We start from the raw sequence: 57671 nt of genomic DNA, 5'->3' as shown, positions 1-57671 counted from the left end.
TCACTGCCGGCGGCGACATATTCAGTGCTCTCGCTGCTGCCGCGAAACCGCGCTGCTCAGCGACGGCAACGAACACGGAGAGACTTTCAAAGCGGTCCATTATTCCTCAAAGTGAAATAGTGAACGTCACTCATCGACGATTATCGCAGCAAGGGCAAAGAGCTATATATCTTCCATGGCTCAGACCTTTCTCCATACCCTCTTCGGTCCCGGCGCCCGCGCCATGCAGGCAGCGGCTGGATCGCGGGCGTCCTATGCCCGCATGGAAGCGGGCGCGGGGCCGGTCGACCTGCTGACGACGCGCGAACTGGATTTCATCGCCGGGCGCGACAGTTTCTACATGGCCAGCATTTCAGAGGATGGCTGGCCCTATGTCCAGCATCGTGGTGGACCGACAGGATTCCTCCGCCATATCGAGGGAAATCGAATAGGATTCGCCGATTATCGTGGCAACCGGCAATATCTCTCCGCTGCGCATCTTGCTGCCGACAATCGTGTCGCGCTGTTCTTGATGGACTATCCGAATCGCCGCCGCCTCAAGATCATCGGCCATGCTCATTCCAGCGAGGATCCAGAGGACATCGCTGCACTTATGCCGCCCAGCTATGCTGCTGAGCCTGAGCGTGGGTTCCTGATCGACGTCATCGGGTTCGACTGGAACTGCCCTCAACATATCACGCCGCGCTTCACCGAGACGGAGGTGCGAAACGCTTCCCAACCCCTCGTTGACGAGATCGCAGCGCTTCGTGCCCGCATTGCTCAACTTGAAGGAACAGCATCATGACCCGCAAACTCACTCAAGGCGTCCATCATGTCGGCCTTACCGTACCCGACCTCGATCAGGCGCGCGCCTTCTTCTGTGGCACACTGGGTTTCGACGAGGTGGGTGGCGTTCCCGACTATCCCTCCATTTTCGTGTCTGACGGAGCGATCTTGCTGACATTGTGGCGCGCAGCAGACCCGCTTACTGCTCGGGCCTTCGATCGACGCGCCAACATCGGCCTCCATCACCTCTCGCTGTCGGTCATCGATGATGCCGCGCTGGAGGCGGCTTGGGAGGCGGTCACGGCGCATCCCGAGGTGGTGGTCGATGCAGCGCCCGGTCTCATCGGCCCAAGCTCATCGACCCGGCACTTCCTCATCTTCATTCCCGGCGGCATTCGTCTTGAGTTTGCCACACCCTTTGTCTGAAAGGATTTTTCACGATGTCGCGACCGCCCTTCCCACCTTTCACCTATGAGACCGCATTGCAAAAGGTTCGCGCTGCCGAGGATGGCTGGAACAGCCGCGATCCCGCACGGGTGGCGCTTGCTTACACCCAGGACAGCCGGTGGCGGAACCGGTCCGACTTCCTTCAGGGGCGGGATGCTATCGTCACGTTCCTGACCGCGAAATGGAACCGCGAGTTGGACTATCGGCTGATCAAGGGTCTTTGGGCCCATGACGGTAACAGGATCGCAGTGCGTTTTGCTTATGAGTGGCATGATGGTGCAGGTGCTTGGTATCGCTCTTATGGCAATGAGAACTGGGAGTTTGCGACCGATGGCCTGATGGCGCGGCGGATCGCGAGCATAAACGACCTACCGATTTCCGAGGCAGAGCGCCTCTTCCGCTGGCCGCTCGGACGACGCCCGGACGATCACCCCGGATTGGAAGAGCTGGGACTTTAGCGTCCAGAACCGCATACACGGGCCAACGCCGTCGATGAGTTCGTCCCCCCATGCGCAGTGCAGGTCGAAAGCTATTGGTTCATGCTGGGCATTCAGCTGGCTATTATCGATGCCCAAAAGCAGCAGTCCCTGTTGATTAATATACGAAGCCGACTCAAACAGCCTGCATTGCCTCAGCGCCAAGAAAAGCTATAATCAACCCATGCAAGATCGACAGGACCACTTCGCTTACTGCGTTCAGCTGTTTGGCGGAACTACCGCATTCGCTCGACGCTTACGAATAGATGAGCGATCTATCCGGCGATTCATCAATGGCGAGCGCCCAGTCAGCGATAGCCTATTGCAAGACACTGCTAAGGCATTGCGCGATCTCGCCTCGGAAGCCAGCGCGGCAGCAAATACAATTCGTGATATTTGATCGCCAAATGTCGCAATCTAGAGTTTTGCGCCTCGGACTGTAACAGTTGAGGGCTTTATCAGCTGCGGTTGTTCGGCAAAATTCGGGTTCGAAATCTGGTGCTGACCATGGGCATCCTTGGTTAGGTGAACTTGTTCTTCCAAGCACATCACGGTGTGCCGCGGGTTGCGGAAGAGCTGGTTGAACTCGTGGCAGGCCGGGATCGGTAGGCCACACAGAAGGCGTAGCGCCGCCGAAGGATTCAGGGCCATCGATGGCAAAGCCCTAGAGCGCGCCGGCGTGCCGGGTGCGTTGCCCGAAACGCCGCTTGGTGCGAGGATAAGGACGAATAATAGGTTTGCAGGACGGCATCACAATGACGAATACGCAGCCCGAAGCGCAAGCCGGAATGGTTTGGATCCCTGGCGGCACGTTCGCCATGGGTTCGGACACCTTCTATCCCGAGGAAGCGCCCGTGCGGCGCGTGTCGGTCGACGGGTTCTGGATCGATGCCACACCGGTCACCAATCGCCAATACGCGCAGTTCATTGCGGCGACCGGCTATCGCACCATTGCCGAAATCGCACCGGATCCCGCGCAGTATCCGGGCATGGCTCCCGAGATGGCGCAGCCCGGCTCGCTGGTATTTCATAAAACCACCGCGCCGGTGGACACTGGCAATCCAGCCAACTGGTGGCGCTTCGAGTTCGGCGCCGACTGGCGTCATCCACTGGGACCAGACCGGAACGTGGACGCTCTCAACCTCGTGGACCATCCGGTCGTCCAGATCGCCTATGCCGATGCGCAGGCCTATGCGGACTGGGCAGACAGGGATTTGCCGACTGAAGCCGAATTTGAATTCGCCGCGCGCGGCGGGCTCGACGGCGCGGACTATGCCTGGGGCGATGAACTGGCTCCCGGCGGGGCGATGCTCGCAAACTATTGGCAGGGCCTGTTTCCCTTTGCCAATCAGAAGCTGGACGGCTGGGAGCGTACCTCGCCTGTGAAGACCTACCCCGCTAATGGCTACGGGGTTTTCGACATGATCGGCAATACTTGGGAATGGACCAAGGACTGGTGGAGCGACAAGCCTGATGCGCGCATTCAGAAGAAAGCGGGTCAATCGTGCTGTACCGTCAGCAATCCGAGGGGAGGCAAACTAAAAGAAAGCTTCGATCCTTCACAACCGAACGTGCGGATCGGACGCAAAGTTCTGAAAGGCGGATCACATTTGTGCGCTGCGAACTATTGCCAGCGTTATCGTCCCGCCGCACGTCATCCCGAGATGATCGATACAGCCACATCGCACATCGGCTTTCGCTGCGTTCGACGTTGAGTAGCCGCTGTCACGCGAGCCCTTTAACTGAGTAGCTTGAATCTCCAAGTTAGGAGGAAAAGTGACGCGCATCAATCTTGCAATAGGCGCGGGCGATTACATCACTCTCCCTCCCATTAACGTGAGCTATTCCACAGCCGTGATCATCGCGACATTGCACAACGACGGCAATATCAAGATAGCCGAGACAGACTGAGCGGCCGCGTTACATGTTTGCCAACAAGACGTTCAGAAGATCTTCTTTGTAGAGTTCGTAGCTTGGTGGAGCGTGTATTCTACCGGCGTACCGTAGCTGATCGGAACGACGAAGTCGGCGCCTGAGTAGAGGCGGGTTGCCGGAAGCGAGGCACAATTATTGCCACCAGCATCGCACTGCCGCCCGTCGGCCAGTTCGACGCTTGCATTCGAGCCATTGTGGAAGGTGATCTTGCCCGGCGATCGGCTGGCCGTGATCTCTCCGGCAATCGCTGCGGGGCGGGCGATGACCAGCACATCGTAGCCGACGAAGACCTTGAGCGAGGTTTGCTCGGCCTCGATGGTGCCAGCCACGGGTTTGATGGTCACGCGGAAGATGCGCTCCTGGTGGTCGCGGGGCGTGACGAGCGCTACGCGCACGAGCTTGCTCTCACGTGGTTCGAGAACCAGTTTTTGCGGGCTCACCAGCAGCCCGGTGACCGTGGGGTCCGACGATTCAAGTCGTTTTTCTTGCGTGGTTCCAGGTGCCTGGATGACGGCTGGCTCGGCAACGATGTACTGCCGTTCGTCGCCGGTGTTGGTGATCTCGATGTCTTCGCGCGGCGGCGCAGTGGGCGCAAGATCGACGATCACCTTGCTGAGCGCGACCGCGGCTTGCGCTGGGGACGTCGCGAGAGCGCCCCCCAATACCGCCAAGCCGGCGACCATCGCGATGCCGCGCACTGGGAGCAGAGAGAATGCAGGGGTCATATGCGGTCCTTCAACTGACGGGTTGTGCAAGAGGTTTCGAAGCTAAGGGGGAAGGGGCTGCCGCACGGCAGACCTGGTCGCCGATGGTCGTATAGCCGTCCACCGGCGCGATCGATTGAAGCGCGACGTGGCAAATCAAGCCACCACGGGTACGTACGGTCAACGTTGCGCCATTGCCGGTCTGGATCAGGAAGTGGCCCTGCTCATCGCTCTGAGCAAGATCGCTGCCGGCCGTGATTTCGGCGTTAACGATGGGCGTGCCGTCGACCTTCACCAGCCGGCCGAACACCGATACGACAGGACGAGCGCTCCAGTTCAGTCGGACAACATTGCCGGGGTAGAGACTTACCTGCCGGGCATTGGCATCGTACGCGCTCAGCACACCACCCTTGGCGCGGACGCGTACCGCGTACGTGCGATAGGAAGGTAGGGCGAGCGTCACCTTCGTGCCGCTCTTCGCGAGTGCCGCGACGCGATTGTCGACCAGAACCTCGAAGGTGGTGTCACGCTGCTCGGCATCCACGCCGACGACGACCATCGCATCGCCATTGGCGCCATCGCCAAGCCTTGCTCCGCTCTGACCCACGACGAGCGCGGTGTGGAAGGAGGCGCTGTATTGCACCGCTCTGCCATCCAAAGGCTGGACCAGATCGAGACTGGCATCGCCCACTCTCCCCCGAGCCTGGACCCGCGCATCGGCGTAGCTGGTGCCGTTCGCATGCTGCACGCCGCCATCGATCTGAACTTGCGCGTCGAGCACGTCGTCGAAGCGACGCGAGACGTTGACACCCCCATACAATCCATCCTTCAGCGCTCTTCCGCCCGGACCGGATTGCACACCGCCCACGGTGGAGTAGGTCGTGCGCGGACGAGTTACAGAAAGAGTCAGCCCCGCGTAGGCTTGCCGCCCCAATCGCGTGAAGGCGTAGGTGGCGTTGGCATCCAGTGTGAGCGGACCGCGGCGCAGGACCGGCATGTAGACCGCTGGTCCAAAAGAGTAGTCGCGGCGGGTGCCGGCCTGGCTTCGATAATTTCCCGCCAGTGTCAGTCGCCCCTGGCCGAGGCGATAGCCGATGACCCCACTCAGCTGGGTATAGGCGCCCTGATCGCGGGTGTATTCCAGCCCTCCGGGCACCGGCAAAACAAATGTGGTTGCTGCCAGCAGGGGCCCGCCACCGGGATTCGAAACGTGTCGGGCATCAAGGTCGATCGACAGCGGGCCTGCGTCGGTTCGGGAGAGGTGGCCGAACAGGCCGAGGCCACGACTGCTGGAGACGTGAACTCCGGCGTCGAGCTGCCAGCTGGCGCTCAACACCGTGGCGCCCGCTGAAATCCACTGGCGCCGGTCGGTGCCGATCAGGCCGAGGTTTATGCTGAGAGCAGGTCGTATGCGGCGCGCCCAGCTCGCCTGGAACAGCGGTGTGCGGCTCACGTCTCCGACCAGCCCGTCGCTGTTGCGCACGAATGCACCAGCATAGATGAAGAAGGCGTCGTGCCCCGTCATCGGCAGGCTGGCGCTGCGCGAGAAGAAACGCCGCTCCTCTCGCGTTCCGCCGCTCGCTGATGTGATGCGCAAGATGACCGTGTAGGACCCATCGGGCAGACCCGAGGTATCGAGCGACTGGTTCCCGGCCTCGTAGGTCTGCGACGACATGACGTGGCCGTTAACCAGGATATCGACACGCGCCCGCTGATCCAGAAACAGGATCAGCGGACTGCCAGAGAGCTGGTCGCGATCGAGCCAGGTGTCGAACTGTGTCGAAATGCCGGCGCCCATTATCTTGATACGGTCGATCAGCGTGTTGCCGGGAAGCCAAAAGGCTCCAGCGCGGTAGCGCAGGCCTGGCTGGTCGATCTCTGCCACCAGCGTATCGGTCTGAAAGCCGGAGTAGCTGGCCTGCTGGATGTTCGCTCGAATTCGGCCGGTACCGATGCCGAGCACGGCGTTGTCCTGCAGGAAATACTGTGCCGGCACGCCTCCTCCGCCCGCGACGGTGGCGGTTATGAAGTTCACCAGACCCGGAGTGGACGAAGGCTGCGGCAGATGCTTCATCCGCACAGCGGCGCGCACGGTCAGGTAACGTGGGTTGATCACGATATCGACGCGATAGCGCGCGGCGTCATAGACGATCGCCGCCACGTCGGGGGTCGGCCATGGGCAGGCCGTCGCGGCTCCCGGCGGGCAGACGGCTTCGTCATGCGGATCGAGCGCTGCGTCCGAAAGGGACGCGGCCACCGGAAGGCGGTCGCTGATTTCGGGCAAGCTGTCGACGAGCGTGAGGGGATCGACGAAACGGAACGTTCCACCGTTAACGATGGCCAACGCTTCGCCGACAAGATTGCCGTTCATGTAAACGTCGACGGAGACCTGTTGCGGTCCCGTTAGGTTTTCGAAACCACTGGGAGCAGTGACGCGCATCGCGATACGAGGTCGCGTGGGATTGCCGGCGTCAGCCTTGGCGACAGTCGCGCCGAGTGTCGCTACGGCCGTGAATGCGGCGACCAGACCCGCTCGCCGGGCAGTACTGCGAAGGTATGTCTGCGTCATGCCCGCCGTCAGTTCGGCGAAACCAGCAGCGTCAGCGTTCCAGAATAGCTGCCGGCCTGCGCGGCGCTCAGGCTGGCGGCAGGCAAAGTGACGAGGAGGGTGGCGCCGCCCGCCAGCAGGCTGCCCAGCGAGCACAGAATGTTCAATGCGCCAGGCGTAAAGCGGGTGGCCTGCCCGGCGGTCAGTTGCGTGCCCGTGGTTTGCGAAGCCACTGCTGCCCACTGGACGGTATATGGCATCTGTGCTGAGCCGTTGAGGAGCGCGAAGCTTTCGTTCGTGCCCGAACCGGTGGCGCGGACGGAGTAGCTGCCCGTACTGGTGAAAACGCACAGGTTTTCAGAAACGGTCGTACTGGACGTAACCGAGGCGATGGCGCCGAACGATAGATCGGAGAGTGCGCCGATCTGCACGTTCTGCAAGCCCTGCGCCGACGCAGGCGCTACCGTACAAAACATACCGGCGATGGCGCACGCGCAGCCGATCGCCCCGCGCATCGACGGTGCCATGATCATGCTCCTTCTGGCGGACCTGCGCCCGACGTCGATTTCGGCTCGGGCGGACGTGGTCGCAGGAGATCTCCGATGCGCTTACTGGGGCGTGACGACCAAGGTCAGCACGCCGGTGTAAGCCGCGTTTGCCACCATCGCCGCCTGATCTGCCGCGCCGATCGAAACGAACAACGTCGATGTCGGACTGGCCCCGAGATTGCACAGCGGAAGTGTCGCGGCACTGGTGAAGGCCGTGGAGGCAACATTCGTGGTCAGCGACGTGCCCGAGGTCGCGCCTGCGGTGTTCGCCCAGGCTACCGAATAGGGGATCGCCGCATTGGTGCCGCTTGCCAAGGTGAAGGCATTGGTCGTGCCGTTGCCAGTGGCCCTTATCGTGTAGCTCTTGCTCGCAGTGTTACTCCAGACGCAGACATTGTCGGTCTGCTGGGCCGTTGCACTTCCCGTCAGTCCGGAGAAGGTAATGTCATTCAAGTCGGAGATCTGGACCAGCGCATTGATGGTGGCGTTGATGGTCACAGTACCGGTCGAAGTTGCCCCAATGCTTCCTTGAGTAGCCGCTTGTGCAGTAGTCGCCATGATACCACAGCCGATCAACGCAGATGTGATCAAGGTTACGACAGAACGCTTCTTTGCGGAACGGAGCATTATAGGTGATCCTGCCTATGAACACGTCACGAGATATGACTTTATGTGTTGTTTAGTGACAGATATTTCTATGTTTTTGCCGTTAACAACACCTTACTAAATGACTGCGCAACGGTCATATTTTAGATTGGGATCGGTTGTAATTAAACAACTACATCGGTTATAATGCGGGTCCGTCTAGCGCTGGGGCATGTTGGACCGGTAACAGGCGCTCAGGGTCGTAGCCCACCCATTTTGACGTGGGGTGAGCCATGGGTGCGTAGGCGCAACCCGGCAGGGCTAAAGTTTTCCGGCGGCATTGGTCTGTCGAACGTAACTCATCGAGACAGGAAAGTGTGTTACTGGCGTGATCCTCAGGAAACGGCATGTATGCCGCTGCCAGTCACATGCTATGGCACCACCTCCTCCAAACAGCGAAGTCACGAATGAGGTCTTGGGCGCCGCGCATTTAAGAACCGCTGGTTGATTTTCGACATATTCCGCGCCGTCGCTGGTGAAATTTGATCCTCTTAACTCGCTGTAGCCTGCCGCAGTCACGCATTCGTGTGGTTGGCACGGCTCTTGATAGGTGCGGCGCAATTGCGCGACGACGCGCCCAGTCAGGGGATTTCGATGCCAGTAGAATTCGTCGGAGCGCTTGCCGCACGCAATCAGTTCATCGGCCCGCCCAGCGGCGGTCAGAACATCGATCTCGAATTCCTGCGCGATCTTGCGCGCGCGCATGAAAATGCGGGATTCGACCGCGTTCTCATGTTGGCAGGAGGCGAATCCATCGTCGCCACCGGCTTTGCCGCTTCGCACACGGAACGGCTCGGCTTCATGATCCCGTTCCGCCCCGGCCCACTATCGCCGCTGCAGGGAGCCAAGACCCTGGCGGCGCTGGATCACGTGACGAACGGCCGCATTCGTGTGCATGCGATCACCGGCATTACCGCCGAGCCTGGCCTTGGCGATTTCCTGACCGACAAGGACGAACGCTACGCCCGCACCAGCGAGTACCTGGACGTATTGCGGCGCGCCTGGACAGAAGATGCGCCGTTCGATCATGATGGCAAATACTACCAGCTCAAGAATGTCTTCACGCCGATCAAACCGCTTCAGCAACCGCACCCCCCGGTGTCGTTCGGCGGATCTTCGGACGCGGCGTACCATGTTGCTGCGCGTCATTGTGATCTCTATGCCTTGTGGGCGGAACCGCTTTCGGACGTCAAAGAGCAAATCGCCAAGCTGCGCTCTGCCGCTGCTGCGATCGGCAAGCCGGCGCCGCGTGTCAGCCTTTCGGTACGCCTGATCATCGGGAATACCGAAGCGCAGGCCTGGGAAAAGGCACATGACATTGCGGACCGGCTGGCAAGCCATCGCCGCAACGCCGCCCCCAATCCGCTTTTCCATGGCGTGCAGGGAACCGGTACCAAACGTCTGCTGGCCGCTGCGGAGCGTGGCGATCGCCATGACAAATGCCTGTGGTTCGGCACCGCCACGGCCGTGGGCGCGACCCATGACTCCACCGCTCTCGTCGGCACCCCCGATCAGATTGTCGAGGCCCTGCTGGATTACTACGACATCGGCATCACGACGTTCCTAAATCGGGGCTATGAGCCGCTTTACGACGCCGTCGATTACGGGCGCTGGATTATTCCCGCCGTGCGGGAAGAAGTGCGCCGACGCGAGGAAGCGGCGGCCAGTGCGCCGCTTCTCCAGACCGCCTGATGGGAGCACATGAAATGATCGGTCACAGCCCCCCGCGCCTTTCCAGCGAAGCGGAAGCGATTGCCGCCGCTCACGAAGCGGCGCGACAGATTGCCGAACTGGCCCGCGATGCCTCTCGTAACGACAGCGTGCCGCATGAAGCGGCGGCCATCCTGTCCGCATCCGGCGTTACGAGCATCTACGTGCCCCGCGAATTCGGCGGACTGGGCGCATCGATAGAAACGGTCGTCGATACCGTGCGTATCATTTCCACAGCGGATGGGGGCGTTGGGCAGCTGCTGCAAATCCACAACGTCATGATTCGTGGCGTGTTCGGTCGCCCGGACGACGCGTTTCGTGCCCGCCTGATCGCCGACATCTTTGCCGGCAAGCGTTTCGGCAACGCTTTGGCCGAAGGCAAGGGCAAGGGTAAAGGTGGCGGAACGCGGCTGTCGCTGGACAACGCAGGCATCTGGCGTCTCAACGGCCGCAAGACGTTCGCGACCGGCTGCTATCTGGCGGAATGGATTTCGATTTCGGCCACCAGCGATGATGGTCCCGTCGGCGTGCTGCTCCACCGCGATACCCCGGGCCTGTCACTCGAAGATGATTGGGACGCCTTTGGGCAACAACATTCGGTCAGCGGCAGCATCAGTTTCAACAACGTAGCCGTGGATCCGCGCTTCGCGCCAAAGGCAAACGGCGAAGGAGCCGCCACCGATTTCATGCCGCGTACCGGCCTGACGTGGCCTCAGATCCTTCACGCCGCGATCGACACCGGCATTGCTCGTGGAGCGCTGGAGGCAGCCAGCATCTATATCCGCGACAACATGCGCGCCTGGCCGGAAGCCGGCGTGGATCGGGCAGCCGATGAACATTACACGATAAAGCGCATCGGCGAGTATGCCGTCGCCGTCCGCGCGGCGGAATCGGCACTGCGCCATGCGGCCCGCACGTTCGACCGTTTCAAGGCCGATCCCGGCAACCGCTCGCTGGAGGACGAACTGATCCTTGCAACCGCCACCGCCCGCGCGCAGTCCGACGACGCATCGATTTTCATCGGCAGCGACCTGTTCTCGCTCACCGGTGCGAATTCCACGCTCGATCGGTGGAATCTGAGCCGGTATTGGGCGGATGCGCGGGTCCATACCACCCACGATCCGATCCGCTGGCGCATCTACCACATCGGCAACTTCTACCTGAATGGCGTCCCGCCGGATGAATACGGCCGGGCCGCGCGGCTTCGGCAGCAGGAGATCGCCATCGCCACCAACTCCTCCCCCATAACGGAGAACGCGTCCTCATGAGCGCCCAGATCGCCACCGATCTTCTTGATCGAGACCGTCCGGCACCGTCGCGTTTCGCTGACGAAGCAGAGGCCATCGCTGCCGCGCACGAAGCCGCGGCCCTGATCTCGGCAATCTCGGCCGACTCGTCCGAACGCCAGCGTATCCCGCATGAGCAGGCAGCGATTCTTGAGCGGTCGGGCATCACCGCCATTGCCCTACCGATCGAAAGCGGAGGGATCGCGGCCTCCGTCGCTACGGTTGTCGAGATCACGCGGATCATCTCGGCGGCGGACGGCGGAGTGGGTCAGCTGGTGCAGATCCACCATATGATGTTGCGTGGCTTGCTACGCCGTCCCCCCGGCGCGTTGCGCGACAGGATCATTGCTGATGTCGCCGCCGGAAAGCGCCTTGGCCACGCTGCGGCGGAAACAGGCGGCAAGCATAAATTCGATATCCGTACCCAAGCCGCGCGTAATGCCGATGGCCGATTGGTCGTCAACGGGGCAAAGTTCTACGCTACCGGCAGTTATCTGGCCGAGTGGATTTTCTCCGGTGCAAAGTCTGACGCGGGCCAGATCGGCTTCGTCGTTAACCGCGACACACCAGGGCTGTTTCTGGACGACGACTGGCACTCCTTCGGCCAGCGCCACTCGGTAAGCGGCGGAGTGCGTTTCGTCGATCTGGTGCTGGATGACGAACAAGTTACCCTTCCCGCGTCCGGCGCTCCCGCAAAACCGGAACGCACCGGCCTAACGTGGGCGCAGATCAACCACGCCGCGATCGACTGCGGCATCGCGCGCGGCGCGTTCGACGCAGCGATCCACTATCTCAATAATCACTCCAATGTATGGATCGATGCCGAAGTCGATCGCGCGGTTCAGGAACCGCTGATCATCAAGCGGATCGGCGATTACGCCGTGGCGCTACGCGTGGCGGAATCACTACTGCGTGACGCGGCCGAACTCTACGATAAATACAATGCAAAAGGTCGGCCGGAAGAACTGGACGACGAACTCATCTTGTCCGTAGCCGCCGCTCGCGTAAAGACCGACGAGGCTGCGCTTCTCATATCCAGCGATATGTTCTCGCTTTTGGGGGCCAGTTCATCGTATCGCAAGTTCAACCTGGATCGTTTCTGGTCGGACGTGCGCGTTCACACTACCCATGACCCTATCCGCTGGCGCCTGCATCATGTTGGCGATTATTATCTGAATGGTACCCCGCCGCACGAATATTCGGCCGCTGCGGTTCGGCGGCCGGTAACTTCGCCCCGGAATTGAGTGATGAGCGACGCCCAAGCTGCCACCGCTCATGCGGAGCCATGCGGCTTACCTGGTAAGCGGTCACGTCTCGCCGATCATCCGCTGCTGCGGAGCTTGGCTCTATACCGAACAATCCCGGTATTGTTCGGCGTCACCTTCGCCTTGTTCACCGTCGTTCACCTGAGCCTTGCGCTGCAACAGTGGCTGATCGGGCGGGGGCTTGATGCGGCGAATTCGGGGAAGGCAGCTACCCGGCTTCCGGACGGGAGCATCGACCTTACCGTCGCCTCGCACTGGGCGCTGCTGCTGGTCGGCCTGGCCGCAACCCGCGGCGTGCTGCAGTACATATCCGGCATCTGCAGCATCCGGGCCAGTCAGGCCCTGCTGTCGACGTTGCGCGAACGCATTCTGGTGAAAGTGCAGACCCTTCAGCTCGGCTATCACTGGGAACATGGCATGGGCGAGATGATCACTCGCACCACGCGCGATGCGGACAAGCTGCGTGATGCCCTCGTCGCGTTCTGGCGGCAGACGGTGGAAACTGCGCTCGTCGTCACTGCGGCAATGGGCCTTCTGTTCTGGTACAACTGGGCGCTGGGGCTGGTGCCTTTTCTGTTGACGCTGCTGGGGTTCTGGATCTTCGTTCGGCAGACCGACACGCTGGTTATCCTCGATCGCAATGTCAGCGATGCCTACGATCAGGTGAACCAGGATCTGTCAGAGGGCATCAGCGGCGTTCGGGTCATCAAATCCTTCCGTCTTGAACAGGGCCGGGTCAACAAGTTCAGGGGGCATGTTGGCTTCTTCCTCGACCAGTCCCGTCATGCCCTGGCTTGGTCCAGCTCACGCATCCCTATTCCGCAGGCCGTGGTGGCGCTGGGGCATGTCTGGATCCTGTCCTATGGCGCCCACCTCGTGGCGGCAGGCGCGATCGGCGTGGGAGAGCTGGTGTCGGCTCTGCTGATCGCCACCACACTGGTGTTCCGCGTCGAAACGATCGGGCGGGTCATGCGCATTTTCGCCGATGCCCGCGCCTCGGCGGCACGCATCTGGGATTTGCTGGATGAGCAGCCCACCATCATCAGTGGCGACACGATGACTGCCGATGGCCCCCTGGGTTTCCGTCTTGAAGAAGTGCGGCTGCTTGCCCCAGGCGGCGAGATCCCCGTGCTGGAAGAATGCACCATGACCGTCGAGCCGGGCCAGATCGTAGCGCTGGTCGGCGCGACAGGCTCGGGCAAAAGTTCGCTGGCGTCACTGCTGCCACGGCTTGCCGATGTCGATGGCGGTACGGTGTCGGTAGGATCGGAGGGGGTTGGCTGGCACGATGTCCGCCTGCTGGATCTCGCCGTTCTGCGCCGCCGCGTTCACGTGGTCCCGCAGGACATCTTCCTATTCTCGGACACTCTGGCCGCAAACCTGCGCGCCGCAGCGCCTGACGCGGACGACGATGCGCTTATCGAAGCGCTGCGTTTGGCGGGCGCTGACGAACTGCTGGCCCGACTTCCCGAGGGACTCGACACCCGCATTGGCGATCGCGGCGTCACCTTGTCTGGCGGCCAGCGCCAACGCTTGTGTCTCGCCCGCGCGCTTATCGCGGCGCCCGATATTCTGGTGCTGGACGACGCGACGAGCGCGCTGGACGCAGTCACCGAGCGCACCGTACTGAACAACATTCGCGGCCTTCAGGCTCAGCACGGCGGACGCATGACCGTCCTGCTGATCACCAGCAAGCTATCATCGGTGCTGCTTGCCGACCGAACATTGCTCAGCACCGATGGCCGCATCGCTGCCAGTGGCACTCATGAACTCCTTTCCGCCGACCCGCTCTATCGCGACCTGCTGGGGATCGACCGTGCCGCAGCCTGACAACAAGCGTATCCTGAGCGACATCGAAATCGAGGAAATGCTGGCCCGGCACGCGCTGGATCGCGGCATGTTCCGCCGCCTGCTCCCCCTGCTCCATCCGGTGCGTAAGCAGGTCGCGGCGGTCTTCGCCCTTGAAACCATCCTGGTGGCGATAGTGTTCGTGCGACCATGGTTCGTGGGGCAACTGCTGGACCATGGGCTAGTCAAGGGCGCTGCGGGTTGGACCCTGGACGAACGCCTGCTGACGGGGCTCAGCCTTGGACTGGCCCTGACGTGGCTGGCTCGTTTTGTGTTTGCCGGTTTGTCGAGTTATCTTGCCGGCGCAGCGGCCCTGCGTGTGCTGAACGACCTTCGTGTCCGCATATTCCAGCACATCCAGGCGCTCAGCGTCGGCTATTTCGATCGCACCAAGGCTGGACGCATCCTGTCGCGCGCGGATCGCGATGTGGATGCGCTGGAAGCACTGCTGGTGCAGGGACCGCCCGACATGCTGTCCGCGGTACTACGCTTCGGCGGCGCGGCAATCATGCTGTGGATCATGTCACCACTGCTCCTGCTCGCATTGGCCAGCGTCGTTCCATTTCTTGTAGCGGGAACGTGGTTGTTCAAGCGTGTCTCGCAGAAAAGCTGGGCGGTTGTTGCGGAAAACCGCAGCCGGTTCACCTCGCATTTGGTGGAAACCGTATCGGGCGTGCGGATGATCCAGCAACTGGTGCGGCAGGAACCCAACCGCATGCGCTATCGCGAACTGCTCAAGGACTTCGACAACGCACTGGTGCGCGGCAACAAGCGCTCGGGATGGTTCGCGCCGCTCAGCGGATTGCTGAACGCGGCGGGCATGGCGATGATCCTGCTGGTGGGCAGCTACAGCCTTGCACAGGGACACATCACTCTGGGAGAACTGGCGCAAAGCCTGTTCTACGTCATGCTTTTCCTGGGGCCGCTTCAGGATTTGAACGACCTGTTCGAACGCTACGCATCCGGCTCCGCGTCGGCACAGCGGGTATTCCTCCTGCTCGATACCAAGCCTGAGATAGTGGACGTTGAAGATCCTGTGCCGTCGTTCGCAATGCGCGGTGATGTGGAATTTCGTACAGTCGGATTTTCGTACGCGCCAGGTGTCCTGCCCCGGGTATTGCATGACTTGTCATTGAAGATCCAGGCCGGAGAAGTGCTCGCCGTCGTGGGCGCGACTGGCCATGGCAAGAGCACTCTCGTCCAGCTTCTGACCCGGTTCTATGAAGCGCAGACGGGCGCCGTCCTTGTCGATGGTGTGGACGTGAAACACATGCGCCAGTCCGAACTGCGCCGACAAGTGGGCGTGGTGCTGCAGGACAACGTGCTGTTCAGCGGATCTGTGCTGGACAACCTGCGACAGGCCCGGCCCGAGGCGGACGACGAGGAACTGATCGACGCCGCCCGCGCCCTTGATGCAGATGAAGTACTGGGCCGGCTGGCTCATGGCTACCACACGCAGGTCGGTCCGCTGGGCGCAAGCCTGAGCCATGGTCAGCGCCAACTGGTGTGCCTGGTGCGCGCGTACCTCACGGATCCGGCCGTCCTAGTCCTTGATGAGGCCACATCTGCCGTGGACGTGCATACCGAACGGATGATCCAGCGCGCGCTGCGCCGTCTGTGCGAAGGTCGTACGGCGATCATCATTGCCCATCGTCTGGCAACGATCCGCGATGCTGACCGAATTGCCGTCATTCGTGATGGTCAGGTCGTGGAACTCGGTAGTCACCTTGAATTGACGAGCAAAGGCGGCGCCTACGCCAGCCTTTACGAAGCATACGAGCGCCAAAGCGGAGTAGTTTCGGAAGGTCCGATTGAGGCAATGGCATCCTGAATTTGCTGTTGTTAGGTTGGTGAATGCTGCTGACCAGCTAAGAACTACGCACATGCATGGAATGTTATGACTGCTGATATAGCGTCATTGATCATGGAGTAGTGGTGATAATACGCCACCGTCCGCCAACAGATATGCTCACTTCACCTGAAAACCTGCCGACATACAGCGACTTAAGTCGCAGCCTTTCGGTTTGGCCCGACCCTTGCAGATACTGAGGCATGCGGGGGCAAACCGCGCAGTCGATGATCGGCACTGCCGTGAGACGCGCGATCCGCAGCTTGGATCAACTCAGCGGTTTCGGAGCAAACCTTTCATGAACTGGAAACACCACCTGGGACACAGCGCCGCCGCGGCTGCACTGATCGCACCCGGCATCTCCTGGGCCGACGCCGTCCCTCTGGCTGCGGAAGCGGCTGCTGACGCCGAAATCGGAGGCAACATCGTCGTCACGGGCGCCCGCAGTGCCGGGCGAACGGTGGAAAACAGCCCCACTCCGATCGATGTCCTTCCCGCCAAGACTCTGCAGCAGGCGAACCAGACAAGTTTGTTGCAGGCGTTAAATGACACTCTGCCGTCCTTCAACGTACCCAACATGCCCAGCTACGGCATCAACACGTTCATCCGCGCCGGTCAGTTGCGCGGCCTCAGCAGCGGTCACACGCTGGTGCTGATCAACGGCAAGCGCCGCCATGTGACCGCCCGCCTTGGCGTCAACGACGTGGGGGTAGCCGCCGTAGACCTGGGCCTTATCCCACTGAGCACGATCGATCGGGTGGAAGTACTGCGCGATGGCGCGTCCGCCATCTACGGTTCCGACGCGATAGCGGGCGTGATCAACGTCATTACGCGCAAATCTTCCGAAGGCGGCGAGATTTCAGCGCGAGCCGGGCAGTACTATCAAGGTGGCGGCTGGGTCCAGCAATACAACGCCGGTGCTGGCCTGGCCCTTGGCGAAGGAGGCCACCTTTACGTCTCTGCTCAGTACGTCGATCAAAAAGCATTGTTCGGCGATGGCGACGTGCCGGACAATATCCTGTTCTACTTCCCTCGCAACGCCGCTGGGCAGCAGGTCTTGCCTGCAGGTAACCCTTCGACGGCGCCGACCCTGCCGGCTGGCGCGACCCCGGACCCGCGCGAGGCTACTGTCGAACGTCGCCGCATTTTTGGCGCGGCGGGCGGCGTGCCCCGCGCTCAGGTGGCATCCTTCACTGCCGACATCGGCGTGCCGCTCGGCGCTGCCGCAGAGCTTTACGGCTTCGGCGATTATTCATGGCGCAAAGGCCGGTCCCCGCAACACTATCGCTTTCCTTCGCGCGACCAGAACGTGCGCGCCATCTGGCCGGACGGGTTCACGCCCTACAGCGGCATAGTGGAAAACAACTTTTCCGGTTTGCTGGGCCTGCGCGGCGAAATTGGCGATGGCTGGAACTGGGACGTATCGAGTGGATACGGACAGGACGACATCGACACGTACGTCTACGATTCCATTAGCCCCAGTTACGGACTGCAAAGCCAGACCGATTTCTTCCTCGGCAACTATCGCTACACCGCTTGGACATCCAACGCCGACATTCGCAAGAGCACGGAAGACGGTCTGTTCGGCTTTGGTACGGACTGGTCTGCCGGGGCCGAATTCCGGCGCGAGACCTATCGGCGCACGGCAGGAGACCTGCAATCGTGGGGATATGGCGGCCAGCCTATTCTGGATGGCCCGAACGCCGGCAAGCCGATCTCCCTCTCGGATGCCGGATCGCAGGCCGATACGGGCGTGCGACCTGAGGACGCCGCGCGGGACAGCCGAAATTCCTACGCGCTTTATGCTGGGCTTTCGCTCAGGCCAAGCGAGGGCGCCACGTTGGATCTCGCCGCCCGTTATGAACGATACCAGCGGGCGGGCGACGTGCTGACCGGCCGCATATCCGGCCGGTTGGAACTGGCAGATGGCCTCGCGATCCGTGGCACGGCAAGCACCGGTTTCCAGGCGCCTGCCCTGGCAGCACTCACGTTCCGGCAGACCGGCGTGACGGTGAACCAGACCAACCATATTCTGTCCGTCAATTCACCCGAGGCACAGGCGCTTGGCGCCCGCCCGCTGAAGCCGGAGCGATCGACGAACTTCAGCCTCGGGCTCGTCGCGCAGCCGCTCGATGGCGTGAACCTTTCTGTCGATGTGTACCAGGTGCGGGTGCGGGATCGCATATCGCAGATCGGTGCTTTCCGTGAATCCACGCATCCGGGTTCCGGCGTGCTGGTTCAGGCTGCATCGCCCACCTTCGGTCCTGACGACAGCATATCGTACCTGATCAACGCCGGCACCACGCGAACACGCGGCGTCGATGTCGTACTCGATGGCAAGTTCGATGTGGGAGCAGGTGCTATCCGATGGAGCCTGGCCGGAAACTACAACAAGACGACGTTCCTTGATGTAGTCGATACGCCTGCGGTGCTGCAGCAGTTCAACATCGTGTTGATATCGGCGGCCACCCAAGCGCAGATCCTCTATCGCGCGCCCCGCCTCAAAGGTATCGCATCGATAAACTGGGAGTCCGGCCCTTTCTCGCTCGGGCTGCGTGGTACGTACTACGGCAAGATCAACCGTTCCTATACTCTTACCCATCCAACCGGCCCGAACACGATCGAACTGGTCGACGTCGGCAACATTTTCATCGCCGATCTGGAGTCGGGTTACGAGTTCACAGAACGGCTTGGGTTGCGCGTCAACGTGAACAACCTGTTCGATGCTAAACCTGCACAAGTCCCCATCAATGCGACGTCGCGGTGGCCGTTTTCGTCCGTTGCCTATATACAGGACAGCCCGGTCAATCCGCTCGGCGGTTTCTACTCTGCCACGCTTTCCTACCGCTGGTAAAACGAAAGGGGCCGTGGAAGGTGGTGGTAATCGCTGCCACCTTCCACGGCTTCGGCATAAGTGTCAGCCAAGAAGGGCTTGGTGGCTTACGCGGCCGTTTCGTGAAGTCGCGGTGAATTCGCTACCAAGGTTTGGGTGTAAGGATGCTCTGGACGATCGAGCAGGCGATCGACCGGCCCATGCTCCACGATGCGCCCATGCTGCAGCACGGCAACGAAATCCGAAACTGCGCGCACTACGCCCAGGTCGTGGGTGACGAATAGGATCGTCAAACCCGATTCAAGCTGAAGCTTTCGCAACAGTTCGATGATCGCGGCCTGCACCGATACATCGAGGGCCGATGTGATCTCGTCACAGATGAGCAGCTCTGGCTTGCAGATCAGCGCCCGCGCGATGGCGACGCGCTGGCGTTCACCGCCTGAAAGATCACGGGGATAACGACTGGCCAGTTCAGGGGCCAATGCCACCCGCTCCAGCACCATGGCGACTTCGCGATCCGCGTCTGCCGACCGGATCGGGAAGAAGTGCAGCGCCGCCGTGCGCAGGATCTGTCCAACGGTCTGGCGCGGGTTGAGGGCACGGTATGGATTCTGGAATATGTATTGGATACGACGCCGCAAATCCTTGTCGCGGCCTCCAGCCAAGGGCACGTCGCGCCCGTCGTATTCAAACGTGCCTTCCACATCTTCCACCGCGCCAACCAGCGCGCGTGAGAACGTGGTCTTGCCTGAACCGCTTTCGCCGACCAGTGCGGTGCAATATCCCTTGAGCAACGTAAGCGCGGCGTCGGACAACACCTGATTGGCCCCGTAGTTGGCGCTCACTCCGCTCAACACCGCCAGCGCATCCGTTTCGTTGGCGATGGAGGGAGCGGCGGGCGGCGGCGATAGCTCTCGCCCGGCGCGGATCGAATGATGGCAGGCGACGAGCCGCTTGTCTCCCGCGTCGCGCAATGGCGGACGTTCCGCGCAGCTGGCGCTGCGCAACCAGCATCGTGGCGCAAAGGAGCAGCCATCGGGCCGGTCCTGAAGGGCAGGAGCGTGGCCCGCGATCGGACGCACCGCATGGCGTCCGGCAACATCGGGTACGGCGTCCAGCAACCCTCGCGTGTACGGATGCGCCGGGCTTTCAAAAATCTGGTCGCGCGATCCGCTTTCGATGATGCGCCCGGCGTACAGCACTACAACGCGGTCCACGAGTTCGCGCACCACCGCCAGATCGTGCGACACATAAACTGCTCCAATGCCCCGCGTTCGGCAAAGGTCGCGCAAGGTCGCCAGAACGTGCGCCTGCGTGGTAACGTCCAGCGCCGTCGTCGGCTCGTCCAGCACGATCAGCCGGGGCCGTAGCAGTACCGCAAGCGCGAGCAGCACGCGCTGTTGCTGGCCGCCGGACAGCTGATGCGGAAAGCGGCGCAAGAACTCTCGCGTATCCGGCAGTCCGACATCGGCTGCGGCTTCGGCGATGCGCGTCTGGCGGCTAGCTTTGCCTAGATCGGGAAGGTGAACTTGAAGCACTTCGTCCAGCAACGATCCGATCCGGCGCATCGGGTTGAGCGCCAGCGAAGGATCCTGTGCCACATGCGATATGACCGGGCCGCGCACCTTCTGCCGGTCGCGCTCATTCAGGGCGAGGATATCGTGCCCGTCGACGAAGATCGCCCCGCTGGCAATCACGGCCCCCGCGCGGGCATCGCCCAACAACGCGGTAGCGATGCTTGTCTTGCCCGATCCGCTTTCGCCTACGACGCCCACGATCTCTCCGGGGTAGACGGAGAAGCTGATGTCACCGACAATCGGTGGCCCGCCTTCACCCAGCGTGACCGACAGATCGCGCACCTGGAGCATGGCGTTGACAAACGGAATTACGCTCATGACCTGGCGTCCTGCAGGCGGCGCTTGGTGCCCCGCATTAATGTGCGCGCCCGTGATTTTACGCCGCGCCGCACGCCGATGCGCGATCCGGCGCGCGATACGCTTTCGGCCAGCAAGTTGGTGCCAAGCGCAAAGACCCCGATCATTGCCACCGGAGCGAGCACCGCCCACGGCTGCAGCATCAGCCCGGCGCGGTTTTCGTTGATCATCAGGCCCCAGTCGGCGGCAGGCGGCGCAACGCCGTAGCCAAGGAAGCTCAGGCCGGACAACATGCCGATAGCCCATGTCAGCATGATACCCAGATGCACCAGCAGGGGCGTGGCGATATTCGGCAGGATTTCCAGCAGCACTACGCGCCACCACGGATAGCCCATCAAGCGCGCCGCCTCGATGTATTCCTGAGACACGACGCCGAGCGTCACGCCGCGTGCCAGCCGGATCACGCCCGGCACGAAAGACACCGCTACGGTAAGCACGATCAGCCAGGGTTCGCGCCCCAGCATGGACACTACCAGCAGCACCAGGATCAGGTCCGGGAAGGCGAGCAGCACGTCCGTGGCCCAGACCACCGCATGGTCTACCCAGCGACGAGACAGCCCCGCTGCGATGCCGATCAACGCGCCCACGATGAGCGCCACGGCTGATGCGGCAAAACTCATCCATAGGACGGACCGCCCGCCCGCCAGCAGGCGCGACAGCACGTCGCGGCCCAGATAGTCATACCCAAGGACCGCGCCGTCTCCAGGCAATCCATACGTCGGACCGACCAATGCAAAAGGCGACTGCGGGGTGACCAGCGGTCCCGCCAGCGCCACCACCAGCACCAGACCGGCGAAAGCAAGCCCAAGCCTGGCCTGTGGATCGCAGCGTAAGGATGATAGCTTGCTCATACACCGCCAGCCTTCAGCTTCAGTTTCGCCCGCGTTCCGGCGTTCAGTTTCGGTCGGGAGGATGTACGCAGCTTTGGCGTCACCAACACCGTCGCGATGTCTGCCAGCAGGTTGATCAGCACCACGCCGATTGCCATCGTCAGGGTGATTGCCTGGATCACCGGTACATCGCGAACCTCGATCGCTGCGTTGAGCGCATTGCCGATGCCGGGATAGCTGAACACTACCTCCACGATCAGAGCGCCGCCCAGCAGCATGCGGCTGGTCAAGGCGATGCCCTGGATCACCGGGACGAGCGCGTTGGGGACGGCGTGCCCCCAGATGATCCGCCGTTCCGTGATCCCGCGCAGACGCGCAGCCGCCACGTAGTCCGCCTCGAGCGTTTCTATCATCGCCGAACGCACGAGCCGCAGCAGGAACGGCGCCACAGTCAGGATCAGCGTCAGCGCCGGCAACACCAGATACACCGGTTGCAGGAACGGCGACACCGACGGATCGAGCAGCGAAACGGCCGGGAGAATGGGGAACACAGTGGTCGACAACAGCAGGATCAGCCCGATCGCCAGCACGAAGCCTGGGAGCGCCTTGAACAGAATGATGCCGTTCATGGCCCAGCTGTCCAGCCGACTGTCACGCCGCACCGCGAGCGCCACACCACCCAGAAAAGCGATGGGTACAGCAAGCAGAAGAACGATACCCATCAACGCTGCCGAATTCGCGAAACGGTCTGCCACGATCTGCCCGGCAGATACGCTGGAATCGAGCGAGATACCGAATTCGCCGGTCAGCGCTCGTCGCGCCCAGCGCGCGTATTGGACAAGGATAGGCTGATCCAGACCGAGCTGCTGTTGCAGGGTGCGGATGCTGGCTTCGGTCGCGTCCGGCCCCAGGATCACGCGCGCCGGATCGGATGGCAGCGCCTGCGTGGCCGCGAACACCAGGACGGAGATGACGAATGTAGTCGCCAGTCCCGATACGACCCTGACACCTAGCCAAGGCAGCCATGCCGGCAGCGCAAGACGCGAAGGTTCGGAACGGGTAGCGCCATCGGCAACGCGCTGGGCGGGCTGCGGCGGATGGTCTGCCTGCCGTCTCTGCTCGGAAAAGATCGTCGCCATCGTGCATCCTTGCTTCGCGACAACGGCCGCTCGAAAACCTTGGCCTTCAGGCTCAGGCCAGCGCGTTCTCCACTTCGGGAATGACCACGGCCTGCGGACGCGGCGGGCTCACACGCAGCGATGGGACGTCGAACCCGTGATCCAGGTCAAGCAGCGGAAACAGCAGTTCGGCGACGCGATGAGCCTCGGTTATCAGCGGAAAGCCCGACAGGATGAACGCGCTGGTGCCCTGGTCCGCGTATTCGCGAATCCGAGCGGCGACATTCTCCGCGCTTCCGACCAGCGTGGTTCCGGACGACGGCCCCATGATATCGAAGCCGAACCATGCCGGGCCAACCCAGACGTTGGGATATACCTCAAGATCACGTGCGCCCGGAAGGCGGCCGGATTTCACGATATCGACGTTGCGCTGCACTTGCGGATCGGGGCTGCGATACGTCTCCAGCGTCTCTCCGGCGGGCAGGCGCATTTTGATAGAACGCAACGCGTGATCGACGGACGAGCGCTGGAGCAGCCAGTCGGCATAGGCCCATGCCTCCTCCTCCGTTTCGCGCACGATGACCTGCAGCCGCGTGCCGTATTCCAGCGTGCGGCCGATCTTCGCGGCTTCCGCTCCCACGCGGCGGAACTTGTCGCCCAGCAGCGGCGGCGTATTAGCGAAGCTGAGGTAGACGTCGAGCAGCTTGACCGAATGCGCGACCCCCGGCCCCGAAGTGCCCGCGCCCCACAAGGGCACGCCGGAAGGCTGATGCGGACCGGCCCACACGCTCATCGGCGCGCCGCCTTCGGCCCGCGGCGCCAAGTTCACGAATTGACCGTCATACCCGGCGCGATCCCCGCCGTAGACTTTGCGGAAGGCATCCCAGTATTCGAAGCTGAAGTCGTAGCGTTCGTCATGGGGGTAATGCACGCCCAGCGCCGCCAAACCGGCATCGTTGCCGTTGACCACGTTGAACAGCAGCCGACCGTTCGAGAAATGATCGAACGTTTGTGCATACTTGGCCAATACCGCAGGAGAAAGCTCGCCCGGATGCTGCGCGACCAGGAATTTCATCCTCTCCGTCGCCGGGATCATCGCGGCGGCGACCGCCAGACTTTCGTATGCGCTGGATCCCAATAGCGCCCCGTAAAAGCCCAGCTTGTCGATCGTGACGGCAAGCTGCTCAAGGTGATCGAAGCCGGTCTGCCAACGCCCTTCCTCAGCCCAAGGATATGGGCCATCGGGCGCAGTCAGATACCACAGCAGCTTTACGGGACGGGTCATGGTGGCTGAGGCTCCGAAAATCAGTCGAGATCGGTGACGGGCAGCAGGCCGAGCCCGCGTGCTTCGTCGTAGCGCTTGCTCATCTTCCACTGCTGGCGCAGCACGCCGGGGCCGTAGGTACGCGAACCGCCCAAAGCCTGAGCCTGGATCTGGATTTGCGCGCCTTCTTCCAGCAGCAGGATGAACTCAGCCAGATCGCGAAGGCCCTTCCAGCCCCACACGGTGGCGCCGCCGTTCGCTTCGATGATCGCGGGGGTATAAGGATTTTCGGCCAGCTTTTCATTGATGAAATCGGCTTCGTCCTGGCGGCGGTCGATATAGACCGGCAGCTCACGGGCCAGATGGAAGCGCTGCACCGGCACGTAGCTGATCGGCAGGGTCCGGTGCGTCTGCGCCCATGCGCCAAGGCTGGGCGAATGGACATGGCTGAGCGACGTGACGGTCGGGTTCTGGTTGAATACTTTGAGGTAACGCCCATTGGCGCGGCCCTTGAACGCGGTGCCGTCCAGACCGGTTACCGTGAAGTTCAGCGGCTCTTTGCTGTGGATGCTACGGTCGAACGGGTGCGGCAGGTTGACCGAGACGATCTTGTCCTCCCCCGGAACGCGCTCGATGAAGCCGACGGTGCCGTTGGCGGTGATGGTGCCCGTCTCCCGATACGCGCGAAAGATTTCGGCGGCCTGCGCCACCACATCATTCGCGAAATCGAGGACGGTGGAGTTGAGTTCGTTGGTCTGGACAGCAGTGGCCATGGTCGTTCTCCTCAGCAAAATTCAGGCGGCGCGATGGTCGGCATCATGAGCGGTGCTGCGCGCGAGCGCGGCTTCCAGCGGACGGCGATCGATCCACGCATCGATATCGACATCGTGCTCCAGAAAGCCATGATGCCACAGGAAGTCGGCCTGTCGCCTCAGCAACGCCACGCGCTCGGCGGACAGATCGGGATGCAGCGAGCGGTGGAAATTGTTGCGGTAGGCAGCCTCTACACCTGCCGCGCCCGCAAACGTTTCTTCCTGCAGAATAGCTTGCAATTGAGACAGGTTGTTCGCAGCCCAATCTGCGGCGCGCAGGGTCTGTTTCAGGAAGCGCACGACAAGGTCGAAATGATTGTCCAGAAGATCCTCGCCGACGGTGATCGGACGCGGCGTGCCGTTGTTCACCCGGGTATGCCGGCTTGGATAGCCGTCAAGGTCGATGCCGACGATGACCCCGGCACGCTCAGCCGCATCGACAGCCGATGCACCCTTGACGTAAACCGCGTCCACTTCGCCGGCGACGAGAGCGTCAATGCCCGACCACATCTGCGCCAGATTGACCCGCGAATCCTCGGCTGCCGGCGCCAGCGGCACTTCGACGAAGGTCACGTCCTCAAGCCCGAGGCCGGCGATTCCCAGCGCGCCTTTCATACCCGCCAGCGACATGCCTCGTGCGATGCTGTCACCGCGTGTTGAGTGCCACGAAGGCAAGGCGATGCGCAGACCCTTCAGCTGCGCCGGGGTGATGGGGCCGGTTTCCGATCGCACCAGGATCGCCTGCCACTCGTCGATCCATGTCAGCCCGATTAGCCGAGTCGGCGCGCCGCGTGCCTTGGTTGCAAGCGCGGGAATATTGCCCCCTTCGCGAAAAAGGCCCGGCAGGTCGTGCGCGTTGTGATGAGCGCGCATCGCACGCGGATTGTCCTGCAACGCATCGACGCTGAGACCGTCCCGGCCGAATTCTTCGGAAAGCCATCCTAACGCGTGTGCAATACCGGACGCGGTCGGCACCGGGCAACGCGTGAACAGGATGCGTTCAAGCCGTTTTGGCGGGGCGATCTGGCCGATGGTGTGGACGTTGTCAGTCATGCAAACTCCGTAGTGCCGACTGCAAACGCAAAGGCCGTGCCAACCGCGCAGTTGCGCAAGTTCGGTCGGCCCTCGCCCCAGCGCTGCACGAATTTCACCAGCGCCGCGCCGCCCTGCTGCATCGATATGGTCACACCCACATCCGATCGAAGCGCCATGTCGGGAAATGGGAATGCTCGGCGGTGATGCCGCCCACGCGTGAACCCACGCCGTCCAGGGTATTCGCAAAGCCCCAGATCAGCAGGCCGCCGCGCTCATGCTGGATATGCTGCATTTCGTGGACCAAGCCCGATCGTGCGCCAAGGTCCGGTTGCGCCAGCGCCTGCCCGAACAGCACGCCGAAGCGCGGATTGCTGAAGTTGGTCTTGTTCGACACCGCCGAGGGCGCATCGATGTGCAGCGCGGTGGACAGCCACGGCACGCCGAGCGTCCCGCCGGTGCTGATCGCCCAGCTTCGCCGGGCCGGTCCAGCAAAGGTCGCTGCGTCCACTTGCCGGAGCCGCAAATCCACGCCGATGCGCTTTGCCTGTTCGGCCAGGACGAGCGCTGCCGCGACGTTCGCGGGTCCGACCACAAGTTCCGTACGAAGGCCGCCTTGGCCCGCCTGCTTCAAGAGGCTGCGCGCCTGATCCAGATCCTGCCGTCTCTGCGGGATGGACCGATCGAAGGTAGGGTCCTGGGGAGCGTAGAGGTCGTTGCCGATCCGCCCTTCCCCCTGCAAGGCCCGACGGACAAGCTCTTCACGATCGACCAGCAGCCGAAACGCCTGGCGGACTAGGACATCGGCGAACGGGCCTTCTTTCGTGTTCATGTCGAACGACTGCCACCCGTTCGTGGGCGAGGTGAGGATGCGGGCACCGCTATCGCGGCGGAGCAGTCCCGCCTGTTCCGGCAAGATCGCGTTGGCAAGGTCGATCTGCCCTGCCAGCAGCGCGCCGATGCGGGCCGTCTGATCCTTGAACTCGATGATTTCCAGTTCATCGGGGTAGGGACGTCCTGGCTTGAAGTAGTGGTCGAACCGCTTGAAAGTCGCTCGTTGCCCTGGCTGAAACTTGTCGATCCGATAAGGGCCGGCGCCGACCGGGTTGGTCACCGGATCGTAGTCCACCGGCACGATGCCGCCGAAGTTGGTCCAGGTCTCAGGCAGCGCGACGAATCCGGAGCCTTCGCGGATGGGAATGCGCACGGTGCGATCGTCCAGCTTGCGCACGCCGTCGCGATCCACGGGGGACACCAGCGCGCCATAAGGTGAGGCGAGCTTCGGATCGGTAATGCGCCTGATCGAGAACAGGACATCGTCTGCCGTGATCGTTTTGCCGTTGTGGAACTCCAGCCCCGGTCGCAGCCGGATGTCCCAGGCGCTGGCGTTGGCATTGGGTTCGACCGACTCAGCCAACGCCAGTTGAGGCAGCATGTTGTCGTCCCATTCCCAGAGCTTGGCGTACATCGCAAAGCCCCGGATGGTGCTTCCAAGGCCCAGCGGCTTGTGGGCATCGAGATTGCCGGCCCGCTCACCATCGATGATGCCAAGGCGCAGACGCCCCCCGCGCCGCGGCTTGTCAGGTGCCGCGCCGCCGCTTTCGCTGCGACTGCCGCAACCGGCGAGCAATAGCCCCGCCCCCGCCGCACCGCCGATCAGCGAGCGTCTGCTGAGCAAATCCATCATCCGTTCCCGCGTGCCGCCAGACCACCGCCGGATACCAGCGGCACCGCCTGTTCTTGCGCATTGTCGGCCGCCAGAGACAGGTGGGGCGCGCGAAAGCGGGGCAGGACATGCTCGCCCAACCGATAGATCTCCTCCAGGTGCGGATAGCCGTTCAGGAAGAACCACGAGATACCAAGGTCAGCGAACTGGCGCACTTTGGCGGCGACATTTTCATAGCTGCCCACGAAAGCGAAGCCCGGCGGAATGCCGATGTAGCCAAAACCGCCCCACAGATGCGGCTCGACGAACAAGTCGTCGAAATCGTTCACTTCGCGGCCATTATAGCGTTCGAACCGTTCGCGATTGGTGTCGGACATATGCGCGGAACGCTCTGCTGCCGCCTTGACTGTGCCCGCCTTTACCCCTTCATCGAAGAAGCGTTTTGCTTCTGCATAGGCAAGTTCATCCGTTTCGCGCGCAATGGCGTCGACCGATATGCCAAAGCGAATATCCTCGGCCCGGCCGTACTTGGCGGCACGTTCCTTCACGTCAGCGATATTGCGAGCGACATGATCGGGAGATTCCGCCAGGACGAGGTAATAGTCCGAATGCTTGGCTGCCAGTTCCTTGGCGCCGTCCGACGTGCCAGCCGAGCAGATGATCGGGATCGGCGCGCGCGCCAGCGGACCGCGTAGCCCGCCACCGTCCGCGCGATAATACTTGCCCTCATACTGAAAGCTCTCGTTGGCCCAGAAGCCTTTGACCAGATCGAGGAACTCAATGGCCCGGGCATAGCGCTCGTCATGGGGAAGGGGTTCGCCATTGGCGCGCAGCAGTCCATCCGACCCGCCCTGGATGATGTTCCAGACCAGCCGCCCACCGCTCAGCCGTTGAAAGCTCGCCGCCATCTGCGTCGCCTGCCACGGGCTGAAATGACCGGGGTGAAACGCATCTACGAACCGCAGCCGCTTCGTTTCGCGGGCCAGCGCGGCGGAGACGATCCAGGGTTCGTCCCCGAACGGCGCGTTCACCAACAACGCGCCTGAAAAGCCATTGATCTCCGCAGCTCGCGCAACTTGCGACAGATAGTCGATATAGGTGAAGTCGTCACCCAGCAGCGATGACGAAACGGCACCGGTGCTCGCAGATGGCTGCCGGTTCCAGTCGCCGCGATTGCGGTTGTCGCCGGGGATGTACTGCGTCTCCCCATGCAGGGGCAGACGGGCAAAGAATTCGATGCTCATGGCGATGCTCCACAAATGTGGGGCCTCCAAAGCAGCATCCGTGCCAGTGGCGGATTGCCCTTGTTCCGCCTGCGATGCTTGCCTGTCATTGTCGAGAAATCAGCATTGCGCCTGCTTCAAGGCAGACACCCGGTGAGGTGGAGCACATTCATTCCCTGCGCCAAATGAAGCAGCCGGGCCGGTTGAAACGAAGCACCCCCAAACCTCGCTTCAAGCGTGATCCTCGGCTTTCCCACGCCCAACGGCGCTTGGCACGGCGCTTGCTCTCGGTCCTGCACATATATCGAGGAGATCGCCATGCCCCGCCACCCGTCCAACCCCGTCGCCCTGTCCGCAGGAGCGCGCTGAATGACGGAGCAGTCACGCCGTGCGTTCCTGACGAAGGGGGCGATGCTGTCGGGTGGACTGGCATTGGGGACCGGGCTGCTTTCGGCTTGCGGCAAGGATGCTCCCGGCGCTGCGGTCACGGGTGGCCCGCCACGACCTGGCGGGAAGGCGCGCATCGCCATCATCGCCGGGGCGCAGACCGGCAACCTGGACGCGCACAAGCCATTGGGTACGGGTTCGTTTCGCGGCTGGGCCTTGTACAGCAAGTTGTGGGAATGGGATCGCAAGGCCCATCCCTCGCTCGCGCTGGCCGAATTCGCCGAAGTGAACGACGATGCCACGCAATGGACCATCCGGCTGCGCAAGGGATTGGAATTCCACCACGGCAAATCGATCCATGCGGACGACGTGATCCATTCGATCCGCCGGTTGACCGACCCTAAACTGGCATCGCCTTACGGTTCTTACCTGCCATCGTTACAGCGGGGCGAGATTGCTGCGCTAGATCCGCTGACGGTGCGCATTCCCTTCGAACCCGGCCACGGCTTGGCCGCGCTGCCGGAATTGTGGATGAGCTGGGGCGGCATCGTGCCCACCGACTATGATCCGATCACCAACCCGGTCGGCGCCGGACCGTATCGCTTGAAAAGCTTCGCACCCGGCCAGCGCTCGGTATTTTCGCGGTTCGAAAATTACTACAAGCCGGGCCAGCCTTATCTGGACGAAGTCGAGATCATCGACTTCAAGGATCCGATCTCGCGACTGCAAGCGATGCAGACGGGCCAAGTGGACGTCGCCCCCTCGATCGCGTTCGAGCAGCTGGCATTCTTCAAGTCGGCCAGTCAATTCGAGGTCGTCTCCTCCGAAACCGACGCCTGGCACGGCTTTGCCATGAACCTGTCGAAAGCCCCGTTCAACGATACGCGCGTGGTGAAGGCGTTCCGTCTGATCGCCGACCGGCCGGAACTGGTGAAGCGCGTCCTGCACGGTCAGGGCCGCGTCGCCAACGACCTGTATTCACCCAGCGACCCGACGTATGATCACACCATCCCCCAGCGCGCGCAGGATCTGGCCGAAGCGCGCAGTCTGTTACGCTCGGCGGGACACGGTGGCGGGCTGTCGGTCGAACTGGTGACGACGGCGGGCGCTGGCGGCAATGCCGGTATCGTTTTTACCCAACAGGCACGCGACGCGGGCGTGGAAATCCGTATCCGCCAAGTAGATGACTCGATTTTCAACGGTCCTGACAAGAACAACTGGGCGTTCAGCACCGTCGTCGGCGTATCCCGACCGTTCCTGCTGACGCTCCAGCAACACGACGGTCCTACAGCGGTCGGTAACAAGACGCATTTCAACGATGCCGAATTCACTCGTCTGGTCACCGCCGCAGCAGCGCAGCCTGACATCGAAAAGCGCAAGGCGCTGGTCGGTGCAGCCCAGCGCATCCAGCATGACCGTGGCGGAATGCTGATCTGGGGATTTTCCAACAATCAGGACGCCAGTGCGCGCGCCATTGGCGGCGTCGCCCCGGACCGAACCGCCTTCTCCGCCTGGCGCACCGACGCGCTTTGGCGCAGCGCTTGACGGCAACCACCCTGCCCGCGATCATTGAGGAGCCTAAGTCATGAGCGATACGGAAATCCTGTTCACCCGCTGCGGTGGCGCAACCGCATCCACGATCGCAATACAGGAGAACTTCCTGCGCGACGAATTCGCCTCAGGCGGCGCCGTACTGCGATCGCTTCAGGCATCCCGCGACAGCAGAGTGCGCGAAAGCCATTTCGACCACTCCATCACATCGATGTTTCGCGAAGGCGGGAACATTCCGCCGATCTGGGCACGAGCGCAAGGCGCGGACACGGTCGTCTTGGCGATCAGTTGGGTCGATGAATTCCAGTCCATCGTGACCCGCGCCGACAGCGACATTGGTTCGCTGAAGGACCTGGCCGGAAAGCGGCTGGCGGTGCCGCTCTATTCGGACATCTCGATAGATTTTCAGCGCGGGGCCAATTTCCATGGTTTCGCGAATGGTCTAGCAGTCGCAGGTCTGAGGCGCGAAGACGTTACCTTCGTCGATGTGCCCGTGGACCGTAGCCGAGACCTCTCGTCGGGTACGGCGGAACTGGCGGCGCTGTTCGATGGGCGGGTGGACGCAGTGTTCCTGCGCCAGTCTTCGGGCTTGCGCCTGTTCAGCCAGCACGCGGAGCGCCTGCGCGAACTGGTGCGGTTGACCGACGAGCCGAACCCGCTGCATCGGATTAATAACGGCACACCGCGACCGCTCACTGTCCATCGTAGCTTCCTGGCGCAACATCGCGATCTGGTCGTCCGCTACATCACGGCCCTGCTGCGCGCAGCACACTGGGCGCAGGCCAATCCCGAACGTGCTCTGGCCGCCCTCACGCGCGAGGATGGTCGATCAACGCCCGAAACGATCGCAGCCACGTTCCCGCGCTATGCCACCAGCCTGCATCCCCGCCTGACCGAGGATTACATCGCTGGCCTTGCCGCGCAAAAGGACTTCCTTTTCGCCTGGGGCTTTCTCGACGCGGATTTCGACGTCGCCGGCTGGATCGATCCCGGCCCATTGGCGGAAGCCGAGGCGATCCTTGCCTCCGAAGAGGCGGCGAAAGTGCGGACCGTCGCCGCCTAGGCAGACAAGCCGCGCCGTCGATGGGGCAGCATCACGGCGCGCGCGGGAAGGGTCGCCCGTCTAAGCCCTCGCGGCCCTTCCCGCCTTCGCTCCATATGAACCTACTGCCTCCTACACCTGGCTCATGCGCAGCAGCGATGTGGTGATTTCAGCATTTAGGCAAAACTCCAACCTCTTGAATTATCTGGATTCCCGTCTCTGGCACGCGCTTTGCTTATCGGCTTATTAAGGGGGTGGCCGCCTGCGGGGGGTCCGCATGGGCATCGGCTCCATCCTCAGAAAAGCACCGGATCGTCGGGCCCAAAGGGAGCATCCCATGCGCGTCACCAAATACCTTTTTGGCATCAGTATTCTTGCCCTGGCCTCGTCGGGAACCGCCAAGGCGGAACACACTGCCCATGCCGCCGCGACAGCCAGTGCCGAACCGACGCACGATGATGAAGGCGACGGCGCTGGCGGCTCCATCACGGTCAACGGCGATCGGCTGAATGCACAGACGTCGGTCCTGCCCACCCGTGAACCGACCTCTATCTACGGCACCGGCGAAAGCATCCTGAACACGCCCCGATCGGTCACGCAGATCAACGCGGACCAGTTGACCAAGGATATCATCCTCAGCTCCGACGATCTTGCCAAGTACACGCCCGGTATCACCAGGGGCGGCGGACAGAACGCCGGGATCGCGCCGCAGCTGCGTGGTCAGGCATCCGAAATCTTTCAGGACGGCCAGCGCGGCTATGCCGTGCGTCACCCGGCCAATTTCAACGCCTATGAAGGCGCGGACATCATTGCGGGGCCATCATCGGTCATCTTCGGATCGGTGACCGGCAGTGGCGGCTATATCAACTATCTGACGAAGAAGCCGGACTTCGATCAGCGTCGTTCCAGCCTCACGACCCGTATCGGCACACTGATCCCGGACGGCAAATCTAAGTTCGGATTCACCATAACGGGTGACGATACCGCGCCGATCAGCGATACCTTGGCATACCGTACCAGCATCACAGTGCAAAAGCAGGATGACTATTACGACAATGTCAAAAACAACTACTACGCACTTTATGGTGCATTGGCCTGGAAACCGGCAAACAACTTCCGCGCGGATCTGAACGTCGCCTACGATGACTATTACGACTGGAATGTCACCCACGGCTGGAACCGTGCAACGCAGGATCTGGTGGACGACGGCCTCTACTACGCCGGGCGCGCCACGCCGATCATACAGAACGGTGCGAGCTACTGGTCGCCGGTATTCGCATCCGGCGCGGCAGATGCGGCGACTACCGGCTGGGTACGCCGCGCACGCAATGCGAATGGCCAGTTAGTAGTCGTGCCCGGCTCGTTCCAGACCGCTTCTCCCAACACGCAGGCAAGCCCCGGAAGCGTGCGCGGTTGGGTCTACGACCCGACTCTGGCGGGCAACGAACTGGTTCCGCTCTCGCGCCAACGCTCCCAGCGCGCGGAAGACCGCGGCACGTCCCGGCGCTTCACCGCGCAGCTGCGCCTGGCCTATGATATCGGCGAGCATACCAGCCTCGTGAACAGCACATTCTACCAGCGATCGAGCGACACCACGGACGCGACCGGCGCCTTCCAGGTGCAGTCGCGCGACCGTATCTTCGACAACCGCCTTGAACTGCGCCATCGCTTCGAATTTGGTGGCGGCATCGTGGACGACAGCAACACCGGCATCATCTATCGCCGCGAAACAAACCGGTCGATTGCCGCGAACAACAGTTTCGGCACGTCCATCTATGCCTACGATCTGACGCTCGATCCATCGACCAAGAACCCCGGCACCCTGCTGGGCCTGACCGGATCAAATCCCAACGGTGGGAATGCCGCGTGGATCGGGAGTGCAGGAGTGCCCCAGTTTTCCAATTCGCTGGGCTGGCTGAACCTGCCGCCGATGTATTACGCCGGCAACGGTCTCTACGCGGAGTCAGTAGCATCCTACACCTCGCAGTCCGCCTGGAGCACGACCACGGTCTTCACCCAGCACAACCTGAAATTCGGTGATGTGGGCGGGCTGAACGCGGGCGCCAGTCATAGCTGGGTGGACGCCTCGATCAAAAATCCCTTCCCGCTGCCGGGCGCCGGCGACCGGGCGGACAGCGGCGATTACAACCTCTATTCGGTGCAGGTCAGCCCTTACGTCAAGCCGGTAGCCAACGCGACTCTCTACTTCACCTGGGACCGTTCGATCGCGATCAACACTGGTGGCTTCGCGAACGGGCTGAGCTGGGGAAGCGGTGCGGCGGCCAATCTGCTCAACCCGCTGCAGTTCAAGAGCCTTAGCGAACTGTACGAAGTCGGCATCAAGGCGGAACTGATCCCCGGCCAGCTGTTCGCAACGCTTGCCGGTTTCAAACAGGCCCGCGATCAGAACCCTGATCAATTCAACAACATCGCTCGCCTGAAAGTAAAGGGCATCGAGACTACCTTGCGCTATCAACCAAGCGAGGCGCTGCGTACCGGCATCAACTTCAATTACCTTTCGGCCTATAACGAATACACTTCGCAAGCCGGGTTCGCTCCACGCGGCTTCGTTCCCGACAATGGCACTGTGTTCAGCGACAACAATGTCCTGAACCAGTTGCCAGCTGGACGCTTCGATGCCGTACAAATTCCCAAGTACAATCTGAGCGGATACATTGACTGGCGCCATTCTTCAGGCTTTGGGGTCGAATTGTCCGGCTGGCTGACAAGCCCATGGTATCTGAACCTCAGCAAGACGGTGCGCATCCCGACCAGCTACAATCTGGATTTGGGCGTCTTCTATCGCCAGCCGAAATGGAATGCCGCCGTGCAGGTACTCAACCTGACTGACCAGCGCAACTTCGTGAGCGGCCTTGCAGGGTCGACGAATACCTTTCTTCAACCCACGCGCGGCCGATCAATCGTAGCGCAGATCGGTTACAATTTCTGATCAGGTCCCGGCGCAAAGCCGGCACCTGAACACATCACACGAAAAAGCGGACTACTTCCCAGACCGCCCTTCCGGCAGCGCGCTTCGGGCGTAGTCCAGGGGCGGTTTGCGCGTGCCGAGGAGCGGGGTGTATTGGAATCCCGCGCCTTGGCTGCGCTGAAGTTCGGCTTTGGCGTCGCGCAGTTTGTCCGGGTTCAGGAACAGTTGCGCGCCGGACAGCGCCATGGTCTTGGCGGCGACTTCTGCGCCTTCGACGCCGATCGAGGTGCCGCTGGCGGATGCCGCCTGCCAGCTGTGCGGCGCGGTGCCGGGCACCCAGGTCGCCGTTCCCAGGCTGGCGGTGGGAACCACCCAGCTGATATCGCCAACATCCGAGGATGCTGACCCTTTGCGCCCGAAATCATAGCTGGAAATGGTGGACGGGCCGCCTTTTGCAGCGCCCGTGGGCAGGGTTTTCGCGATCGCATCGGCGTAGCGTTGCTGCTCGGGCGTGTACTCATACCCGCCGACACGGCGCAGGCTGGCGTCAACCACCCGGCCGAGCGTATCGTTGGGCAGCGTGCCGAAGCTGCCGCCGATGATTTCGTAACTGAACTTCGTCCCGGTAGCGAGCGCCGCGCCTTCCCCGGCTTTCACCACGCGATCGAACACGTCGCGCACCACTTCGGGATCGTAATGGCGCACGTAGTAGAAGCTTTCCGCGTGGGCGGGCACGATGTTGGGCTGATCGCCGCCGTCGGTGATCGTGTAATGCACCCGCGCGTCTGACGGGATGTGTTCGCGCAGGTAATTCACCGCGACGTTCTGTATCTCCACCCCGTCAAGCGCGGAGCGGCCCCGCTCTGGCGCAGCGGCAGCGTGGGATGCGGTTCCGGCAAAGCGGAACTTGACCGTCACCATCGACAGGAGCTGCCCTTGCGATGCGCCGTTCGAGCTGCTCGGATGCCAGCTGAGCACGGCGTCCACATCCTTGAAGAAACCGTCCCGCACCAAATAGACTTTCGCGAAACCGCCTTCTTCCGCCGGGGTGCCGTAGAGGCGCACGGTACCGGGGGTGCCGCTTGCCTTCAGCCATTTCGCCAGCGCGATGGCAGCCTCTACCGACGCGGTGCCCAGCAGGTTGTGCCCGCAGGCATGCCCGGCGACCCCACCGCGTGATTGCTCCGTGGGCTGGTCGGTCTGCGAGAGGCCGGGCAGCGCATCGTACTCGGATAGCAGCCCGATCACCGGCCCGGAATTGCCATACGTGGCGATGAAAGCGGTCGGCATGCCATCCACGCCAGCCTCCACTCGAAAGCCCGCCGCCTTGAGCTGTTGTTGCAGCAGCGCGGAACTCTGGTTTTCGTGGAATCCGACTTCGCTCCATTCCCAGATCTTGCGGGCATTGGCGGCAAGCTGGCTTTTACGGGCCTCGATCCCGGCGATGATTGCGGTGGTGTCCTTGTCGGACAGCGCCTCCGCCCGCACCGCAGAGGTGGGAACAGACGCAGCGGTAACGAGCGTGAACACACCGATCGCGGCGTGGAAGAGAAGGTTTTGTTTCATGATCTGATCTCCGTGCGGTCAGAACGACCCGGTCAGGTTTATGCCGTAGGTGCGGGGGGTGATGGTCGTGATCGTCTCGGTAGTGCCGCCCAGCGTATTGCCGGCTCCGATGCGTCCGGCCTTGTTGAACAGGTTGTTGACGTACAGGAAGATGCCGTACCGTTCTCCGCGAGCACCGATGCGCGCGTTCGCCAGCGAGTAGTCCCCCACTTTGCGATAGCCGATGGCATTGGGCCTGAAGTCTGCATGCGACTGACCGATGTATGCCAGATCACCGCGCACCAGCCCGTTCCAGCCGCTGGAGCCGAGTGACCATTCGTACTGCCCCGCGACGCTGACGGTCTGCGGGGCGATGAACGGAATCTTGTCTCCGCGACGTGCAGTGGTGGCTGCCGGAGTAACGCCATCGGGAACCTGATCCTGCGTCAGCTTCGCATCGGTCAGGGCAAGATTGACGTTGAACGTCAGGCCGGGCTTGGGATTCAGCGTGGCTTCCGCTTCCAGACCCCGGATTCGCGCCGCGCCCGCATTGCCAAGGTACAGGAAGCTGCCGCTGTTGATGCTTACCTGCATGTCGGACCAATCTGTGATGTACGCACCAATATTCAGGATCAGCGCGTCACCGCCGAACGACGTCTTGATGCCGCCTTCGTACGTGGTCAGCTTGTCAGGACTGTAGCTGAGCGCTTGCGCAAGACCCAGGACTTGATTGACGCCGCCGGGGCGATAGCCGGTCGCGACCTGACCATAGACCAACACGTTGTCCGCTGCCTTCCAACTGGCATTCGCCTTGTATAGCCAGCCGTTGTTCTTCGTCTTGTACAGCGCAAAGGGGGATACCGCGGTACGCAGTACGTCAAGGCCGATGGTAGTATCGCCACCGACGACCTTGTCATAGCTGTAGTAACGCAGCCCGCCGGTCAGCGTCAGACCTGCAACAGGCGTGATCGCCAGTTCGCCGAACGCGGCCTTTTGCTTCAGGTGGTCGACGACGTGGCGTTGCAGCAACGGCGTGGCACCGGCGATCTGCGATCCGTCCGATGCGTTCGTGCGGCGTGCTTCGGACAGGACGTTGGCATCGCGATCCTCATAGAAACCGCCCACCGTCCATTGCAGCCAGGACGTACTATTCGACTGCAGGCGTATCTCGTTCGTCCAGTCGGTAACCGATTGGGGCTGGTAGTAGATCGCAGGCACCAGCGTATCGACATAGGTGTTGTACGCAGCGAAACCCGCAGGCGTCGCGCATGTCGCCGCGGTGAAGTGCGTGGCGCAGGTGGACCGTGTGCGAAAACTGTTGAACAACGGAGTGGGATCGCGCGTCACCAGTGTGTCGCGGTCCTGATAGCTCGACGTCGCCACAAGATCGGCGAAACCGAGTTCGGCATGCACGGACAGGCTGTACAGCCGCTGCTTGTCCGTGAACGGCACTTGCGAGGCGTTGACCGCGTTGTACTTGCCCGCGCTGGGAGACCAGGTACTGGCTCCGCCCTCGGTATACAGGAAATGCGCGGCGCCATCGATCGTCAGGCCGGGCGTGGGAATGAACCGCACCATGATGCGGCCACCGTCGCTGCGCTCGTCGTTGATGCCGGTAAGACCAAGCCGGGGGTTATCCACCCAGCCGTCGTTCTGGCGACGAAAGTAGACGCCGCGAACGGCCAGCACATCCTGCACGATCGGCACGTTGAGCGCGGCATTGATCTGATAACCCTCACCCCCGCCTTCGGTCGTAGTGGCGGCGACATCGAAGCGGCCCCCGAATTCGAAATCGGGTTTGCGGGTCACCAGGCGGATGGTGCCGCCCACGGCGCCTGCCCCATACAGAGTGCCCTGCGGCCCGCGCAGCACTTCGACGCGTTCGAGGTCGAACAGCTTGAAGTCTGACTGGCTGCCGCCCGGATCGCTGGTGGTGCCCGGAGGTCCGGCAACCGGCGTCTCGTCGTAATAGATGCCGACTTGCGCGTCGCCTGCGCTGCGGATGCCGCGCAAGGTGATGCGGCGCTGGCCCGGTCCGGCATCGGTAATCGTCAGGCTGGGAACGGCGCGCACGAGGTCGTTGGCGGAATCGATGTTGGCGGACCGCAATGCGTCGTCGGAAATGGCGGTAATGCTGGCTGGCGCATCCTGTAGCCGTGTTTCGCGCTTGAGCGACGTGACGACGATCTCTCCACCCGAGCCAGTGCCCGCATCGGCACTGTCGGCGGCGGCTTCATCAGCCGCGTGGGCCGCAGGCACGGCCAGTCCATAAGCAAGAAGACTGCCCAGTGTGGCAGCCGCGGCGTTTAGAAACTTGGTCATCTATCCCCCTGCAGGTCGTTCGGAGGAGCTATTAACAAGAACCGTGCCAGTGCATTTTATGCAGTTAATACAGCATCTTGAATTGTGAGGTGGTTATTGTCGGCCATCAACCCTGCGCAAATTTCTCATGATTGCTGCAAATGCAGCATGACACCGAACAAGCCGCATCGACGCGGGTGACTGCTCATGCTGGTGCAATCGAGGCAAAAGGTGTGCGGATTTCAACAGCGGATGCAGCGCAACTGCTGCGCAACACCGCACTGAGCGCATTCCCGGCTTCTGGCACAGACCTTGCGACCGGCGTTGCAAACCCATCGTGGAGCGCGCCATGTCCTCAATGCAAATCGAGACTGCCGATACACCGGGTTCGCGCCTGCGCAATATTGCGGTCAAAAGCTTCCCCATCGTCGCCCTGCTGGTGCTGTGGGAAGTGGCGGCCCGCAGCGGCGCGTGGCCTCCGCAGGTACTGGTGCCGCTGGAGCGCGTCGCTGCCACACTGGTGAGCCTCGCCTCCACCGGGGAACTGGAGCGGCATCTGTCCGCCAGCCTCTATCGCCTTGTCTGCGGCTTCTTTGTCGGCAGTGGGCTGGGTATCTCCATCGGCGCCGCCATGGCGCTGTCGCGCAATACGTACCGGCTGCTTTGGCCGACGTTCAACTGCGTGCGGCAGGTGCCGGTGATCGCGTTCATTCCGCTGCTGATCCTGTTCTTCGACGTGGAGGACAGCTTCAAGATCGTCATCGTCGCGGTCGCCAGCTTCTTTCCTTCGGCCCTTGCCACGCACGACGCGGTTCGCGACATCCCGGTTACTCACCGCGAAGTGGCAAGGCTTTACCGCATGCCGGTCGCCCCGTTTCTGAGCCGCCTGATCCTGCCCGCCACCGTGCCGCAAGTGCTGACCGGCCTGCGCCTTGGCCTTACCCGCTCGTGGCTTTCGCTGGTCGCGGCAGAGCTGCTCGCCGCCGATAGCGGGCTGGGCCAGATGATGGAGATGGGCCGGCAACTGTTCCAGATCGACGTCGTGCTGTCAGGCGTGTTCGTGGCCGGCCTGATCGGATTTATCCTCGACAACTCCATGGTCCGGTTGGAACGCCGCCTCACCCAGTGGAAAACGTCATGAAGCAGCGTATCGGCGCCATCGCCCTGTCGGCTCTCTTCCCGATCCTCGTCCTTGCCTGGTGGGAATGGGAATCGCGACACGGGGGCGGCCACAGCTACGCATTCGCATCGCTGGAGCAGATCGGTTCCAGCTTCATCGAGATGCTGGTTGACGGCCGCCTGTTGTTCCATTCCGCCGCCAGCCTGCAACGCGCTTTGAGCGCGCTTCTGATCGGCGGTTCGATCGGCATCGCGGTCGGCATCGCCATGGGTCAATCGCGAATTCTGGATAAGGCGGCCTCTCCGCTCATCACCACCATGCGCCAGGTGCCGATCCTGGGCTGGCTGCCGCTGGTGGCGCTGTGGTTTGGAAACGGAGACGGCGCCAAGCTGATGCTGGTGTCCCTTTCGGCATTCTATCCCACCGTCCTCAATACCCAGAAAGGGATGCAGGCGATCGATCGCAAGCACGCGGAAGTGGGCCGCCTTTACGGCTTCACCCGCTGGCAGTCCCTGCGCCTGATCGCCTGGCCCAGCGCCCTGCCGCTGCTGTTCACTGGTATTTCGCAAGCGCTGGCCTTTGCCTGGATCGCCACCATTGGCGTGGAACTGCTGTTCAGTGCCACGGCCGGTCTCGGGACAGAAATGATGGCTGCCCAGGTCGCCGCGCGGACCGACATCGTCGTCGTCTGCGTCGCTTGCGTGGGCCTGATGGGCTTTGCCCTCACCCAGCTCTTTGCACTGCTGCGTACCCGATTGCTTCGCTGGCAACCCGCCGTCAGGAAATAGGAAAAGCCATGACAGACCCCCGCCCGCATCGCGGCTCCGCCAAAAGCGCAGACACCGCCCGCACCGGATCGGTGCGCATATCCGGCCTGTCCAAACGCTATGCCATGGGCGGCAAGGACTTCACCGTTCTTGATGACATCAATTTGGCGATCCGCCCCGGTGAGTTCGTCAGCATCGTCGGCCCTTCGGGTTGCGGCAAATCCACGCTGCTGCGTCTGATCGTAGGCCTCGACACCGATTACGATGGCGAAATCCGGCTGGATGATACTCGCGTCGCCGGGACTGGGCTTGAGCGCGGGTTGGTATTTCAGGACCATCGCCTGTTCCCGTGGATGACGGTCGCAAAGAACGTGGAAGTGGCGCTGCTCAACCAGAAACTACCGCGTGACCGCCGCGACCGGCTGATCGGCGAGCATCTGGATCTGGTCGGTCTGCGCGATTTCGGCGATGCCTATCCGCATCAGCTTTCGGGCGGCATGGCCCAGCGCGCCGCCATCGCCCGCGCCCTGGTGAACGAACCGAAAGTGCTGGCCCTTGATGAACCGCTCGGCGCGCTGGATGCGCTTACCCGGGTCAAGGTTCAGGCCGAATTGCAACGCATCTGGATGGAAGCGGGCACCACGATGATTATGGTCACGCATGACGTAGACGAAGCGCTATTCTTGGGCGATCGCGTCGTCGTGATGTCACCCCGGCCGGGCCGTATCGCGCGGATCGTCGATGTCGATCTGCCGCACCCGCGCGATCGCGCATCGCCGCTGCTCCATCGCCTGAAGGATGAAATCCTGGCTGAGCTGACCCGCGAACCCGATCAGGACGCCGGCACACTCGTCACTTTCCCGGCGCGTCCGCGCGGCTGATCCATTTTCCACCCGGAGCATTCCATCATGATCCATGGCCGCAAGATACTGGCCCTGCTGCTGCCGCTTTTCGCGCTGGCAAGCGGCTGTTCGTCCGACCACCCTGAACCGTCGGAAAAGATCGTCGACATTGCCGGCATCGTCTCGCCCAAGAACGGCGAAAACGAATTCATCGGCGGACTTGCCATGATCCAGAAGGATGGATGGCTGGACGCCGAACTCGCCAAGAAGGGTTGGAAGGTCCGTTGGGTCCCGGTGCCGCCAGCGGTCGGCGGCCCGGTCGTCAACGAAGGGTTCGCGGCCAAGACGATCGACATGGCGGCTTATGGCGATCTGCCCTCGATCATCGCGATGGCTGGTGGCGTCGACCTGAAGCTGGTCACCCCCAGTCGCGCCGGTTCGAACATCTACCTTGCCGTGGGCAAGGATTCCACGGCCAAGACCCTGAAAGACCTGAAGGGCAAGCGCATCGCGCTGCATCGTGGTCGACCGTGGGAAGCGGGTTTCGCGCGCTATGTCCAGTCACAGGGGATGAAGCTTGATGACTTCAAGATCATCAACGTCAACGCGGTCGCCGGGCAGGCGGCGCTGACCAGTGGCAAAGTGGACGGCATTGTCCTGATCCAGGCGGAACCGTACGTGCTGGAGGAAAAAGGCCTTGCCCGTGTACTGTGGTCAACCCGTGACGAGCCGGAAAGCTGGAAGATGATGGCCGGAACCTTCGCACGCAAGGACTTCCTGGATGCCCACCCGGACATCGTGCAGACGGTAGTCACCGCGTTCGTGCGCCAGGCCCACTGGTCCAGCGAGGAGAAGAACCGCGATACGGTGATCAGCTGGGGAACTCTGGGGGGGACGCCGCTCAGCGCCGTCAAGCGCGACGAACAAAACAACCGCTTGCCATGGCGTCAGCGTTATTCGCCATTGCCGACGCCCGCGCTGCAGGAACACTTCGATTTCGTGTCCGACTACGCATCGCGCACCGGCCTGACGCGCACCAAGGTTGACGTATCGAACCTGATCGACCGCCGCTTCGTGGATCGCGCGATCAGGGACCTTCATTATGAAGGTTGGTGGGAAAATCCGAAGTGAATCCACACCCACACTTCGGGATCACACGACAAAAGGCCCGGCGGGATTATCCTGCCGGGCCTTTTGTCGTGTGTGCCGTGAATGGCGGCGGGGCTTATTCAGCCGCCTCCAGCCGCTGCACGGCCTGATGGCCCAGCAGGGGGAGCACTTCCTCACCGATGCGATAGGCCTCTTCAAGGTGCGGCGTCGCGGCAAGGATGAACGAGTCCGCGCCAAGGCCGATCAGTTCGTCCAGACGCGCAGCGACATTTTCGTAACTGCCCACAATGCCCAGCGCAGGGCCGGGGCGAAGCAGGCTGAAACCGCCCCATACGTTTGGTGATACGATCAGGTCACGATAGTCGCGCGCATCGGCGACGCCCAGCCCGGACAGTCGCTGGACACCCACGGAATCGCCGCGCCGTTCGCCGAATGCCTCACGGCTTTCCGATTTCACGTTGGCAAAGCCCAGCTCGATTTCGCGCCATGCCTCTTCCTCCGTCGGGCGGGCCACGATCTCTACCCGGATGGCGCATTTGATCGCTCGCCCGATCTCGGCGGTGCGCCGCTTCACCTGATCGAATTTCTGGGCTAGCTGGGCGAACGGTTCCAGCCACGACAGGTAATAGTCGGCATGACGCGCCGCCGATTGCAGCGCGGCCTCGGACGATCCCGAAAAGTAGATCGTGGGCAGATCCTCGGCAGCAAGGGCTGGTGGCAAGGCGCCGTTCTCGACTTGGTAGAACCGGCCCTTGTGCGTGAATGGCCCATCTTTCCATACGCCTTTCATGACGTCCAGAAACTCGGTTGTCCGGCCATAGCGGTCATCATGGTCGAAGGGATCGCCCCACCATCGCTGCGCGGGACCGCCCCCGCCGGTTATGATGTTGTAGACCACCCGCCCATTGGTCGCCCGCTGCAGGCTGGCGGACATCCGCGCCGCCCGCACCGGACTCAGGAATCCGGGCTGGAACGCGATCATGAAGCGGAACGCCTTGGTCGCCCGCGCCAGCGCGGCGGAGATGACCCATGGGTCGTCGGTCATGGGGAATGACGGCAGCAGCCCGCCAACGAAACCGGAAATTTCAGCGGCCCGCGCAATCTCGGCCATGTGGTCGATATAGCTGGTCCCGTCCGGTTCGCCTCCGACCAGACCGGGTGCCTGGTTGCCCGGCACCAACGGAGACCAGTCACCCCGGTTGAAGCTGCGCTCGCGAATGCTGCTGCTGCATCCATGGGTCGGGATGCGCCAATAGAAATCGATGCTCATGTCAGGGTCTCCTTCAGGCCGCTTCGGCGCTGGCGCGAACGCGGCCGATGATCTGTTCGCCGGCGATATGAACTTCCTGAATCTGGTTCGTCGCGGAGAGGACGGCAATATCAAGCCCGGCACGCGTCAGGTCGTTCAAGGTGGCGGCAATGTCATTATAGGTGCCCACTAGTGCGGACCCAGGAAGCTCTATCCGCTCACGCTCCACAGCCACGTCCGCGGCCTCCGCACGGGCGAGAATCGGCAGCCGCGCGGCGATCCGCAGGCCGGACGCAGCCTTGCGCGCATCGGCCACGGCATCCGCAAGCGCGCCGATCGGCGTCGCCTCGTCCAGCAGCAGAACGTCGGCATGAGGCAGCAATTCCCGGGCAGGTCGATCCGACTGACGAAGCCATACGGGCGGCCTCCTTCGCCCTTTCACCAGACTGCCAAGTCCTCCTTTTTCAACGATAAAATGGTTCCCCTCCTGATCGAAAGGACCATCGCCCCAGATGCCTTCCAGCAGCGTGACCAGTTCCTTCGCGCGTTCAGACGTGCTTTCCGGCGCGATGGAATCACCCGCCTCCAGACCCTGCGCCTGATCAATCAGCCAAGCCTGCCGATCCCCGGAAAACCGCTGCACACTCGACGCCATCTTGCCCTGATACACCGCCGAGGCCGACCCTGGCGCCACCGTGGTCACCAGCGCCAACCGCCGGGTTTCGCGCAAAAGAGTGCCGGTAACGATCCACGGTTCCTCACCATCCGCCTCATCGGGCACGACGATCCCGTCGAAGCCCGTCAGTTCGGCCGCACGGGCCACCTGGGTCAGATAATCATAATGGTTTATCTGCAACCGCCGGCTGGCAGCGTCACGCGTAGGCGCCCATGGACGATCCCCCTGCACCCACTCCGCCCGGCGGCGATCGACTGGAGACGACGTGGACAGATACCAATAAAAACTGAGCGCCATCAACGGCCTCCTTCGGTTAAAGGTTGGGAAGACAACAGGGCGGATCGCCGCCCAAACAGCCAAATCGGGACGGCAACCAGCGCCAGCACCGGAAGCCACGCCCCGAAAATGGCCTGAACCGGCATGACTTTGCTTAACAGGCCCCCTGCCAGTGCACCGCTGGCGGAACCGAGCATCTGAGAAAGCTGGTATACGCTTGATGCCTTGCTGCGGTCGCCGGGAAGACCGGCAAGCAGCACCATGTTGACCAGGTGTACCAAAGCCGCTCCCAATGAAAGCAGCACGCCGCCCATGATCAGACCTGACAGGCCATCTGCCGAAAAGGCAGCCAACAAGGCTGCGAGGGCGAGGACTAGGCCGATTGCGTAGGCCTGCCGTCTGCTCAAATACCGCAGTAAACGTGCACCGAAGAACAGGGCGGTGATGGTGACTATTCCGTCGATCAACAGGACATTCACTGCATCACGCGCAGTCAGCCCTGGAAGCGATGCGGCAACCAGAAAGATGAATGTCGCGAAAAGACTGGCTGTCGCACCGCTTACAAACTCGATGGAGCAGCTTTCAGACACATCCGGGTTGCGCAATAGCCGTGTGATCTGGCCGACGACGCCGATCCTATGACCATCTGCATCAGCCTCATCTTCCTTCTCCGGGAAAAAGGAAAGGCTGAACGCTGCCATGCCTCCAAACAAGACGGCGATGACAATATAGCACACCTGATAACTTGCCCGCGCGGTCATGAAAGTTGCGGCCGCCGGTCCGAGCACTGCCATCCCCAGCGTGAGCGAGGCGCGGTACCATCCCGCCTTGTGTGACCCGATGCGGCGTAATTGCCCCAGGAACGCGCTTGCCATCGACACGGTGCGGAATGGGATGCAGATCCCTACCGACAAGCGCGCAAGAGCAACCAGCCACCACTGTCCGGCCAGAGGCAACAGTAGGTACACGAACAACGGTCCCAGGCTGGCGACAGCATAGACCACCTTGGCCCCGTGCCGGGCAATGATAAAACCGGCGGGCACCGTCAGCAGCATCATGCCAATGGCTTCCATCGCGCCGATCACACCCATTTGAAAAGGCGTTGCCCCGATGCTGATCGCGAACAGCTGCGTTACGATGTTCGCCATTCCTATCGTAACGCCGCTTGTCGCTGCGAGCGAAAGGAAGCCGGCGATGGACACGTGAGTGGGTCCTGTTCCGACGCGCGATGAAGATGGGCCGTTTAGCATTCCCGCAGGCGAAGCATGGACCGTGCCACGCTCCAGAATCGCGGTCTCGACTGTTGATCAACTTCGGTATCTGCACCTGCCTGCGCAATTTTGCGCAATCGCCGTACAGATTTGCACAGCGGATCTACTGCGGTTTCAGAATACAGCCAGATCAGGCAGCTGGCATAGCACTTGCGTCGGGACGTGACGATCAAGCAGCTGCAAGGATATGACGCTGATGACGAACGACTTTGGGGGAGCGATAGATCGGATCTGGCTGATACGCTCTCCCGTGCCGGCGGCATCGAGTATCGCATGGTCACTGGGATTGCTCGATCGAGAGTTCGTGCCGAAAGGCATCGCCGTTGACTGGATACGCGAAGACAAGCTGCGACTGGTGGTGGACGGCGCCGAGCGTATGGCTTCCCGCCTGTTTCGCGAAGGTGGAAACATCCCCGCACTCGCTGCTCGGGCTTTGGGTGCGGATACACGGGTGATCGGCCTCACCTGGATCGATGAACGCCAAGCGGTCATGGTCCGACCGGGCTATCAGTTTATGGATCCCGCCCAATTGAAAGGCTTGCGGTTCGCGTTGCCCGGCTATGTCGCCACCAGAGGTCAATCCGTGGTTCGTGGAATGTCCCTGCACGGCATCAAAAGCGCCTTGGGGCTGGCGGGGTTGCAGCTTGACGACGTCCGCTTAGTGGATGTGCCGACGCCGCAGGTCGATTTTTCGGAACCACAGATGATGCAACGCATGTGGTCTGGCCTGCAATGGCTGGCTGACGGCCGCGTGGATGCTGTCTACGTCAAAGGAGCGGCGGCGGCAGAGGCAGCCCAGAAACTGGGGCTGGAAGTCGGTATTGATCTGGATGCCTATCCCAGCCGAATGACCCGCATCAATAACGGCACGCCGCGACCGATCGTCGTGCATCGCCACATGATCGAAAACCACTTCGATATCGTCGTGCGGTTCCTGCACCAGACCTTGCGCGCTGCCGACTGGGCGGCGGGCCATTTGCCGGAACTCATGCGCATTCTTGAGCGGGAAACTTTTGCCGGGCGGTGCGGTGTCGAAGCCGCATATCGCAACGGCTTCCATCGTTCGCTGCACCCCGATCTCTCTGCCGAGCGGATAGATATGCTGAGAGTGCAGGAGCAATTTCTACGTATTCACGGGTTTCTGGAACAGCCAGTCGATATCGATGCCTGGGTAGACGATCGGCCGCTGGCCGCCGCCCTTGCCCTGCGCGCCGAATGCCGCGCCGCCTGACTTTCACCGTATTCAGCAAGGACCTAACCTCATGACCGCATCCTTAATTCCTGCAGCCGTCGTCCAATTCGCCGAAGCTACCATCGCCGAGGCGGACAATGCCTTTACGGCATTCCGGGAAACCGGCACGATCACGGCTAACGGAACCGTTGGATTCATCGAGCGGGTGCCGGGCGAGAACTTCCTTGTCTCGGTAAATTACCCGGGCCCGTTCGATCGGAACAAGCCGCTGACGGCCGACATCTTCGATCTGGAGGGCAAGGTACATCAGGGCCAAGGGTTTGGGGCCTTGCGCTTTCTGTCCGTGTTTCAACAGCATGGAGACATCACGTCGCTTAGCCACGTTCACAGCCCGAATCTTGGCGCTTGGTCACAAACACACCGCAGCCTGCCTTTCACCTATGTACCAGTACAGCGCTTTCAACTGGCCCGCGAGATACCGATCTATATCGATCGACGGCAGGACGAAGACGCATTTATCCTCGAAACGCTGAAGATCAATCCGCGAACTCCCGCCATTCTCGAAGCAAACGGCGGGGCGACGGTGTGGGGCTGGAATGGCCTGCGTGCCCTCGCAGAATTTATCCTGCTGCTGGAAGAAGGCGCGGATATCGCCATCAGAGCCGAAGCCATTGGCGGATCACGAGATTTCGGACCAGGCGTTTTGCGTCAGCAATGGAAAATGAGCAAACTATTCGACACCGCTCTGCAGGAAGGGCTGCTGCCTGTTACCGATCGCTACTGACCGAAAGATTACCGCTTAAGGAGAAAAATGGGGGTGAAGGTAAAGCTTAGCTTGCCTGCACCCTATAATGTCTACTATTCCAATTGACAATGAGTCGGTGCCATTGTGCAGACGAAGGAGCACGGAAATGGCTGTAGCGAAAAAACAATCGGGAAGCCCGGGGTCACATTCGACCGGGCGCACGATCCTTTCTCTGGATCCGAACAACCCATCGATACCCGCCATCCGCGCGCGCGCCTTCGTTTTTTCTGACCCCCGCTCGCGAGCGCTCATACCCTTGATTGAACGTACGGCGCCTAGTGAAGCCACCGTTCTAATCGCGGGTGAAACCGGTACCGGCAAAGAGTTGGTCGCCCGTTATGTCCACGCCCTGAGCGACCGCAGCGACGGCCCGTTCATCGCGGTCAACTGCGGCGCATTTTCTGATACCTTGATTGAATCGGAACTTTTTGGCCACGAACGTGGTGCCTTTACCGGCGCGACCGACAGCCGCCCGGGTTGGTTCGAAGCCGCGAATGGCGGCACCTTGTTTCTGGACGAGGTTGGCGATTTACCGCACTCATTACAGGTCAAACTGTTGCGTGTCCTGCAAGAACGTGAGGTCGTGCGACTGGGATCGCGCAAGCCGATCGCGCTCAATGTCCGGCTCATAGCGGCCACCAACGTCGATCTCGCAAAGGCCGTTTCCGAAGGCAGGTTCCGCGAAGACCTTTTCTATCGCCTCAACGTGGTTTCCCTGCCGATTTTGCCGCTGCGCGAACGGCGTGCCGATATCCTTCCACTGGCGCGGCATTTCCTCGAGCTTTACGGCGCCAAAATGGATGCAGGGCGGCTTGAATTCACGGCTGGGGCTGAGGATGCTCTTTTTTCTCACGCCTGGCCCGGCAACATTCGCGAACTGGAAAACGCCGTCTATCGCGCCACACTGACATGCATCGACGGTCAGATCACTGACCTGGATTTGGCACTGAATGCGATGGACACCCGCGCAAACCCGCAAGCATCTGAACCGATCACAACGGAAGATCGACCGGTCATCACCGCCACCGATGAAGGTGTCGACATGGAGCTTCGCCTGACACCGCTGGTCGCCCGTTTTCTGGAAGAAAAACAGGACTCCCTCTTAGATCGGACGGTCGAGAACGTGGTGCGGACCGCCTTCAGTCGACACGAGTGCAACCAGATCCGAACGGCTGCGGCACTCGGCGTCACTCGAAACGTGCTGCGTACCCATCTGAAGAATTTTGGTCTGATCTGACATTTGTATGAGGGCGCGTTTGAGCCCGGGATGGATTTCTTGGGCTATTGAAATCTGCACACCGACTGTACGGACTTGCGCACCGGCAGTTTCGTAATTCCTCTTAATCATTGCTTTATATACATTTTCTGGAAATGGCACAGCAGTTGCTGAGTATCGTGAAACGGAAGTGCGGCCAAGCGAGCCATCAACTTTCGCCGTTCACGTTCGACTTTATTGAGGACTCAGCACGCCATGGCAATCAAGGTGCCCTATCACTTTCTTTCGGCACACCGCCTTTCCACTGCCAGCGCTCTGGCGATTGCACTTTCGATGTCCGGACAAGCCCACGCGGAGGCACCTGCGGATGACGCGGACGCTTCCGGCAGCGACGTGATCATGGTCACCGCCCAGAAGCGTTCGCAAAGCGTGCAGGACGTACCGGCTTCAGTCGTTGCGTTGGGCGGAGACGCTCTTCGCGATCGGCTGATTACCCGCGCAAGCGACATCTCACGGTTCGTTCCGAGCTTCAGTGCCGACACATCGGTAGGCAACTTGACGCCACGCTGGTACTTGCGCGGTATCGGCAACTCGGTGCCAGGCAACGGTCAAACCAGCCCGGTCGGGATTTATCAAGACGAAGTCTACGTCGGCATACCTGTGGCGCAGGCCTTCCCAATTTTCGATCTTGAGCGCGTCGAAGTGCTTAGCGGCCCACAAGGTACCTTATGGGGCAAGAATACTACCGCAGGCGCGGTCAATTTCATCTCACGCAAACCCGATTTCAATGCGAGTGGCTATGCGCGTGCTGAATATGGCAGCTATGGCTCGACCCTTCTTGAAGGAGCATGGGGCGGCCCGCTGAGCGACAAAGTGGCGGTCCGCTTCGCCGGTCACTTCCGCGACGACGACGGCTTTGCGACCAACCAGCACGACGGCACCCCGATGGGCAAGAACCGGGAAGCAGCGGCGCGCTTCTCAATCCTCGCCAAGCCCACAGATACACTGACCGCACTCTTGCGGGTGCAGTATCGCGACTACAAGAATGTCGGCGATATCATCTATCAGGGCCTCAATGCCACTGACGCTGCGGGCATTCCAGTTCCGCAAGGCTACAAAAACAATTCGTCCTTTGGCAACAGCGGCCAGGATCTGCGGCAACGGGGGGTGCAGTTGAACCTTGATTGGGACGTGGGTGTACTTCACCTCACGTCCATCACCGGATACAACGAATTCAAGCACCGCTCCGAACTTGGCACGCAAGTAAATCACGAAGGCACTCACACGTACAGCAGCCTGGATGCCAAGAGCTTCAATCAGGAAGTACGCCTTGCATCGCCCGATGAAGGGCGTTTGAAATGGATTGTGGGTGCGCATTACTATTACGAAAAGCTGAATTCCGAGGCCGTCACCGCGCTGCTTCCCAACAATGTGGGACTGCGACCCAGCTGGACCAATACGCAGTTTGTACAGTCCAATAACAGCTACGGCCTATTCGCCAATCTGACTTACGAGCCGGTCGACAATCTCGAGGTCATCCTTGGTGGCCGCTACACGTGGGAAGACAAGGCGATCGATCTCAACACGATCGGCACGGCGGCCGGTTCAGGCACCCTCGTCTTCCTCGATCAGGGCACCTTCTGGTCGCGCAATTCGGTCACCGGAACCGGGATCGCCACTCGCGCTGTCCAGGATACCAAGCGCAACTGGCGGGCGTTCACGTATGATGCGACGGTACGTTATTCGTTCAACAAGGACGTGAACGTGTATGCCAGATACGCCAAGGGTTTCCGCTCTGGCGGATTCAACCCTGGCGCCACGCTGCAAACGCAGGTCGCAACCGTCAACCCGGAATTCGTCAAGAGTTATGAGGTAGGCTTGAAGTCTGAATGGTTTGGTGGTCGGCTAACTGCCAACCTGGCGGCATTCTACAACGATTACAGCGACATTCAGGTCACCGTCATCCAATTGCCGCTCAGCCAGCTCTCCAACGCGGGCAAGGGATGGTCGAAGGGGGCCGAAGCGGTGATAACCGCTCGGCCGATCGACGCCTTGCGCTTGTCAGGAACACTTGGCCTGCTCGACACCAAGTATACCTCGTTCCCCAATTGCAAAGCGGGCGTCGATTGCTCGGGCAACCAGTTCGTCCGCGCCCCTCATGTAACTGCCAGCGTCAGTGGTGAATATACGTTCGATCTCGGTAACGATCACCAGATCGTAGCCGAAACCAATTGGTCATACCGTTCTCATCTCTATTTCAACGCCGGTACACAGACCGCTCCGCTGGAGCAGGGACCAAAGTGGCTGGGCAATGCATCGCTCAGCTACAAGCTTCCCAACGACATAAAGTTCTCTATTTTCGCCCGCAACGTCACCAACAGCCACGCTGCATCGACGATCATTCCGTCCGCCAACTTCGGCTACCTGAAGTACATCATCGAACCGCGCGTGTGGGGCGGTGCGGTATCGGTAAGCTTCTGATGCCGATCGATCGCAAGCGCCAACTCGTCCTCGGGGTCTTCCTGACGCGGCATGGGCACCACCCGGGATCCTGGCGCCTTCCTGGATCCCCGGGTGGCGGCGATCCGGACTTTCAATATTGGCTTCGCCTCACCCAGACCGCTGAGCGGGGCAAACTCGACAGCGTATTCTTCGCTGACTTCGTCGGGATGGGCGCGGATGACGTTCGCGGTATTGGTCGTCGCCCGGCTGGCGGAAGCTTCGAACCGCTCAGCCTTATTTCCGCGTTATCGGTCATGACCAAGAATATTGGCCTGATCGCGACGGTGAACACAAACTTCAGCCACCCTTACACTCTTGCCCGTCAAATGGCGTCCATCGACCACCTTAGCGGCGGCCGGGCGGGCTGGAATGTAGTCTCGTCGCTCTCACCGGGCTCGATCCGCACGTTCGGTGTCCAGGATCCTCTTGATCACAGCGGCCGATACGATCGGGCTGCCGAGTTCATCGCGCTGGCCAAGAAGTATTGGGATAGTTGGGATGACGGGGTTTTTAATCATCCCAACAAGCAGTCCGGCCAATACCTCGATCCGGCGTCCGTCCATCCGGTGAACCACCATGGGCGGCATTTCGATTCCGAATCGATTCTCGATATCGCCCGGCCGGTTCAAGGCTATCCAGTCTTCGTGCAGGCCGGAAACTCTGAGACTGGACGTGACTTCGCCGCTCAACATGCGGAGATGATCTACGCCGCAGCACAATTTGTAGACGATGCACGCGACTATTACGACGACGTAAAGAGCCGGCTGCCGAAGTTCGGACGGGCGACCGACCAACTCAAGGTAACGCCGGGCTTATCGTTCGCTATCGGCGCCACCGAGTCCGAAGCGCGCGAGAAGTTCGAAGCGTTGCAGGCGAAAGTGGATCTGACAGGTCCTATCGAACTGATCGGTGAAGACGTCAGCCATCTGCCTCTGGATGAGCCGATCCCCGATGACTACCCGGTCCCCGAAAATGGCAAGGGTCGGTGGGAACAGATCGTACGCCTGGGCAAGCGCGAAAATCTAACGCTGCGCCAGCTTGTGTTGCACTACAACGTCGTGCGTGGCCACCGCATCGTCATTGGCACCCCGACCCAGGTGGCGGATCAGATCGAGGACTGGTTTACCCAAGGTGTGGTGGACGGCTTCAATCTGATCCCGCCCCTCAATCCCGGCTTTCTGGAAGACTTCGTCGATCTGGTTGTCCCGCAGTTGCAGAAGCGCGGGATCTTCCGATCCGAGTACGAAGGCCGGACGCTACGCGAAAACCTCGGTCTCGATCGTCCGGCAAATCAGAATTCGAAACATTTGACGTCCGCCATTCCCGCTTTGTGATCGAAAGGAATACTCATGGCTACCCAGCTGGCTCCTACTGCTTCCGCCGCGCCAAGCGAGATATGGTTCACGCGTTGCCCGGTTCCCACCGCGACCGGCTTGGCATATAAGCTGGGCTGGCTGGACGAGGCCTTTGCAGCGGACAACGTTCCAGTCCGCACATTACAGCAGGCCACCCCTGAACTGGCGCTGCACCATTACGATCATCGGTTGCCTACCCTCATCCGTGAAGGCGGCAACATGCTGGCCATTGCCGCTCGCGCGCAGGGGGAGCCAACGAAGCTCATCGGCCTGACTTGGATCGAGGAAAGCCAGGTCATTCTGGTCCGGCCTGATTCCGGCATCACCAGCCCCGCGCACCTCAAGGGGAAACGGATTGCCCTGCCGGCCTGGACAGAGCACGAGATCCCAAGCCATGTAAGAGGCACCAGCATCAGTCGCGGCATGTCGTTCCTCGGGTATAAAGGCGCTTTGCATTCTGCCGGGCTGACTTTCGATGACGTGGATATCGTCGAGGTTGGCGGCACGATCCGCAACATCGGGGGTGCAGACCGCGAAAACCTGCCTGGACGTGGGGGACTGGACAATCTGTGGCCCATCGCCGCACTCACGTCGGGATTGGTCGATGCCGTCTATGTCAAAGGCGCGTCGGCGCTGGACAGCGCACGGGAAGCGGGCGTAATCGTAGGCATCGATCTGGATGCGCTGCCCGACCGCCGCTTTCGCGTGAACAATGGCACGCCCCGGCCTATTACTGTACATCAGAGCTTGATCGACAATCACTTTGATTATCTGGTTCGTTTCTTGGAAGTGACGTTGCGAGCAGCAGATTGGGCAGCGCAAAACGTCGCCAAGGTCCACGAAATTCTTCAGGCAGAAACGCGCGGTAGTGTCGAAGCCGTAACCAAGGCTTATGGCGCCGATTTCCATACGACCCTCCACCCTACGCTTGACGAGGAAAGGCTCACCTTGTTCGAGCTGCAGAAGAAGGCGCTTGGGCTGCATGGTTTCCTGGAACGCGACTTCTCATTATCCGAGTGGGTCGATCGCCGACCGCTTGAAGCCGCGTACCAAAACATAGCAGCGTCAAAGGAGGGGGCAGCGGACTGACTGTTTTCCTAATTTGCTCTTCTGCTGGCCGGCCCGCAATCTCTGGAAGACGCGGGCAGATTTCCCTCGCAGCCCAATCGCAATTCGGTATAGGCGCCCGCGGCTTTGGCTTTTGCCGCTGCGAGTGCAAGCGCCGGTACGTCCGTATCGATGCCGATGACACGCGCATTGGGCTGTGGTTGCTTGATCATCATGGCGAGGGATCCGGCGCGCAGCCGACGTCAACGATCGTCGCGCGTCGCCTGCGCGCGAGATGGCGGTGTTTGCGTTAAACGACATACGCCGCCCCAGGGAGGCCCTGGGGCGGCGTATGTCGCCGGTATTGTTGGTTGCGGGGGCAGGATTTGAACCTGCGACCTTCAGGTTATGAGCCTGACGAGCTACCGGGCTGCTCCACCCCGCGTCACCGTTTTGGGCTGATTTTGGTCAGCCGTGTGTATTGTGTGCGTCTGTGTGTGACGCAAAAAGGGGGCGTTGGCCCCCTTTTGTTGTTTTGTCATTGTGATGGGTTTTTTGTGCGAGTTTGCGCCGGCTTCAATGCCTGGCGACGTCCTACTCTTCCGACGCTTGAGCGTAAGTACCATTGGCGCTGTCAGGTTTCACGGCCGAGTTCGAGATGGGATCGGGTGGGTCACTGACGCTATGGTCACCAAGCAATGGAGCTGGCGCAAGTCGCATTTTAATCGATGTGGTATCCCGTGCGTATTTCAGATGTGTGTGTTTCTGGCTGGTTGATCGTCCGCCATCGGATTTCCCTGTTTTGAGCAGGGTTGTCATTGATGGTGGGATTCTCAAGCATGATCAGAGTTATTAGGACCGGTTAGCTCCATGGATTACTCCACTTCCACACCCGGCCTATCAACGTGATGGTCTATCACGACTCGAAGATACCTAATCTTGAGGGAGGCTTCCCGCTTAGATGCTTTCAGCGGTTATCCCGTCCATGCATAGCTACCCTGCTGCGCGGCTGGCGCCACGACAGGTACACCAGAGGCATGTTCATCCCGGTCCTCTCGTACTAGGGACAACTCCTCTCAAGTATCGACGCCCACGGCAGATAGGGACCAAACTGTCTCGCGACGTTCTGAACCCAGCTCACGTACCACTTTAATTGGCGAACAGCCAAACCCTTGGGACCTGCTCCAGCCCCAGGATGTGATGAGCCGACATCGAGGTGCCAAACGATTCCGTCGATATGAGCTCTTGGGAATCATCAGCCTGTTATCCCCGGCGTACCTTTTATCCGTTGAGCGATGGCCCTTCCACGAGGGACCACCGGATCACTATGACCGACTTTCGTCTCTGCTCGATTCGTCAATCTCGCAGTCAGGCAGGCTTATGCCATTGCACTCTTGCAGCCGGTTTCCAACCGGCCTGAGCCTACCATCGCGCGCCTCCGTTACTCTTTAGGAGGCGACCGCCCCAGTCAAACTACCCGCCACAGAGGGTCCCTGAACCGGATAACGGTTCGAGGTTAGACATCAGAACATAACAGGGTGGTATTTCACCTATGGCTCCACGACAGCTGGCGCCGTCGCTTCAAAGCCTCCCACCTATGCTACACAATTCTATCCTAATGCCACTCTGAAGCTGCAGTAAAGGTGCACGGGGTCTTTCCGTCTAACCGCGGGTACTCCGCATCTTCACGGAGAATTCAATTTCGCTGAGCATATCCTGGAGACAGTGGGGAAGTCGTTACGCCATTCGTGCAGGTCGGAACTTACCCGACAAGGAATTTCGCTACCTTAGGACCGTTATAGTTACGGCCGCCGTTTACCGGGGCTTCAATTCGGAGCTTGCACTCCTCCTCTTAACCTTCCGGCACCGGGCAGGCGTCAGACCCTATACGTCGTCTTGAAGCCGACTTAGCAGAGTCCTGTGTTTTTGCTAAACAGTCGCTACCCCCTGGCCTGTGCCCCCCACGAGTGCTTGCGCATACGTGGGGCCTCCTTCTTCCGAAGGTACGGAGGCAATTTGCCGAGTTCCTTCAGGATACTTCTCTCAAGCGCCTTGGTATACTCTACCTGACCACCTGTGTCGGTTTCGGGTACGGTCTATACGGTGGGGCTATTTCCTGGAACCTCTTCAAAGCCCGACCAATCCAATAAGGTCGGACAATACACGAGATCCGTCACACACCACCAGGCCCACGAATATTAACGTGGTTCCCATCGACTACCCCCTTCGGGCTCGTCTTAGGGGCCGGCTCACCCTGCTCAGATTAGCTTTAAGCAGGAACCCTTGGTCTTTCGGCGAGAGGGCATCTCACCCTCTTTGTCGCTACTCATGTCAGCATTCGCACTTCCGATACGTCCACGACCCATTACCAGATCGCTTCACTCGCCTACGGAACGCTCCGCTACCGCTCAGATCAAAGATCTGAACCCTAAGCTTCGGTGCATCACTTTAGCCCCGTTACATTTTCGCCGCAGGAACCCTTATTTAGACCAGTGAGCTGTTACGCTTTCTTTAAAGGATGGCTGCTTCTAAGCCAACCTCCTGGTTGTTTTGGGATTCCCACATGCTTTCCCACTTAGTGATGACTTGGGGACCTTAGCTGTAGGTTAGGGCTGTTTCCCTTTTGACGACGGACCTTAGCACCCGCCGTCTGTCTGCCGGATAAGTCTCGTTGGTATTCGGAGTTTGGTTAGAATTGGTAGATCTCGCGACCCCCGCATCCATCCAGTGCTCTACCCCCAACGGCATACATCCGACGCTCTACCTCAATAGATTTCGCGGAGAACCAGCTATTTCCCGGCTTGATTGGCCTTTCACCCCTAAACACAACTCATCCGAGAATTTTTCAACATTCAACGGTTCGGTCCTCCAGTGCGTGTTACCGCACCTTCAACCTGGTCATGCCTAGATCGCCGGGTTTCGGGTCTAATACACCATACTCCATCGCCCTATTCAGACTCGCTTTCGCTGCGCCTACACCTAACGGCTTAAGCTTGCATGGTACATTAAGTCACTGACCCATTATGCAAGAGGTACGCTGTCACCCCCTAAAGAGGCTCCAACTGCTTGTAAGCATTCGGTTTCAGGTACTGTTTCACTCCCCTCATCGGGGTGCTTTTCACCTTTCCCTCACGGTACTTGTTCGCTATCGGTCATGTACGAGTATTTAGGCTTGGAGGGTGGTCCCCCCATGTTCAGACAGGATTTCACGTGTCCCGCCCTACTCGAGTCTCATCTCATCGTTTTCGCATACGGGGCTGTCACCCGCTACGGCCACTCTTTCCAAAGTGTTCTGCTAACTGAAAGATGAGCACTGGCCTGGTCCGCGTTCGCTCGCCACTACTAACGGAATCTCGGTTGATGTCTTTTCCTCCGGGTACTTAGATGTTTCAGTTCCCCGGGTTCGCTTCACCAAGTCTATGTATTCAACTCGGTGATACCTTATCCACCTCACTCAAAGACTGATCACTCAACCTCTGAGAGAAATGGTGAAGGTGGGTTTCCCCATTCGGAAATCGTCGGATCAAAGTTTGCTCACAACTCCCCGACGCTTATCGCAGCGTGCCACGTCCTTCTTCGCCTGTACATGCCAAGGCATCCACCAAATGCTCTTACCTCACGCTTGAGAATCCACACCATCAATGACAACCCTGCATAGAGGCGTCACCGTTTACAGGTGCGGACGATTATCTCAGCCAGATTTACATCTGTAATAGTGCGCCATCGTGTACCCACCGACGTCCGGCAGAT

General features: G+C 61.1%; 44 protein-coding genes, 1 tRNA gene and 2 rRNA genes (1 of these 47 cut by a window edge). 24 read left to right on the top strand and 23 right to left on the bottom strand.

Annotated elements, in window-relative coordinates:
* Window positions 1–100: the beginning of a LysR family transcriptional regulator gene (locus tag ACZ1JM_RS00250; RefSeq protein WP_465132101.1), read on the bottom strand. Its footprint begins 794 nt before the window's first position; only the first 100 of its 894 coding nucleotides appear in the window; the start codon lies at window positions 98–100; its stop codon lies off the left edge, out of view.
* A gap of 75 nt (window positions 101–175) precedes the next feature.
* On the opposite strand from ACZ1JM_RS00250, the gene ACZ1JM_RS00245 reads away from it, so the two are divergent.
* From ACZ1JM_RS00245 to ACZ1JM_RS00225, 5 genes are all read left to right on the top strand, one after another.
* On the top strand, window positions 176–784 hold the full coding sequence (locus ACZ1JM_RS00245) for a pyridoxamine 5'-phosphate oxidase family protein (RefSeq protein WP_465132100.1): 609 nt from the start codon (window positions 176–178) through the stop codon (window positions 782–784).
* Window positions 781–1191, top strand: coding sequence for a VOC family protein (locus ACZ1JM_RS00240; RefSeq protein WP_465132099.1), 411 nt, complete (start codon window positions 781–783; stop codon window positions 1189–1191). The genes ACZ1JM_RS00245 and ACZ1JM_RS00240 overlap by 4 nt, the downstream gene beginning before the upstream one ends.
* A gap of 14 nt (window positions 1192–1205) precedes the next feature.
* Complete coding sequence (locus tag ACZ1JM_RS00235; protein ID WP_465132098.1) at window positions 1206–1670, top strand: nuclear transport factor 2 family protein; 465 nt, start codon at window positions 1206–1208, stop codon at window positions 1668–1670.
* Between the two features lie 806 nt (window positions 1671–2476).
* Window positions 2477–3403 carry a formylglycine-generating enzyme family protein gene (locus ACZ1JM_RS00230; RefSeq protein WP_465132539.1) on the top strand — a complete coding sequence of 309 codons (927 nt, stop codon included), beginning with the start codon at window positions 2477–2479 and terminating at the stop codon, window positions 3401–3403.
* A gap of 61 nt (window positions 3404–3464) precedes the next feature.
* Window positions 3465–3599, top strand: a complete 135-nt coding sequence (locus ACZ1JM_RS00225) for a hypothetical protein (protein ID WP_465132097.1) — start codon at window positions 3465–3467, stop codon at window positions 3597–3599.
* A gap of 32 nt (window positions 3600–3631) precedes the next feature.
* Here ACZ1JM_RS00225 and ACZ1JM_RS00220 read toward each other — a convergent pair whose 3' ends face one another.
* From ACZ1JM_RS00220 to ACZ1JM_RS00205, 4 genes are all read right to left on the bottom strand, one after another.
* Window positions 3632–4348: a fimbrial biogenesis chaperone gene (locus ACZ1JM_RS00220; protein WP_465132096.1), complete on the bottom strand. Its 717-nt coding sequence runs from the start codon at window positions 4346–4348 to the stop codon at window positions 3632–3634.
* Window positions 4349–4358: 10 nt separating this feature from the next.
* The gene (locus ACZ1JM_RS00215; protein WP_465132095.1) at window positions 4359–6896 is read right to left on the bottom strand and encodes a TcfC E-set like domain-containing protein; all 2538 of its coding nucleotides are present in this window, start codon (window positions 6894–6896) and stop codon (window positions 4359–4361) included.
* An 8-nt stretch (window positions 6897–6904) separates the two neighbouring features.
* Window positions 6905–7402 carry a hypothetical protein gene (locus ACZ1JM_RS00210; protein ID WP_465132094.1) on the bottom strand — a complete coding sequence of 166 codons (498 nt, stop codon included), beginning with the start codon at window positions 7400–7402 and terminating at the stop codon, window positions 6905–6907.
* 81 nt (window positions 7403–7483) lie between these two features.
* Entirely contained in the window at window positions 7484–8050 is a 567-nt protein-coding gene (locus ACZ1JM_RS00205) for a hypothetical protein (protein WP_465132093.1), read from the bottom strand.
* Between the two features lie 612 nt (window positions 8051–8662).
* On the opposite strand from ACZ1JM_RS00205, the gene ACZ1JM_RS00200 reads away from it, so the two are divergent.
* The 6 genes from ACZ1JM_RS00200 (at window position 8663) to ACZ1JM_RS00175 (ending at window position 18880) form a co-directional block, all read left to right on the top strand.
* The gene (locus tag ACZ1JM_RS00200; RefSeq protein WP_465132092.1) at window positions 8663–9760 is read left to right on the top strand and encodes an LLM class flavin-dependent oxidoreductase; all 1098 of its coding nucleotides are present in this window, start codon (window positions 8663–8665) and stop codon (window positions 9758–9760) included.
* Window positions 9761–9774: 14 nt separating this feature from the next.
* Window positions 9775–11046: an acyl-CoA dehydrogenase family protein gene (locus ACZ1JM_RS00195; protein ID WP_465132091.1), complete on the top strand. Its 1272-nt coding sequence runs from the start codon at window positions 9775–9777 to the stop codon at window positions 11044–11046.
* Window positions 11043–12308 carry an acyl-CoA dehydrogenase family protein gene (locus ACZ1JM_RS00190; RefSeq protein WP_465132090.1) on the top strand — a complete coding sequence of 422 codons (1266 nt, stop codon included), beginning with the start codon at window positions 11043–11045 and terminating at the stop codon, window positions 12306–12308. The genes ACZ1JM_RS00195 and ACZ1JM_RS00190 overlap by 4 nt, the downstream gene beginning before the upstream one ends.
* A 3-nt stretch (window positions 12309–12311) precedes the next feature.
* Entirely contained in the window at window positions 12312–14159 is a 1848-nt protein-coding gene (locus ACZ1JM_RS00185) for an ABC transporter ATP-binding protein (RefSeq protein WP_465132089.1), read from the top strand.
* Window positions 14095–16008 (top strand): ABC transporter ATP-binding protein, encoded by a 1914-nt coding sequence (locus ACZ1JM_RS00180; protein ID WP_465132088.1) that lies wholly within the window; start codon window positions 14095–14097, stop codon window positions 16006–16008. The genes ACZ1JM_RS00185 and ACZ1JM_RS00180 overlap by 65 nt, the downstream gene beginning before the upstream one ends.
* 316 nt (window positions 16009–16324) lie before the next feature.
* The gene (locus tag ACZ1JM_RS00175) at window positions 16325–18880 is read left to right on the top strand and encodes a TonB-dependent receptor plug domain-containing protein (RefSeq protein ID WP_465132087.1); all 2556 of its coding nucleotides are present in this window, start codon (window positions 16325–16327) and stop codon (window positions 18878–18880) included.
* Between the two features lie 86 nt (window positions 18881–18966).
* Here ACZ1JM_RS00175 and ACZ1JM_RS00170 read toward each other — a convergent pair whose 3' ends face one another.
* Genes ACZ1JM_RS00170 through ACZ1JM_RS00130 form a run of 9 tightly spaced genes read right to left on the bottom strand, consistent with a single transcriptional unit; the run spans window position 18967 to window position 28759 of the window.
* Window positions 18967–20754 (bottom strand): dipeptide ABC transporter ATP-binding protein, encoded by a 1788-nt coding sequence (locus ACZ1JM_RS00170; protein WP_465132086.1) that lies wholly within the window; start codon window positions 20752–20754, stop codon window positions 18967–18969.
* Complete coding sequence (locus ACZ1JM_RS00165) at window positions 20751–21644, bottom strand: ABC transporter permease (protein WP_465132085.1); 894 nt, start codon at window positions 21642–21644, stop codon at window positions 20751–20753. The genes ACZ1JM_RS00170 and ACZ1JM_RS00165 overlap by 4 nt, the downstream gene beginning before the upstream one ends.
* The gene (locus tag ACZ1JM_RS00160; RefSeq protein WP_465132084.1) at window positions 21641–22762 is read right to left on the bottom strand and encodes an ABC transporter permease; all 1122 of its coding nucleotides are present in this window, start codon (window positions 22760–22762) and stop codon (window positions 21641–21643) included. Before ACZ1JM_RS00160 ends, ACZ1JM_RS00165 begins: the two co-directional genes overlap by 4 nt.
* Before the next feature lie 52 nt (window positions 22763–22814).
* Window positions 22815–24026, bottom strand: coding sequence for an LLM class flavin-dependent oxidoreductase (locus ACZ1JM_RS00155; RefSeq protein ID WP_465132083.1), 1212 nt, complete (start codon window positions 24024–24026; stop codon window positions 22815–22817).
* Window positions 24027–24046: 20 nt separating this feature from the next.
* A complete protein-coding gene (locus tag ACZ1JM_RS00150; RefSeq protein WP_465132082.1) occupies window positions 24047–24778 on the bottom strand; it encodes a class II aldolase/adducin family protein in 732 nt (243 codons plus the stop codon).
* Between the two features lie 21 nt (window positions 24779–24799).
* Entirely contained in the window at window positions 24800–25870 is a 1071-nt protein-coding gene (locus ACZ1JM_RS00145) for an ABC transporter substrate-binding protein (protein WP_465132081.1), read from the bottom strand.
* Window positions 25867–26004 (bottom strand): hypothetical protein, encoded by a 138-nt coding sequence (locus ACZ1JM_RS00140; RefSeq protein WP_465132080.1) that lies wholly within the window; start codon window positions 26002–26004, stop codon window positions 25867–25869. The genes ACZ1JM_RS00145 and ACZ1JM_RS00140 overlap by 4 nt, the downstream gene beginning before the upstream one ends.
* Window positions 26001–27533 (bottom strand): ABC transporter substrate-binding protein, encoded by a 1533-nt coding sequence (locus tag ACZ1JM_RS00135; protein ID WP_465132538.1) that lies wholly within the window; start codon window positions 27531–27533, stop codon window positions 26001–26003. The genes ACZ1JM_RS00140 and ACZ1JM_RS00135 overlap by 4 nt, the downstream gene beginning before the upstream one ends.
* Window positions 27533–28759, bottom strand: coding sequence for an LLM class flavin-dependent oxidoreductase (locus tag ACZ1JM_RS00130; protein WP_465132079.1), 1227 nt, complete (start codon window positions 28757–28759; stop codon window positions 27533–27535). Before ACZ1JM_RS00130 ends, ACZ1JM_RS00135 begins: the two co-directional genes overlap by 1 nt.
* Before the next feature lie 348 nt (window positions 28760–29107).
* Here ACZ1JM_RS00130 and ACZ1JM_RS00125 point away from each other — a divergent pair, with 348 nt between their 5' ends.
* The 3 genes from ACZ1JM_RS00125 to ACZ1JM_RS00115 all read left to right on the top strand — a co-directional run bounded on the left by ACZ1JM_RS00125 (window position 29108) and on the right by ACZ1JM_RS00115 (window position 34668).
* Complete coding sequence (locus ACZ1JM_RS00125; RefSeq protein ID WP_465132078.1) at window positions 29108–30670, top strand: ABC transporter substrate-binding protein; 1563 nt, start codon at window positions 29108–29110, stop codon at window positions 30668–30670.
* Window positions 30671–30710: 40 nt separating this feature from the next.
* A complete protein-coding gene (locus ACZ1JM_RS00120; RefSeq protein ID WP_465132077.1) occupies window positions 30711–31739 on the top strand; it encodes an ABC transporter substrate-binding protein in 1029 nt (342 codons plus the stop codon).
* Window positions 31740–32055: 316 nt separating this feature from the next.
* A complete protein-coding gene (locus ACZ1JM_RS00115) occupies window positions 32056–34668 on the top strand; it encodes a TonB-dependent receptor (protein WP_465132076.1) in 2613 nt (870 codons plus the stop codon).
* 51 nt (window positions 34669–34719) lie between these two features.
* Here ACZ1JM_RS00115 and ACZ1JM_RS00110 read toward each other — a convergent pair whose 3' ends face one another.
* Together ACZ1JM_RS00110 and ACZ1JM_RS00105 are read right to left on the bottom strand one after the other, a co-directional pair.
* Window positions 34720–36213 carry an amidohydrolase gene (locus ACZ1JM_RS00110; protein ID WP_465132075.1) on the bottom strand — a complete coding sequence of 498 codons (1494 nt, stop codon included), beginning with the start codon at window positions 36211–36213 and terminating at the stop codon, window positions 34720–34722.
* Between the two features lie 18 nt (window positions 36214–36231).
* Window positions 36232–38514, bottom strand: a complete 2283-nt coding sequence (locus ACZ1JM_RS00105) for a TonB-dependent receptor (protein WP_465132074.1) — start codon at window positions 38512–38514, stop codon at window positions 36232–36234.
* A gap of 328 nt (window positions 38515–38842) precedes the next feature.
* Here ACZ1JM_RS00105 and ACZ1JM_RS00100 point away from each other — a divergent pair, with 328 nt between their 5' ends.
* Genes ACZ1JM_RS00100 through ACZ1JM_RS00085 form a run of 4 tightly spaced genes read left to right on the top strand, consistent with a single transcriptional unit; the run spans window position 38843 to window position 42353 of the window.
* A complete protein-coding gene (locus tag ACZ1JM_RS00100; protein ID WP_465132073.1) occupies window positions 38843–39634 on the top strand; it encodes an ABC transporter permease in 792 nt (263 codons plus the stop codon).
* A complete protein-coding gene (locus ACZ1JM_RS00095) occupies window positions 39631–40401 on the top strand; it encodes an ABC transporter permease (RefSeq protein WP_465132072.1) in 771 nt (256 codons plus the stop codon). The genes ACZ1JM_RS00100 and ACZ1JM_RS00095 overlap by 4 nt, the downstream gene beginning before the upstream one ends.
* Before the next feature lie 8 nt (window positions 40402–40409).
* The gene (locus ACZ1JM_RS00090; RefSeq protein ID WP_465132071.1) at window positions 40410–41261 is read left to right on the top strand and encodes an ABC transporter ATP-binding protein; all 852 of its coding nucleotides are present in this window, start codon (window positions 40410–40412) and stop codon (window positions 41259–41261) included.
* Window positions 41262–41288: 27 nt separating this feature from the next.
* Window positions 41289–42353, top strand: coding sequence for an ABC transporter substrate-binding protein (locus ACZ1JM_RS00085; protein ID WP_465132070.1), 1065 nt, complete (start codon window positions 41289–41291; stop codon window positions 42351–42353).
* Window positions 42354–42447: 94 nt separating this feature from the next.
* Here ACZ1JM_RS00085 and ACZ1JM_RS00080 read toward each other — a convergent pair whose 3' ends face one another.
* The 3 genes from ACZ1JM_RS00080 to ACZ1JM_RS00070 are packed head-to-tail and all read right to left on the bottom strand — an operon-like array spanning window position 42448 to window position 45735.
* Window positions 42448–43602 carry an LLM class flavin-dependent oxidoreductase gene (locus tag ACZ1JM_RS00080; RefSeq protein ID WP_465132069.1) on the bottom strand — a complete coding sequence of 385 codons (1155 nt, stop codon included), beginning with the start codon at window positions 43600–43602 and terminating at the stop codon, window positions 42448–42450.
* Window positions 43603–43615: 13 nt separating this feature from the next.
* Complete coding sequence (locus ACZ1JM_RS00075; RefSeq protein WP_465132068.1) at window positions 43616–44554, bottom strand: LLM class flavin-dependent oxidoreductase; 939 nt, start codon at window positions 44552–44554, stop codon at window positions 43616–43618.
* Window positions 44554–45735, bottom strand: a complete 1182-nt coding sequence (locus tag ACZ1JM_RS00070; protein WP_465132067.1) for an MFS transporter — start codon at window positions 45733–45735, stop codon at window positions 44554–44556. Before ACZ1JM_RS00070 ends, ACZ1JM_RS00075 begins: the two co-directional genes overlap by 1 nt.
* A 265-nt stretch (window positions 45736–46000) precedes the next feature.
* Between ACZ1JM_RS00070 and ACZ1JM_RS00065 the strand changes: the two genes are divergently transcribed.
* The 6 genes from ACZ1JM_RS00065 to ACZ1JM_RS00040 all read left to right on the top strand — a co-directional run bounded on the left by ACZ1JM_RS00065 (window position 46001) and on the right by ACZ1JM_RS00040 (window position 53963).
* Complete coding sequence (locus ACZ1JM_RS00065) at window positions 46001–47035, top strand: ABC transporter substrate-binding protein (RefSeq protein ID WP_465132066.1); 1035 nt, start codon at window positions 46001–46003, stop codon at window positions 47033–47035.
* A 31-nt stretch (window positions 47036–47066) separates the two neighbouring features.
* Window positions 47067–47780: a class II aldolase/adducin family protein gene (locus ACZ1JM_RS00060; RefSeq protein WP_465132065.1), complete on the top strand. Its 714-nt coding sequence runs from the start codon at window positions 47067–47069 to the stop codon at window positions 47778–47780.
* A 127-nt stretch (window positions 47781–47907) separates the two neighbouring features.
* Complete coding sequence (locus tag ACZ1JM_RS00055) at window positions 47908–49038, top strand: sigma-54 interaction domain-containing protein (RefSeq protein ID WP_465132064.1); 1131 nt, start codon at window positions 47908–47910, stop codon at window positions 49036–49038.
* A gap of 234 nt (window positions 49039–49272) precedes the next feature.
* The gene (locus ACZ1JM_RS00050; protein WP_465132063.1) at window positions 49273–51498 is read left to right on the top strand and encodes a TonB-dependent receptor; all 2226 of its coding nucleotides are present in this window, start codon (window positions 49273–49275) and stop codon (window positions 51496–51498) included.
* The gene (locus tag ACZ1JM_RS00045) at window positions 51498–52853 is read left to right on the top strand and encodes an LLM class flavin-dependent oxidoreductase (protein ID WP_465132062.1); all 1356 of its coding nucleotides are present in this window, start codon (window positions 51498–51500) and stop codon (window positions 52851–52853) included. Before ACZ1JM_RS00050 ends, ACZ1JM_RS00045 begins: the two co-directional genes overlap by 1 nt.
* 15 nt (window positions 52854–52868) lie before the next feature.
* Window positions 52869–53963, top strand: a complete 1095-nt coding sequence (locus ACZ1JM_RS00040) for an ABC transporter substrate-binding protein (protein ID WP_465132061.1) — start codon at window positions 52869–52871, stop codon at window positions 53961–53963.
* 8 nt (window positions 53964–53971) lie between these two features.
* Here the strand turns inward: ACZ1JM_RS00040 and ACZ1JM_RS00035 are convergent, their stop codons facing one another.
* From ACZ1JM_RS00035 to ACZ1JM_RS00020, 4 genes are all read right to left on the bottom strand, one after another.
* Window positions 53972–54157 (bottom strand): hypothetical protein, encoded by a 186-nt coding sequence (locus ACZ1JM_RS00035; protein ID WP_465132060.1) that lies wholly within the window; start codon window positions 54155–54157, stop codon window positions 53972–53974.
* A gap of 132 nt (window positions 54158–54289) precedes the next feature.
* Window positions 54290–54366, bottom strand: a tRNA-Met gene (locus tag ACZ1JM_RS00030).
* 136 nt (window positions 54367–54502) lie between these two features.
* Window positions 54503–54617 (bottom strand): 5S ribosomal RNA (rrf, locus tag ACZ1JM_RS00025).
* Between the two features lie 136 nt (window positions 54618–54753).
* Window positions 54754–57546, bottom strand: a 23S ribosomal RNA gene (locus ACZ1JM_RS00020).
* Between the last annotated feature and the right edge of the window lie 125 nt (window positions 57547–57671).

This window comes from Novosphingobium sp. BL-S-24 (assembly GCF_055521575.1).
The sequence above is the reverse complement of the archived record's forward strand: the minus strand, read 5'-3'. Positions and strand labels throughout refer to the sequence as shown.

Bases quoted from the DNA above. Each gene is read 5' to 3' on its own strand.
- ACZ1JM_RS00160 (WP_465132084.1), bottom strand. From the start codon at position 22,762: ATGGCGACGATCTTTTCCGAGCAGAGACGGCAGGCAGACCATCCGCCG.
- ACZ1JM_RS00125 (WP_465132078.1), top strand. From the start codon at position 29,108: ATGACGGAGCAGTCACGCCGTGCGTTCCTGACGAAGGGGGCGATGCTG.
- ACZ1JM_RS00165 (WP_465132085.1), bottom strand. From the start codon at position 21,644: ATGAGCAAGCTATCATCCTTACGCTGCGATCCACAGGCCAGGCTTGGG.
- ACZ1JM_RS00130 (WP_465132079.1), bottom strand. From the start codon at position 28,759: ATGAGCATCGAATTCTTTGCCCGTCTGCCCCTGCATGGGGAGACGCAG.
- ACZ1JM_RS00145 (WP_465132081.1), bottom strand. From the start codon at position 25,870: ATGACTGACAACGTCCACACCATCGGCCAGATCGCCCCGCCAAAACGG.
- ACZ1JM_RS00035 (WP_465132060.1), bottom strand. From the start codon at position 54,157: ATGATGATCAAGCAACCACAGCCCAATGCGCGTGTCATCGGCATCGAT.
- ACZ1JM_RS00080 (WP_465132069.1), bottom strand. From the start codon at position 43,602: ATGAGCATCGATTTCTATTGGCGCATCCCGACCCATGGATGCAGCAGC.
- ACZ1JM_RS00060 (WP_465132065.1), top strand. From the start codon at position 47,067: ATGACCGCATCCTTAATTCCTGCAGCCGTCGTCCAATTCGCCGAAGCT.
- ACZ1JM_RS00245 (WP_465132100.1), top strand. From the start codon at position 176: ATGGCTCAGACCTTTCTCCATACCCTCTTCGGTCCCGGCGCCCGCGCC.
- ACZ1JM_RS00110 (WP_465132075.1), bottom strand. From the start codon at position 36,213: ATGAAACAAAACCTTCTCTTCCACGCCGCGATCGGTGTGTTCACGCTC.
- ACZ1JM_RS00090 (WP_465132071.1), top strand. From the start codon at position 40,410: ATGACAGACCCCCGCCCGCATCGCGGCTCCGCCAAAAGCGCAGACACC.
- ACZ1JM_RS00055 (WP_465132064.1), top strand. From the start codon at position 47,908: ATGGCTGTAGCGAAAAAACAATCGGGAAGCCCGGGGTCACATTCGACC.
- ACZ1JM_RS00215 (WP_465132095.1), bottom strand. From the start codon at position 6,896: ATGACGCAGACATACCTTCGCAGTACTGCCCGGCGAGCGGGTCTGGTC.
- ACZ1JM_RS00180 (WP_465132088.1), top strand. From the start codon at position 14,095: ATGAACTCCTTTCCGCCGACCCGCTCTATCGCGACCTGCTGGGGATCG.
- ACZ1JM_RS00075 (WP_465132068.1), bottom strand. From the start codon at position 44,554: ATGGCGCTCAGTTTTTATTGGTATCTGTCCACGTCGTCTCCAGTCGAT.
- ACZ1JM_RS00190 (WP_465132090.1), top strand. From the start codon at position 11,043: ATGAGCGCCCAGATCGCCACCGATCTTCTTGATCGAGACCGTCCGGCA.
- ACZ1JM_RS00105 (WP_465132074.1), bottom strand. From the start codon at position 38,514: ATGACCAAGTTTCTAAACGCCGCGGCTGCCACACTGGGCAGTCTTCTT.
- ACZ1JM_RS00220 (WP_465132096.1), bottom strand. From the start codon at position 4,348: ATGACCCCTGCATTCTCTCTGCTCCCAGTGCGCGGCATCGCGATGGTC.
- ACZ1JM_RS00150 (WP_465132082.1), bottom strand. From the start codon at position 24,778: ATGGCCACTGCTGTCCAGACCAACGAACTCAACTCCACCGTCCTCGAT.
- ACZ1JM_RS00185 (WP_465132089.1), top strand. From the start codon at position 12,312: ATGAGCGACGCCCAAGCTGCCACCGCTCATGCGGAGCCATGCGGCTTA.
- ACZ1JM_RS00235 (WP_465132098.1), top strand. From the start codon at position 1,206: ATGTCGCGACCGCCCTTCCCACCTTTCACCTATGAGACCGCATTGCAA.
- ACZ1JM_RS00100 (WP_465132073.1), top strand. From the start codon at position 38,843: ATGTCCTCAATGCAAATCGAGACTGCCGATACACCGGGTTCGCGCCTG.
- ACZ1JM_RS00230 (WP_465132539.1), top strand. From the start codon at position 2,477: ATGGTTTGGATCCCTGGCGGCACGTTCGCCATGGGTTCGGACACCTTC.
- ACZ1JM_RS00095 (WP_465132072.1), top strand. From the start codon at position 39,631: ATGAAGCAGCGTATCGGCGCCATCGCCCTGTCGGCTCTCTTCCCGATC.
- ACZ1JM_RS00050 (WP_465132063.1), top strand. From the start codon at position 49,273: ATGGCAATCAAGGTGCCCTATCACTTTCTTTCGGCACACCGCCTTTCC.
- ACZ1JM_RS00085 (WP_465132070.1), top strand. From the start codon at position 41,289: ATGATCCATGGCCGCAAGATACTGGCCCTGCTGCTGCCGCTTTTCGCG.
- ACZ1JM_RS00155 (WP_465132083.1), bottom strand. From the start codon at position 24,026: ATGACCCGTCCCGTAAAGCTGCTGTGGTATCTGACTGCGCCCGATGGC.
- ACZ1JM_RS00045 (WP_465132062.1), top strand. From the start codon at position 51,498: ATGCCGATCGATCGCAAGCGCCAACTCGTCCTCGGGGTCTTCCTGACG.
- ACZ1JM_RS00135 (WP_465132538.1), bottom strand. From the start codon at position 27,533: ATGGATTTGCTCAGCAGACGCTCGCTGATCGGCGGTGCGGCGGGGGCG.
- ACZ1JM_RS00170 (WP_465132086.1), bottom strand. From the start codon at position 20,754: ATGAGCGTAATTCCGTTTGTCAACGCCATGCTCCAGGTGCGCGATCTG.
- ACZ1JM_RS00210 (WP_465132094.1), bottom strand. From the start codon at position 7,402: ATGGCACCGTCGATGCGCGGGGCGATCGGCTGCGCGTGCGCCATCGCC.
- ACZ1JM_RS00115 (WP_465132076.1), top strand. From the start codon at position 32,056: ATGCGCGTCACCAAATACCTTTTTGGCATCAGTATTCTTGCCCTGGCC.
- ACZ1JM_RS00205 (WP_465132093.1), bottom strand. From the start codon at position 8,050: ATGCTCCGTTCCGCAAAGAAGCGTTCTGTCGTAACCTTGATCACATCT.
- ACZ1JM_RS00240 (WP_465132099.1), top strand. From the start codon at position 781: ATGACCCGCAAACTCACTCAAGGCGTCCATCATGTCGGCCTTACCGTA.
- ACZ1JM_RS00195 (WP_465132091.1), top strand. From the start codon at position 9,775: ATGATCGGTCACAGCCCCCCGCGCCTTTCCAGCGAAGCGGAAGCGATT.
- ACZ1JM_RS00120 (WP_465132077.1), top strand. From the start codon at position 30,711: ATGAGCGATACGGAAATCCTGTTCACCCGCTGCGGTGGCGCAACCGCA.
- ACZ1JM_RS00175 (WP_465132087.1), top strand. From the start codon at position 16,325: ATGAACTGGAAACACCACCTGGGACACAGCGCCGCCGCGGCTGCACTG.
- ACZ1JM_RS00040 (WP_465132061.1), top strand. From the start codon at position 52,869: ATGGCTACCCAGCTGGCTCCTACTGCTTCCGCCGCGCCAAGCGAGATA.
- ACZ1JM_RS00065 (WP_465132066.1), top strand. From the start codon at position 46,001: ATGACGAACGACTTTGGGGGAGCGATAGATCGGATCTGGCTGATACGC.
- ACZ1JM_RS00200 (WP_465132092.1), top strand. From the start codon at position 8,663: ATGCCAGTAGAATTCGTCGGAGCGCTTGCCGCACGCAATCAGTTCATC.